Origin of the sequence: Streptomyces cupreus (assembly GCF_014257025.1) — a bacterium.
GTDB classification, from domain to species: domain Bacteria; phylum Actinomycetota; class Actinomycetes; order Streptomycetales; family Streptomycetaceae; genus Streptomyces; species Streptomyces cupreus.
On the sequence record NZ_JACMSF010000031.1, the window covers coordinates 52,712 to 102,245 of the forward strand.

44 protein-coding genes, 3 tRNA genes and 1 pseudogene (1 of these 48 only partly in view) are annotated in these 49,534 nt (G+C 70.6%); 22 read left to right on the forward strand and 26 right to left on the reverse strand.

Annotation, left to right across the window (positions count from 1 at the left end; all coding sequences use genetic code 11):
• Nucleotides 1-638: the 5' portion of an HAD-IIA family hydrolase gene (locus tag H4N64_RS26065; RefSeq protein ID WP_186284852.1), read on the reverse strand. The gene continues 142 nt to the left of window position 1, outside the view; only the first 638 of its 780 coding nucleotides appear in the window; the start codon lies at nucleotides 636-638; its stop codon lies off the left edge, out of view.
• 219 nt (nucleotides 639-857) lie between these two features.
• Between H4N64_RS26065 and H4N64_RS26070 the strand changes: the two genes are divergently transcribed.
• Nucleotides 858-1,394, forward strand: coding sequence for a hypothetical protein (locus H4N64_RS26070; RefSeq protein ID WP_186284853.1), 537 nt, complete (start codon nucleotides 858-860; stop codon nucleotides 1,392-1,394).
• A 2-nt stretch (nucleotides 1,395-1,396) separates the two neighbouring features.
• Nucleotides 1,397-2,062 carry a class F sortase gene (locus H4N64_RS26075; protein ID WP_186284854.1) on the forward strand — a complete coding sequence of 222 codons (666 nt, stop codon included), beginning with the start codon at nucleotides 1,397-1,399 and terminating at the stop codon, nucleotides 2,060-2,062.
• 260 nt (nucleotides 2,063-2,322) lie between these two features.
• Here H4N64_RS26075 and H4N64_RS26080 read toward each other — a convergent pair whose 3' ends face one another.
• Nucleotides 2,323-3,099 carry a GAF and ANTAR domain-containing protein gene (locus H4N64_RS26080; protein WP_186284855.1) on the reverse strand — a complete coding sequence of 259 codons (777 nt, stop codon included), beginning with the start codon at nucleotides 3,097-3,099 and terminating at the stop codon, nucleotides 2,323-2,325.
• A gap of 160 nt (nucleotides 3,100-3,259) precedes the next feature.
• Here H4N64_RS26080 and H4N64_RS26085 point away from each other — a divergent pair, with 160 nt between their 5' ends.
• Nucleotides 3,260-4,279, forward strand: coding sequence for a glycoside hydrolase family 6 protein (locus tag H4N64_RS26085; protein ID WP_186284856.1), 1,020 nt, complete (start codon nucleotides 3,260-3,262; stop codon nucleotides 4,277-4,279).
• 36 nt (nucleotides 4,280-4,315) lie between these two features.
• Here the strand turns inward: H4N64_RS26085 and glxA are convergent, their stop codons facing one another.
• The 3 genes from glxA to H4N64_RS26100 all read right to left on the reverse strand — a co-directional run bounded on the left by glxA (nucleotide 4,316) and on the right by H4N64_RS26100 (nucleotide 8,716).
• A complete protein-coding gene (gene glxA, locus H4N64_RS26090; protein ID WP_186284857.1) occupies nucleotides 4,316-6,253 on the reverse strand; it encodes a radical copper oxidase GlxA in 1,938 nt (645 codons plus the stop codon).
• Complete coding sequence (locus H4N64_RS26095) at nucleotides 6,250-8,223, reverse strand: glycosyltransferase family 2 protein (RefSeq protein WP_186284858.1); 1,974 nt, start codon at nucleotides 8,221-8,223, stop codon at nucleotides 6,250-6,252. The genes glxA and H4N64_RS26095 overlap by 4 nt, the downstream gene beginning before the upstream one ends.
• 419 nt (nucleotides 8,224-8,642) lie before the next feature.
• Nucleotides 8,643-8,716: transfer RNA gene (locus H4N64_RS26100), tRNA-Lys, on the reverse strand.
• A gap of 185 nt (nucleotides 8,717-8,901) precedes the next feature.
• Between H4N64_RS26100 and H4N64_RS26105 the strand changes: the two genes are divergently transcribed.
• The 5 genes and pseudogenes from H4N64_RS26105 to H4N64_RS45535 all read left to right on the forward strand — a co-directional run bounded on the left by H4N64_RS26105 (nucleotide 8,902) and on the right by H4N64_RS45535 (nucleotide 14,378).
• Entirely contained in the window at nucleotides 8,902-10,191 is a 1,290-nt protein-coding gene (locus tag H4N64_RS26105) for a peptidoglycan-binding protein (protein ID WP_186284859.1), read from the forward strand.
• Nucleotides 10,192-10,272: 81 nt separating this feature from the next.
• Entirely contained in the window at nucleotides 10,273-11,382 is a 1,110-nt protein-coding gene (locus H4N64_RS26110; RefSeq protein ID WP_186284860.1) for an SPFH domain-containing protein, read from the forward strand.
• Between the two features lie 100 nt (nucleotides 11,383-11,482).
• Nucleotides 11,483-12,088, forward strand: a complete 606-nt coding sequence (locus H4N64_RS26115; RefSeq protein ID WP_186284861.1) for a lytic polysaccharide monooxygenase auxiliary activity family 9 protein — start codon at nucleotides 11,483-11,485, stop codon at nucleotides 12,086-12,088.
• 103 nt (nucleotides 12,089-12,191) lie between these two features.
• Complete coding sequence (locus H4N64_RS26120; RefSeq protein ID WP_260859984.1) at nucleotides 12,192-12,704, forward strand: hypothetical protein; 513 nt, start codon at nucleotides 12,192-12,194, stop codon at nucleotides 12,702-12,704.
• A gap of 40 nt (nucleotides 12,705-12,744) precedes the next feature.
• Nucleotides 12,745-14,378, forward strand: a pseudogene (locus H4N64_RS45535) (AMP-binding protein).
• 112 nt (nucleotides 14,379-14,490) lie between these two features.
• Here the strand turns inward: H4N64_RS45535 and H4N64_RS26135 are convergent.
• The 6 genes from H4N64_RS26135 to ehuB all read right to left on the reverse strand — a co-directional run bounded on the left by H4N64_RS26135 (nucleotide 14,491) and on the right by ehuB (nucleotide 18,602).
• Nucleotides 14,491-14,564 (reverse strand) — tRNA-Lys (locus H4N64_RS26135).
• A 99-nt stretch (nucleotides 14,565-14,663) separates the two neighbouring features.
• Complete coding sequence (locus tag H4N64_RS26140; RefSeq protein ID WP_186284862.1) at nucleotides 14,664-15,422, reverse strand: IclR family transcriptional regulator domain-containing protein; 759 nt, start codon at nucleotides 15,420-15,422, stop codon at nucleotides 14,664-14,666.
• A gap of 151 nt (nucleotides 15,423-15,573) precedes the next feature.
• Nucleotides 15,574-16,335 carry an ectoine/hydroxyectoine ABC transporter ATP-binding protein EhuA gene (gene ehuA, locus H4N64_RS26145; protein ID WP_186284897.1) on the reverse strand — a complete coding sequence of 254 codons (762 nt, stop codon included), beginning with the start codon at nucleotides 16,333-16,335 and terminating at the stop codon, nucleotides 15,574-15,576.
• Between the two features lie 19 nt (nucleotides 16,336-16,354).
• Nucleotides 16,355-17,005 (reverse strand): ectoine/hydroxyectoine ABC transporter permease subunit EhuD, encoded by a 651-nt coding sequence (ehuD, locus tag H4N64_RS26150; RefSeq protein ID WP_186284863.1) that lies wholly within the window; start codon nucleotides 17,003-17,005, stop codon nucleotides 16,355-16,357.
• Entirely contained in the window at nucleotides 17,002-17,700 is a 699-nt protein-coding gene (gene ehuC / locus H4N64_RS26155; protein WP_186284864.1) for an ectoine/hydroxyectoine ABC transporter permease subunit EhuC, read from the reverse strand. The genes ehuD and ehuC overlap by 4 nt, the downstream gene beginning before the upstream one ends.
• A complete protein-coding gene (ehuB, locus tag H4N64_RS26160; protein ID WP_186284865.1) occupies nucleotides 17,697-18,602 on the reverse strand; it encodes an ectoine/hydroxyectoine ABC transporter substrate-binding protein EhuB in 906 nt (301 codons plus the stop codon). Before ehuB ends, ehuC begins: the two co-directional genes overlap by 4 nt.
• Before the next feature lie 47 nt (nucleotides 18,603-18,649).
• On the opposite strand from ehuB, the gene H4N64_RS26165 reads away from it, so the two are divergent.
• Nucleotides 18,650-19,144: a DUF3830 family protein gene (locus H4N64_RS26165; protein WP_186284866.1), complete on the forward strand. Its 495-nt coding sequence runs from the start codon at nucleotides 18,650-18,652 to the stop codon at nucleotides 19,142-19,144.
• Here the strand turns inward: H4N64_RS26165 and H4N64_RS26170 are convergent.
• Together H4N64_RS26170 and H4N64_RS26175 are read right to left on the reverse strand one after the other, a co-directional pair.
• Nucleotides 19,125-20,501, reverse strand: a complete 1,377-nt coding sequence (locus tag H4N64_RS26170) for an amidase (protein ID WP_186284867.1) — start codon at nucleotides 20,499-20,501, stop codon at nucleotides 19,125-19,127. The two genes, H4N64_RS26165 and H4N64_RS26170, sit on opposite strands and share 20 nt — an antisense overlap.
• Nucleotides 20,502-20,523: 22 nt before the next feature.
• Nucleotides 20,524-21,471: a D-2-hydroxyacid dehydrogenase gene (locus H4N64_RS26175; RefSeq protein ID WP_186284868.1), complete on the reverse strand. Its 948-nt coding sequence runs from the start codon at nucleotides 21,469-21,471 to the stop codon at nucleotides 20,524-20,526.
• 134 nt (nucleotides 21,472-21,605) lie between these two features.
• Here H4N64_RS26175 and H4N64_RS26180 point away from each other — a divergent pair, with 134 nt between their 5' ends.
• From H4N64_RS26180 to H4N64_RS26200, 5 genes are all read left to right on the forward strand, one after another.
• Nucleotides 21,606-22,394 (forward strand): maleate cis-trans isomerase family protein, encoded by a 789-nt coding sequence (locus tag H4N64_RS26180; RefSeq protein WP_186284869.1) that lies wholly within the window; start codon nucleotides 21,606-21,608, stop codon nucleotides 22,392-22,394.
• The gene (locus H4N64_RS26185; protein WP_186284870.1) at nucleotides 22,391-23,122 is read left to right on the forward strand and encodes a maleate cis-trans isomerase family protein; all 732 of its coding nucleotides are present in this window, start codon (nucleotides 22,391-22,393) and stop codon (nucleotides 23,120-23,122) included. The genes H4N64_RS26180 and H4N64_RS26185 overlap by 4 nt, the downstream gene beginning before the upstream one ends.
• 160 nt (nucleotides 23,123-23,282) lie before the next feature.
• Nucleotides 23,283-23,651 carry a hypothetical protein gene (locus tag H4N64_RS26190; RefSeq protein WP_186284871.1) on the forward strand — a complete coding sequence of 123 codons (369 nt, stop codon included), beginning with the start codon at nucleotides 23,283-23,285 and terminating at the stop codon, nucleotides 23,649-23,651.
• Between the two features lie 121 nt (nucleotides 23,652-23,772).
• On the forward strand, nucleotides 23,773-24,357 hold the full coding sequence (locus H4N64_RS26195) for a bifunctional DNA primase/polymerase (protein ID WP_186284872.1): 585 nt from the start codon (nucleotides 23,773-23,775) through the stop codon (nucleotides 24,355-24,357).
• Nucleotides 24,348-24,421 (forward strand) — tRNA-Lys (locus H4N64_RS26200). The genes H4N64_RS26195 and H4N64_RS26200 overlap by 10 nt, the downstream gene beginning before the upstream one ends.
• Before the next feature lie 57 nt (nucleotides 24,422-24,478).
• Here H4N64_RS26200 and H4N64_RS26205 read toward each other — a convergent pair.
• The gene (locus tag H4N64_RS26205; protein ID WP_186284873.1) at nucleotides 24,479-25,828 is read right to left on the reverse strand and encodes a M6 family metalloprotease domain-containing protein; all 1,350 of its coding nucleotides are present in this window, start codon (nucleotides 25,826-25,828) and stop codon (nucleotides 24,479-24,481) included.
• 364 nt (nucleotides 25,829-26,192) lie between these two features.
• Here H4N64_RS26205 and H4N64_RS26210 point away from each other — a divergent pair, with 364 nt between their 5' ends.
• On the forward strand, nucleotides 26,193-28,040 hold the full coding sequence (locus H4N64_RS26210; RefSeq protein ID WP_186284874.1) for an EAL domain-containing protein: 1,848 nt from the start codon (nucleotides 26,193-26,195) through the stop codon (nucleotides 28,038-28,040).
• Here H4N64_RS26210 and H4N64_RS26215 read toward each other — a convergent pair.
• The 5 genes from H4N64_RS26215 to H4N64_RS26235 form a co-directional block, all read right to left on the reverse strand.
• The gene (locus H4N64_RS26215; protein ID WP_186284875.1) at nucleotides 28,016-29,107 is read right to left on the reverse strand and encodes an LLM class flavin-dependent oxidoreductase; all 1,092 of its coding nucleotides are present in this window, start codon (nucleotides 29,105-29,107) and stop codon (nucleotides 28,016-28,018) included. The two genes, H4N64_RS26210 and H4N64_RS26215, sit on opposite strands and share 25 nt — an antisense overlap.
• A 123-nt stretch (nucleotides 29,108-29,230) precedes the next feature.
• Nucleotides 29,231-30,565: an AAA domain-containing protein gene (locus H4N64_RS26220; RefSeq protein WP_186284876.1), complete on the reverse strand. Its 1,335-nt coding sequence runs from the start codon at nucleotides 30,563-30,565 to the stop codon at nucleotides 29,231-29,233.
• Nucleotides 30,562-32,148 carry a hypothetical protein gene (locus H4N64_RS26225; RefSeq protein ID WP_186284877.1) on the reverse strand — a complete coding sequence of 529 codons (1,587 nt, stop codon included), beginning with the start codon at nucleotides 32,146-32,148 and terminating at the stop codon, nucleotides 30,562-30,564. Before H4N64_RS26225 ends, H4N64_RS26220 begins: the two co-directional genes overlap by 4 nt.
• Entirely contained in the window at nucleotides 32,139-33,272 is a 1,134-nt protein-coding gene (locus tag H4N64_RS26230; RefSeq protein WP_186284878.1) for a hypothetical protein, read from the reverse strand. The genes H4N64_RS26225 and H4N64_RS26230 overlap by 10 nt, the downstream gene beginning before the upstream one ends.
• Nucleotides 33,223-34,200 (reverse strand): phosphatase PAP2 family protein, encoded by a 978-nt coding sequence (locus tag H4N64_RS26235; RefSeq protein ID WP_186284879.1) that lies wholly within the window; start codon nucleotides 34,198-34,200, stop codon nucleotides 33,223-33,225. Before H4N64_RS26235 ends, H4N64_RS26230 begins: the two co-directional genes overlap by 50 nt.
• 190 nt (nucleotides 34,201-34,390) lie before the next feature.
• Between H4N64_RS26235 and H4N64_RS26240 the strand changes: the two genes are divergently transcribed.
• The gene (locus tag H4N64_RS26240) at nucleotides 34,391-34,987 is read left to right on the forward strand and encodes a histidine phosphatase family protein (RefSeq protein WP_186284880.1); all 597 of its coding nucleotides are present in this window, start codon (nucleotides 34,391-34,393) and stop codon (nucleotides 34,985-34,987) included.
• 427 nt (nucleotides 34,988-35,414) lie between these two features.
• Here H4N64_RS26240 and H4N64_RS26245 read toward each other — a convergent pair whose 3' ends face one another.
• On the reverse strand, nucleotides 35,415-36,815 hold the full coding sequence (locus H4N64_RS26245; protein WP_186284881.1) for a hypothetical protein: 1,401 nt from the start codon (nucleotides 36,813-36,815) through the stop codon (nucleotides 35,415-35,417).
• Nucleotides 36,816-37,097: 282 nt separating this feature from the next.
• Between H4N64_RS26245 and H4N64_RS26250 the strand changes: the two genes are divergently transcribed.
• Both H4N64_RS26250 and H4N64_RS26255 read left to right on the forward strand, forming a co-directional pair.
• Nucleotides 37,098-37,550, forward strand: coding sequence for a hypothetical protein (locus tag H4N64_RS26250; RefSeq protein ID WP_186284882.1), 453 nt, complete (start codon nucleotides 37,098-37,100; stop codon nucleotides 37,548-37,550).
• 54 nt (nucleotides 37,551-37,604) lie between these two features.
• Nucleotides 37,605-38,474 (forward strand): spermidine synthase, encoded by an 870-nt coding sequence (locus H4N64_RS26255; RefSeq protein ID WP_186284883.1) that lies wholly within the window; start codon nucleotides 37,605-37,607, stop codon nucleotides 38,472-38,474.
• 19 nt (nucleotides 38,475-38,493) lie between these two features.
• On the opposite strand, the gene H4N64_RS26260 is transcribed toward H4N64_RS26255, so the two are convergent.
• Nucleotides 38,494-39,012, reverse strand: coding sequence for a hypothetical protein (locus tag H4N64_RS26260; RefSeq protein ID WP_186284884.1), 519 nt, complete (start codon nucleotides 39,010-39,012; stop codon nucleotides 38,494-38,496).
• Between the two features lie 110 nt (nucleotides 39,013-39,122).
• On the opposite strand from H4N64_RS26260, the gene H4N64_RS26265 reads away from it, so the two are divergent.
• The 3 genes from H4N64_RS26265 to H4N64_RS26275 all read left to right on the forward strand — a co-directional run bounded on the left by H4N64_RS26265 (nucleotide 39,123) and on the right by H4N64_RS26275 (nucleotide 42,780).
• Nucleotides 39,123-39,833, forward strand: coding sequence for a response regulator transcription factor (locus H4N64_RS26265; RefSeq protein WP_186284885.1), 711 nt, complete (start codon nucleotides 39,123-39,125; stop codon nucleotides 39,831-39,833).
• A complete protein-coding gene (locus H4N64_RS26270) occupies nucleotides 39,830-41,227 on the forward strand; it encodes a sensor histidine kinase (RefSeq protein WP_186284886.1) in 1,398 nt (465 codons plus the stop codon). Before H4N64_RS26265 ends, H4N64_RS26270 begins: the two co-directional genes overlap by 4 nt.
• A gap of 110 nt (nucleotides 41,228-41,337) precedes the next feature.
• The gene (locus tag H4N64_RS26275) at nucleotides 41,338-42,780 is read left to right on the forward strand and encodes a glycoside hydrolase family 18 protein (protein ID WP_186284887.1); all 1,443 of its coding nucleotides are present in this window, start codon (nucleotides 41,338-41,340) and stop codon (nucleotides 42,778-42,780) included.
• A gap of 174 nt (nucleotides 42,781-42,954) precedes the next feature.
• On the opposite strand, the gene H4N64_RS26280 is transcribed toward H4N64_RS26275, so the two are convergent.
• The 4 genes from H4N64_RS26280 to H4N64_RS26295 all read right to left on the reverse strand — a co-directional run bounded on the left by H4N64_RS26280 (nucleotide 42,955) and on the right by H4N64_RS26295 (nucleotide 47,750).
• Nucleotides 42,955-44,391, reverse strand: a complete 1,437-nt coding sequence (locus tag H4N64_RS26280; protein WP_186284888.1) for a GH1 family beta-glucosidase — start codon at nucleotides 44,389-44,391, stop codon at nucleotides 42,955-42,957.
• A 107-nt stretch (nucleotides 44,392-44,498) separates the two neighbouring features.
• Nucleotides 44,499-45,401, reverse strand: coding sequence for an ABC transporter permease subunit (locus H4N64_RS26285; protein ID WP_186284889.1), 903 nt, complete (start codon nucleotides 45,399-45,401; stop codon nucleotides 44,499-44,501).
• A gap of 10 nt (nucleotides 45,402-45,411) precedes the next feature.
• Nucleotides 45,412-46,428 (reverse strand): carbohydrate ABC transporter permease, encoded by a 1,017-nt coding sequence (locus H4N64_RS26290; RefSeq protein WP_186284890.1) that lies wholly within the window; start codon nucleotides 46,426-46,428, stop codon nucleotides 45,412-45,414.
• A gap of 5 nt (nucleotides 46,429-46,433) precedes the next feature.
• Complete coding sequence (locus H4N64_RS26295) at nucleotides 46,434-47,750, reverse strand: ABC transporter substrate-binding protein (RefSeq protein WP_186284891.1); 1,317 nt, start codon at nucleotides 47,748-47,750, stop codon at nucleotides 46,434-46,436.
• Between the two features lie 369 nt (nucleotides 47,751-48,119).
• Here H4N64_RS26295 and H4N64_RS26300 point away from each other — a divergent pair, with 369 nt between their 5' ends.
• Entirely contained in the window at nucleotides 48,120-49,175 is a 1,056-nt protein-coding gene (locus tag H4N64_RS26300) for a LacI family DNA-binding transcriptional regulator (protein WP_186284892.1), read from the forward strand.
• A 14-nt stretch (nucleotides 49,176-49,189) separates the two neighbouring features.
• On the opposite strand, the gene H4N64_RS26305 is transcribed toward H4N64_RS26300, so the two are convergent.
• Nucleotides 49,190-49,477, reverse strand: coding sequence for a hypothetical protein (locus H4N64_RS26305; RefSeq protein WP_186284893.1), 288 nt, complete (start codon nucleotides 49,475-49,477; stop codon nucleotides 49,190-49,192).
• Between the last annotated feature and the right edge of the window lie 57 nt (nucleotides 49,478-49,534).

Consider the following 49,534-nt stretch of genomic DNA (forward strand, 5'->3'; position numbering starts at 1 on the left):
GTGTCCATCCGGTCGCCGATCATGGCGCTGGACTCGGAGTGCGCACCGATGGCGTTCAGCCCGGTGCGCATCATCAGGGGGTTCGGCTTGCCGACGAAGTACGGTTCCTTGCCCGTCGCCTTGGTGATCAGCGCCGCCACCGAGCCTGTGGCGGGCAGCACACCTTCGTGGGAGGGGCCGGTGTTGTCCGGGTTGGTGGCGATGAAACGCGCACCCTCGTTGATGAGCCGAATCGCCTTGGTGAGAGCCTCGAAGGAATAGGTCCGAGTCTCACCCAGGATCACGAAGTCGGGGTCGGAGTCGGTGAGGATGTAGCCCACTTCATGCAGGGCCGTGGTGAGACCGGCCTCGCCGATCACATAGGCCGTTCCGTTCGGCCGCTGGCTGTCGACGAACTTCGCAGTGGCCAGGGCCGAGGTCCAGATGTTCTCGACCGGCACCTCAAGGCCTATGCGGTTGAGGCGGGCATGCAGATCACGAGCGGTGTAGATGGAGTTGTTCGTGAGTACGAGGAAGGGTTTGCCGGAGTCGCGCAACTTCTTGATGAAGGCATCCGCGCCAGGGATGGGAACGCCCTCGTGCATCAGGACGCCGTCCATGTCGGTCAGCCACGACTCGATGTGCTTGGGCTCTGTCATGGGCGCGGACTCCTACGCAGTCGATCTACCGGACGGCCATGGTATGCGGTGGAGAACCTCCCGTACCGCCCTCCAACGTCGTCGACTCCATAGCGGACCCGGTCGACCGGATCTGAAACCCGGTCGTACCCGAATTCGACCCGTACGGAGCAGTCGGGCCCCGCTGAGGATGCGGGGACCGGCACCCAGGAGGAGTCTCCAGGTATCTGGAGGTTCACGATGGGCTCACTGAAAGTCACTCTCTGTGCAGGTGTCGCGGTGATCGCCGCGGCGATCACCCCGGCGGCGTACGCGGCGGACGGAGGAGGTGGCATCGCCGTGAACCCCGCCTCGCCAGCCCCGGGCGCCGACGTCGCGCTGCGGGTGACAGGCTGCGAGGAACGGACGGCGAGCGCCGTCTCGGCGGCGTTCGTCAGCGACGTCAAGCTCACCGTCACAAGCGAAGAGGGCACCCTCGTCGGCGAGAGCCGCATCCGGTCCTCCCTGGAGATCGGCTCCTACGACATCACCGTCATCTGCGGGGACACCCGGCGCACGGTCGCGCTCCCGGTGGGGGAGACCCCCTCCGCGCCCTCCTCGCCGGTCGCCCCCGTGAAGGCGGGCGGCGGCGGTGCGGCGGCCCACATCGCCGCCGACGAGGACGCCCGTACGACGGGACCCGGCACCGCCCACGCGGTGACCGGCCTCGTCCTCGCCGGAGTCGCGGCGACGGCCGTGGCGCTCAGAAGCGCCCGCCGGAGCCGCAGGACGGACTGACCATGTCCGGCCATCACCGCCCCGCGCTCTCCGGCCGTCTGCTGACGGGCATGGCCTGGGCCGTGCTCCTGCTCGGGCTGTGGCTGTGGGGACGGGACGTCACCGACGTACGCGACGGGACATCCGCGCCCACCACCGGCGACATGGCCGCGGTCGGCCGCCCGCCCGACGTCGAACTGCCGCCCCCCGCCAGCCCGTTGGGCGAGGCGAGTCCCCAGCGTATCGACATACCCGGCCTCGGCATCCAGGCCCCCGTGGTGGCCAGCGGCCTCGACCCGCAGGGCGCCGTCGACGCACCGCCCTTCGACCGGCCCGGAGTCGTCGGCTGGTACGCCGCCGGCGCGGCACCCGGCGCGAAGGGGGCGGCCCTGATGGTGGGCCATGTGGACACCGAGACCCGGCCCGCCGTCTTCTACAAGATCAGCGCGCTGAAGCCCGGTGCGACGGTCCGGGTCATCCGCGACGACGGCCGGGTCGCCGAGTTCACCGTCGACGACGTCCAGGTCGTCACCCGCGACCGCTTCGACGCCCGCCAGGCCTACGGGCCCCGCGAACCGGGCCGCGCCGAACTCCGGCTCATCACCTGCGGCGGAGCCTTCGACCGGGCGAGCCGCAGCTACACGGCGAACGTCGTGGTGTCGGCGTACCTCACGGGCACCGGTCTGTGAGATCACCTGGCCCGGTCGACGACCCGCTCCCCCTGGAAGCCGCCGACCGGGCTGGTCCTCAACCGCGCGCGCTCGGGCTGCGGGAGTAACCCGACGGCAGCCGCGGGAGGCTTTGGTGTGGTCACGTGAGGGAGGCGACAGGCCGGGGGCTGGGGCCGCCCGCTACGACTCTAGAACGGAAGCGGTCCATGGCCTAGGGTCCGATCGGCCCTGGGACAAGGCCGGTGGCGCTGGGTGATCCGCGCAGGTGACGCGGTGGTCTACGGCTGCCCGCCGGGCGAATCCCCGGCCTCGCGCCGCAACTCCGCGTCGTCCGCGACCCGGTCGATGACGTCCTGCGCCACCCGGTCCAGCGGCAGCCGGCGCCGCCGCGCGTACTGCCGTAGCGCCCCGAAGGCGTGGTCCGCGCCGGTTCCCCAGCGCTCGGCGAGCATGCCCTTGGCCTGCTCGATGCGCACCCTGCTGGACAGTGCTTCCTGCAACTGGCCCGCCAGCGTGCGGTACCTGACATGGGCGCGATGGTTCTGCAGCCCAACGGCCGCCGCGTCGGCCAGCGTCTGCGCCAGCCGCAACTCCCCGTCGCCGCCCGTCGCCGAGTCGTCCGGCAGCGCCGGCACGAACACGTTCAGCGCGCCGAGCAGCGTCTCCCGGCGGCGCAGCGGCACCGCGAAGGTCGCCGCGACATCATGGCGCAGCGCCCGCTCGGTGAACACCGGCCAGCGCGAACCCGCGTGCGCCACGCTGATGGAGACCGGCGGGACCGGCTTCCCGGTGTCGTAACACTCCAGGCAGGGCCCGCCGCCGGACTGGGCCTGGAGCAGATCCAGCGCGAGCTCCCGCTGCCGGCTGCTCCCGGCCAGCGAGACGGTACGGCCTCCGTCGATCAGCATGAACCCGGCCGCCCGCGCGGCCAGCAGGTCCACGCAATGGTCGGAGACCCGTTGTAAGTAGTCGGTGGCCTCGAATCCGTCGGTCAGCGTGTCCGCCGCCTCCACCAGCGCCGCGGCCAGCCGAGTCTCCCGGGTGGTGCACCGCATGCCCACGTCCCTTCCCCTGTCCGCGTCCCCGCTCAGCGGCGCACCTACCCTCGCCCCCGGGGGTGTAACAGCTCGCGGACAAGGCACGGCCGATCTCGTGTGCCAAGGGACGCGTATGTCAGGATTGAGACTTGGAACAGTGCACCCAAGGGGGAGTTGGATGTACGGCAGTAGGGGGGCCCGGAGGGGGGCGTCCGCGGTGGTGCTGGGGGCTGCACTGCTGATCGCGGGATGTTCCTCCTCGGACGACGGGGGTGACGAGCCGGAGAACTCCGGCGCCGGCATCACCCAGCAGCCCAAGGAGGTCGACCCGTTCTGGGTCAACCCGGAAGGCAACGCGGCCCAGCAGGTGGCCGACTACGAGAAGGCGGGCAAGGAGGCCGACGCCGAGCAGATCCGCAAGATCGCCGAGCAGCCGACCGGCGAGTGGATCGGCCCGGAGAACCCGGAGGACGAGGCCCGCGGCTTCACCGAGGCCGCGGACAAGGCGGGCCGCACGGCGCTGCTGGTCCTCTACAACATCCCGCACCGCGACTGCGGCCAGTACTCACAGGGCGGCGCGGCCGACGGCAACGCCTACCGCTCCTGGATCGACGGTGTCGCCAAGGGCATCGGCGACCGCTCGGCCACGGTCATCCTCGAACCGGACGCGGTACTGCACCTCGTGGACGGCTGCACCCCGGACGAGTTCCACGAGGAGCGCTACGACCTCCTCAAGGGCGCGATCGAGAAGCTCAAGTCCCTGAAGAACACGAAGGTGTACCTGGACGCGGGCAACGCGGGCTGGGGCAACCCGGACCAGATCTTCGAGCCCCTCCAGTGGGCGGGCATCGTCCGGGCGGACGGCTTCTCGGTCAACGTCTCGAACTTCTACAGGACCGAGGACTCCATCCAGTACGGCAAGGACCTGTCGGCGAAGGTGGGCGACAAGCCCTTCGTCATCGACACCAGCCGTAACGGCAACGGCCCTTACGAGGACGGCGACCCGGCCGAGCGCTGGTGCAACCCGCCGGGCCGGGCCCTGGGCGAGACCCCGACGACAAAGACGGCGGACCCGCTGGTGGACGCGTACGTCTGGGTCAAGCGCCCGGGTGAATCGGACGGCGAGTGCAAGGGCGGTCCGAAGGCGGGCGAGTGGTGGGCGGAGTACGCGCTCGGTCTTGCCGAAGCCTCCAGGTGAAAGTCCCGCGCCCCGAGAGGGGCGCGGGACTCCGCTTCAGGGGACTCGAACCCACTGTGCCTCTGACGGCACCCCTTGATCATCCACAACGAACAGCATGTACCACCCGGCTTGAACAAGGTTCTTGTTCTCCGGCACAGTCACCGTCACCTTGTTCCCCTCGGTCGTGAAGTCCAGCGCGATGGACCGCTGATCCACGTCCGTCACATGCGTGGCCGCACTCGGCCGGATCAACCGCACCTTCTTGATGGACGAGGCGTGCTGAGAGGTGAACGTCCCGGACTCGCCGCGCTCGATGGTCTCCGTCCCCTTGGACAGCGACGGACGTGAGCCCTGGTACAGATACGGCGGCGTGTAGATCTCGATCCGCTGCTCGAACTTCCCCGGCTTGGTGTTCGCCTTGTCGGAGTAGAGCGAGTCAGAACCGAAGAACATCACACGCCCGTCGGGCAGCAGCACAGAACCGGAGTGGTAGTTCCGCCCGACCAGCGGATCGGCGACCTGATCGAAGGAGTTGGCAGTGGGGTCGTAGATCCGGGCCTGGAGGATGTTGGAGTCCCCCCGCCCGCGATAGTCCTCGGAACCGCCCGACACCAGCACGGTGTCGTCGGGCAGCACAGAGGCCTGCGGATACCGGGTCCCCTTCTCCAGCGAGGGCCCGTCCACGAACTTCGGGCTGTCTGCCTTCAGATCGATGATCCGGGTCTTCTCACTGGACAGCTTGGACTCACCGACGCCACCGCCGCCGATGACCATGTACTTCTCGTCCTGAGCCGGAGGCAGCAGCACGGTCCCGGAGGTCTCCAGCTTGTCGGCGTCGCTCAGCCCGGGCAGCTTGGTGAACTTGTTGGTGTCCACGTCCCAGACACCGGGGTCACGCCCGACATCGTCGGGCCCGTACCCCGCGTTGGACCCGGAGTAGAAGACCTTCCCGTTCTGCATCAGGAACAGCGCCGGATACGTCGGGAACTGCCGGATCTTCTCCGTGTACGTCCACTTCTTGGTCTCGGGGTCGAAGATCTCGTTCTTGCCCGGCACCAACTGCCCGATGTCATCGAGCCCGGAGACGCTGAGAATCCTCCCGTCGCTCAGCGTGGTGAGCGTCGGATACCAGCGGGCCTCCTTCATCGGGTCGACCTTGATGTACTTCTCGGCGACCGGATCGAACTCGTAGGCGTCCCGGATGCCCTGGAAGTCCTTCTTGTCCAGCGCGAGCTTCTGCGCGATGCCGTAGGTGTTCCGCGCGTCGGTACCGGACAGGCCCTGCACGCGGTAGTTGTCCTCGGTGCCGGTCTCGTACTTGGAGCCGCTCTTCTGCGCCTCGACGTAGATCCGGCCGAGGCCGGGGTCGTTGCGCAGGAACTCGCCGGTCTCCTTGTCGAAGACCTTCTTCGCGCGCGGCACCAGCACCGGGTCCTTGGAGACGAACGTCTTGCCGTTCTCCTTGCCGGTGAACTTGGTCCCGGCAGGCAGGGTGATCGGCTCGTCCGGGTTCTCGTTGTGGACGATCATCAGGCCGCCGGCCTTGGTGACGTCACCCTTGAGCTTCTCGTACCGCTTGGTGCCGCCCGCGATCAGCAGATTGCCGTTCGCCAGCTGTGTGTGGCCCGTGCAGAACAGATCGCTCGGTGTCGGCACCTTCTTGATCGTGCCCTTGACCGGGTCCCAGATCCGGGTGTCGAACTTCTTCGCGTCGAAGTTCTCCTGGTTGTTGCCGGAACCCGCGACGAGCAGCACCTTCCCGGTGCGCAGCAGCGCCGCGTGGATGGTGTTCTGCCGGTACTCCTCGGGGAACTCGACGATCTCCCAGTGACCGTTGTCGGCTTTGTACTCCGGTCTGTTGATCTGGTACTGGTGGTATTTCTCGGTGCCGAAGCGGTAGAGCCACGGACCGTTCATCCCGGCCAGCGCGAGCACCACCGCCGTGCCTATCGCGAGTCGACGGACACGGCGGCGGCCGGCCTGGTCTTTCATTCCTTACGTCCCCCAAGTCCACCCAGGGCGATCTGCATGGTCTGGTCGGTGCCGCCGCCCTGCGAGGCGGCCCAACTCGGCTTGTGCTGCGGGCTGTGGTGCGCGCCCCCCTGGCCCGGCAGCGGCTGAGCCTGGTGCGGCAGCATCGGGGCGGCCGCCTCCGGCTCGGCCGGGACCGGCGGCTTCTTCTTCGCCTGCCGCAGCATGTGCCGCCAGGCGAAGACCGGGGTGGCGGTGATCAGCATGGCGAACGTCGCCCAGATGACCATCGCGGGGTGTGCGTGCCCGTAGACGAAACCGGCGGCGATCGACGCGCCGAAGATCAGGATGAAGTACCAGTGGTAGCGGAAGGTCCCGAACCAGCGGTCGGGGCTGGCCGAGTCGCCCTTGGGTGTCACGACGAACTTGCTCTTGCGGCGCAGCACCGAGTCGATCAGCGCCTTGGCGTACAGCGGCGCCGACAGCGCGGACATCACCATGCCGGCCACCCCGCCGGAGCCCTCGGGCTCGTGCGGCGAGACGTTGTGGCGGCGGTTCCAGACGTAGAGGCCGATCTGGAGCGCGGAGGCGTTGCCGTAGAGCATCAGCCATATCGTCGGGTCGATGTTCACACCCGAGGCGCCGAGGCCCAGGAACAGGGCGCAGCTGAGGGCGGCGAGGATCCAGTTCAGGGCGGACATCGGGTAGAAGATGATCATCATCGTGTAGTTGAAGAGCTTGCTCGGCGGCAGCGAGTACCAGCCCTTCCAGTACTGCTTGAGGATCGTCTCGTACGTCCCTCGCGACCAGCGCATCTGCTGGGTGAAGAAGTCCGTCCAGGCGCTCGGGCCCTCACCGACGGCCAGCACGTCCGGGGTGTAGACCGAGCGCCACTTCTTGCCCGTCGCCGGGTTCTTGTGGCGGTGGATCTCGAAGCCGGTCGCCATGTCCTCGGTGATCGAGTCGTACAGACCGCCGATCTGCTTGAGCGCCTTGATGCGCACGGCGTTCGACGTACCCACGAACATCGGGGAGCCGTAGCGGTTGCCCGCGCGCTGGATGAGGGCGTGGAAGAGGAACTGCTGGGACTCGGCGGCCTTGGTGACGAAGTTGTCGTAGTTGCCGTAGACCTGCGGGCCGATGACGAAGCCGACGTTCGGGTCGCGGAAGAAGCCGAGCATGCGCTCCAGGTAGTTGGGGAGCGGGACATGGTCGGTGTCGACGGAGGCGAAGTAGTCGTAGTCGTCGCCGTGCGCGTCCAGCCAGGCGTTGTAGTTGCCGTGCTTGGTCTTGGCGCGGTGCGGGCCCTTGGCCTGGTTCCACTTCGCGATGCCCTTGCGGGAGAAGTGGTGCACGCCGAGCCGGGCGCAGACCTCCTTGACCTCCGGGTCGTCGCCCTCGTCGAGCAGCCAGACGTGCAGCAGACCCCGGTGGCGCAGCTTGACCGCCGCCTCCAGGGTCTTCGTCACCATCTCCAGCGGCTCCTTGCCGGGCACGAAGGAGGTCAGGAAGGCGACTCTCGTGCCGGACTCGGGCACCACCGGGATCGGGTCGCGGGCGACCAGGGTGGCGTGCGCGTTGGACAGCACGTTCATGCAGCGGAAGAACTCGATCAGGCCGATCGAGACGAGCATCACGATGTCGAGCGCCGGCAGGAAGTCGTATTCGACGTAGTCGCGTTCGGTCCAGTGCTCGGGCTGGAGCAGCCAGGCCAGCAGCACCAGCGAGAGCAGGGGCGCCGCCGCGAGCATCAGCGCGACGCGGATGCGGTGCGGCTCCTGAGAGATCAGCGAGCGGTACTGCACCCGGTACGGCTTGTTCGGATCGGGCTGGGTGAGGGGGCCGGCCAGCCGGCTGTAGTGCTCGTAGTCGTACTTGGGCAGCGTCTTCTTGATGCGCCTGAACGCCCCGGTCCGATGAGTTGGCACTCTGAGCTGAGTGGTCTGTGACGGGTCGGAGTCCGGCCGGGCGCCCGTCGGCGTCGACGTCATGAGTCATCCCCCCACACGCAGGTCACCGCGTGTCTGTCGGTTCCTTCGTCTGCTTCGGTCCCCCTCGACCTTCACAGACGTATCAGTGGTGGGTCACAGTCACCACATCTTCCACTTCATAGACATGGAACCGCGACCTTCCGGTTGCATGATGCCCCCCTCGGCATCCGTTCATGAACGGGGCCCCTCTCCCCGTCGAAGCGAGCAACCGGTTTCTTGCCCCCCAACTGCCGCAAATCCACAGCAGCTTGAAGGACCAGGGTTCTACGGCGTTCAGCATGATCGCAAGATGCGAAACGCGGTGTTTACCGGTCATACGCGTTCATTGTGGCCCCTGTGGGGGTCTTGTGTACCCCTTGTGGAAAGGTCGCCCGGATACACAAGAAGCCCCTCGCGTCCGCGAGAGGCTTCCCGGTCTGTGCGCCGCCAGGGACTCGAACCCCGGACCCGCTGATTAAGAGTCAGCTGCTCTAACCAACTGAGCTAGCGGCGCCTGCTGACGCCATCACTCTACCGGACCCCGGAAGGTGCTCCGGGCCACCCGCACGCGCTCCGCCCCCGGTCAGAGGGGTGACGTACATCATTCGGACCGTCAGCATGCGCGCCCGGAAGACAGTTGAGAAACTGATGAATGTGCACAGACACGAACATTTCCATCCGGAATGTGAGGGGAATCGCATGGCGGCTCCGGCCTTCGAGGAATTCGAACCCGCGAGCGACTGCGAGTGCCCCGGATGTGTTCACCGGCGCCGCGTCCTGCCACACTCCGCGGCCGGCCGCAGGGGCGCCCACCCGGCCCACCGGACGGTGATCGTGGCGGCCGCCGCCTCGGCGGCGCTCGTCGCGGGGCATGCCGTACCGGCGCTCGCGGCTCCGCAGGCACCCGGTCGGCCGAGCCTTCCCGCGGCCGACGAGCCCGACACCCCGCAGGGGAGCAAGGCCCCGCTGCACGGCCCGGGCGGGGTCCAGGCGGGGCCCGCCCAGGCGCCGACCACCACCCGGGCGGAGATCATCAGGCGGGCCAAGGAGTGGGTCGCGGCGAAGGTGCCGTACAGCATGGACCGGTACTGGCCGGACGGTTACCGGCAGGACTGCTCGGGGTTCGTCTCGATGGCCTGGGGCCTGCCCGGCAACGAGTGGACGGGCACGCTCGGCCAGTACGGTGTGCGCATCCCGAAGGAGGACCTCCAGCCCGGCGACATACTGCTGTTCCACAATCCGGCGGACCCCCAGGACGGCTCGCACGTCGTCATCTTCGGCGGCTGGGCCGACTACACGCACACCTACTACATCGCCTACGAGCAGACCCGCCCGAACACCCGCAGGCAGTCCACCCCGTACGCCTACTGGAGCTATTCCAGCCGCTATGTCGCCTACCGCTACAAGGGGCTCATGGGCGTTACGGGGGGCTCGGTGCCGGACAGCGACAAGCCGGCCGCGGCGCCCTTCCCGGGGCCGGCCTACTTCGGGCCCGGGGCCGACAACAAGTACGTCACCCAACTCGGCCGCCTGCTCGTCGAGCGCGGGGCGGGGCCCTACTACTCCTCGGGACCCGGACCGCGCTGGTCCGACGCCGACCGGCGGGCCACCCAGGCCTTCCAGCAGGCGCAGGGCTGGCGGGGCCGGGACGCGGACGGGCTGCCGGGGCCGCGGACCTGGGCGCTGCTGGTCACCGGCAAGGGCAAGGACATCACCGCGGGAGCGCCCGCGCCTCCGTCCTCGCACGGGGTGCCCGGGTATCCGGGGCGGGCGATGTTCCGGCCCGGCGCCGACAACAGTCATGTCACGCGGCTCGGCGGACAGCTGGTGAAGAAGGGCTTCGGCAAGTACTACACGACCGGTCCGGGCCCGCGCTGGGGCGAGGCGGACCGGCGCAACGTCGAGGCCTTCCAGCGCGCCCAGGGCTGGCGGGGCGGCACGGCGGACGGCTACCCGGGGCCCGAGACCTGGCGACGGCTGTTCTCGTGATCGATCTTGCACCCCTGCTGCTGTACCCCCGTTGCTGCACCCCCTGTTGTGACGCATCTGGCGCGAAGGCTGGAGGCACGCATGAGCACGACCACTTCACCGACACCGGAGTCCGAGGGACCGTCCAGGACCGCCCGGCTGATCCAGAACGAGATCACCACCGAGATCCCCGTCCATCTGCTCTTCCGCGACGAGCCCGAACCGGTGTCCGTCCCGCTGAAGCCCGCCGTCGTCAGCCGCCGCCAGGGCACGGGGGAGCAGCCGCGGCTGCGCCGGCTCGCCCCCGCGCCGGCCCGTACCGTGCCCGAGGTCGACCCGGACCTGGTCGAGCGGCCCGCCCGGGTGCTGCCCGGCTCGGCGGGCGTGCTCGCCGGGGCCTGCGGTCTCGCGGGCTGCGCGGTCACCTCCTGGTGGGCGGGCACGCTGCCGCCCCTCGCGCTGGAGGCGCTACGGCTGCCGTCGTACGCGGGAGCGGGCCTCGGTCCCGCGCAGTGGGCGGCCTACGCCGGGGCCGGCGCCCTCGGTCTGTTCGGCTTCGGCGGGCTCGCCCGGGGCCGGACCGGACGGGCCTGGGTGCTCGATCTGTTCGGCCGCTACCGGGGGACCGTCCGGCGCACCGGCCTGATGTGGGTCAACCCGATGCAGCTGCGCCGCCGGGTGGACGTACGGCTGCGGCACTGGCGCAGTGAGCCGATGCCGGCGGCCGACGCGAGCGGGGTCGCGCTCAGGGTGGTGGTCCTCGCGGTGTGGCGGGTGCGGGACACCGCGCGGGCCATGCTGGGCGTCGAGGACCACGAGGCGTACCTGCGGGAGTGCGTGGAGGCCGCGCTGGCCCGGGTGCCGGTGGAGGCGCCGGGGTCGGGGCACGGCCGCGCCGACGCCTCCGGGGAGGCGCTGACCCGGCTGGTCGTGGCCGAGGCGGCGCCGATCGGGGTCGAGGTGTTCTCGGTCCAGCCGGTCCGGGTCGAGTACGCCCCCGAGGTTGCCGCCGCCATGCACCGGCGCCGGATCGCCGCGCTGGACGCGCAGCACCGGGCGTCCATGCTCACCTCGGTCGTGGACTCGGTGGAGGACACGGTGACCCGGCTGACCATGCGGGGGCTCGTCGAACTCGACGACTACGAACGCAAGGCGCTGGTGAAGGACTTGACGGTCGCGTTCTGCGCCGGGCGTGGGGAATCCGGTACGTGATTGGTATGGACATGTTCAAGTAACGGTCATACTCTCAGACTTGGTCTAGACCTACCCTGCACGGCTCACTGAAACTCCCCACGTTCCCAGGAGCGGCAGCATGCGCAGAAAGACCAAGTTGTCTGCCGCCGTGGTCGGTCTCGCCACCACCGGAGCCCTTGTGCTCTCGTCCGGCGGGGCCAGTGGCCACGGCTACACCGACCTCCCCATCAGCAGGCAGAAGCTCTGCCAGAACGGCACCGTGACCAACTGCGGCCCCATCCAGTGGGAACCGCAGAGCGTCGAGGGGCCGAAGGGCTTCCCGGGCTCAGGACCGGCCGACGGACAGATCTGCAACGCGGGACTGAGCCAGTTCAGCCCGCTCAGCTCACCGCGCACCCCGTCGGGCGGCGCCTGGCCGGCCACGAAGGTCACGGGCGGCCAGAGCTACACGTTCCGCTGGCAGTTCACGGCCATGCACGCCACGACCGACTTCCGGTACTACGTCACCAAGCAGGGCTGGAACCAGAACCACAACCTGGCCCGCTCCGACCTCAACCTCACGCCGTTCCTGACGGTGCCGTACAACAACCAGCGGCCCCCGTCCACGCTCTCGCACAGCGGCAGGCTGCCGTCCGGGCTCAGCGGACGGCACGTGATCCTGGCGGTGTGGACGATCGCCGACACCGGCAACGCGTTCTACGCCTGCTCGGACGTCACGTTCTGAGCTTTGCTTGAGCGAGTCCGCCACCCCCCACGGGTACGGTCCCCCTACGCCGACATGACCAAGTCGGCGTAGGGGAGCGGGTATCTGACCTCGGGGGAACATCATGGATCTCTTTTTCTACCTGGCACCCGGCCTGATCCTGGCCGTGGTCCTCTTCGGCGCCTACCGGATCGTGCGTCGGGCCTGGCGGCTGCGCCGGGCCTGGAACAGCGGTCTGACGGCCGAGGCGCGCTGTCTGCGGATGTTCACGACGACCCACGGCGGCAGCGGCGACACATCGGTGAGCACCACGCTCCATCACGTCTACGAGTTCACCGCGCGCGACGGCCGCGTCATCCGCTTCGAGGAGGAGGGCCCGGCGACGACGCTGGAGGGTGACTTCGTCACCGTCCACTACGCCGAGGGCCGCGAGGTCAACGCCACGGCCAGGGCCCCGCGCCGGGCCGGGCTCGCCGCCTCCACCGTCGCCGCCCTGGCGTTCTTCGGGGTGGTCGCGGTGTTCTGCGTCGGCTTCATGGTCACGTACAGCCAGATGTCCGACGCCTTCGACTTCGGCGAGGACGGCGGCGACACCGCCGACACCGTCGTGATCGACGGCGTCACGATGACTCCCTGACCCTCCACATCTGACGAGTCATCAGCTACCGTGCGCCGCCATGGACTCCAGCAGGCGTATGGTCGCGGAACTCGTCGCCGACCGATGGGACGACCACCGCCCGGGCCTGTGGTTCGAGGACCGGGCGCTGACCCACCACCAGGTGGCCGCCGGTGCCGCCGCCCGCGCGGCACTCCTGGCCGACCTGCTGCCGCCCGGCGCCGAGCCGCACCTCGGCGTCCTCCTCGACAACACCCCGGAGTACCCGCTCTGGATCGGCGCCGCCGCGCTCGCCCGTGCCGCGGTGGCCGGAATCAACCCCACCCGCAGAGGCCCGGAGCTGGCAAGGGACATCCTGCACACGGAGTGCCGGATCCTGATCACGGAGCCGGCCCACCTCCCGCTCCTCAAGGGCCTCGACCTGCCCGGCGTCCGCATCCTGCTGACCGGCTCCGAGGAGTACGACGCCCTTCTCGCGCCGTACGCCGACGCCCGCCCCGACCCCTCCCGCGCCACCCCGAGGGACCGGCTGCTCCTCTGCTTCACCTCGGGATCGACCGGTGCCCCCAAGGCCGCGATCTGCACGCAGGGCCGACTGGCCGCGGCGGGAAGGTCACTGGCCGGGCAGTTCGGGGTCGGGCCCGACGACGTGCACTACATCTGCATGCCGATGTTCCACGGCAACGCCGTCATCGCCGACTGGGCCCCCGCTCTCGCGGCCGGGGCGGGCGTGGCGCTGCGGCGGCGGTTCTCGGCGTCCGGGTTCCTGACGGACGTACGGTGGTGGACGACGCAGCACGCGGTGCAGTAACTCGATCGTGTGATGAACGGTTGTTGGTCTATGGCGCCGAGTGCGCGGTGGCTAAGGTCGCTGTGCGATCTGGGCGCGAGGCGCGGCGCCAGCGTGCGGGGCCTCTGCTCCACCGGAGTGATGGTTCAGGGCCTCCCCGTCGCCTGTGGTCTCTTCCGAGTGATCAGGTCGTGAGGGACTCCGCCCTTCCGGGGCCGGACCACAGACGGGATCTGTGTCGCCGCCCGGTTGCGAAAGCGGACGACCAGCGCGCCCAAGACCGTTCGGGGCGTGCCGGTGCGCGGTTCTGCGCTCACCGCTGAGGGACGGTACTGGCGCAATCCGGGAGATGCGCACTGGCGGCCCCCGCCCCACGCCGAGTAGGAGCGGGGGAGGCTGGTATTTGGGCCGACGATCTCTTCTACCGGGACGCCGACGGTTACCTGTACTTCGCCGGTCGGGCCGACGACCGGCTGCGGGTCGACGGGGAGAACCTGGCCGCCGCGATGATCGAGAACATCCTCGCCCGGTACGAGGGTGCCGACTCCGTCGCCGTCTACGCGGTGCCGGATCCGGTGACGGGGGACCAGGTGATGGCGGCCCTCGCCGGGACCTTCGACCCGGAGGGGTTCGCGCAGTTCCTGCTCGCCCAGCCGGACCTGGGGACGAAGATGGCGCCCCGGTTCGTGCGGGTCATGGAGCGAATGCCGGTCACCGCGACGAACAAGATCCACCGGGCGCTGCTGAGGCGGGAGGGCGTGCGCTGCACGGACCCGGTGTGGTGGCGCCCGCCAGGAGAACCGGCGTACCGGCTGCTCACCCCCGAGGACGCCGAAGGGCCCCTCGTCTCCACGAGAGGCCCTTCACAGGTGCGCCGCCAGGGACTCGAACCCCGGACCCGCTGATGCTGCATTCTCCGGGGGGCGACCCCCGGACCCCCGGCCGCCCCGCGGCGTCGGGGAGAGGCCGTCCAAAAAGCGAAGGCCCCCCGCACCCGCGAGGGACCTTCACTGTCTGTGCGCCGCCAGGGACTCGAACCCCGGACCCGCTGATTAAGAGTCAGCTGCTCTAACCAACTGAGCTAGCGGCGCATGACTCACGCCAACCGCTCGCTTTTCTGTCTCGCGGCTGACGACAGAGAAAATACTACCTGGTCCCCGGGGGTGCTTCTGACCAACGCCGGGTGATGGTCAGATCGCCAGCGACAGCAGCACCGGTGTTGCGTTCCTGTTCAGCGCGTCCGCCGCCTGGCGCAGCCGATGCGCCTGCTCCACCGGAAGCGACACCGCCAGGCATCCCACGGACGCCCCCGCCGTGATCGGCACCGCAGCACACACCGTGCCCACCGCGTACTCCTGAAGGTCCAGAACGGGAACCGTCGGCGGCTGGGCCTCAAGACGGGAGAGCAGCAGCTTGTCACTGGTGATGGTCCGCGACGTGAGCCGCGCCATCTTGTGCCGGGACAGATGATCCCGCCGGCCGTTGTGGTCGAGCTGGGTCAGCAGGCTCTTGCCGACCGCCGTCGCGTGGGCCGAGACGCGGAAGTCCACCCACTCGTTCACCGCGGGGGCGGCCGGGCTGTCGGCGTACTGCGTGACCTTCACCTCACCGTCGACATACCGGCTGATGTACACCGCCGCGCCGACCGAGTCGCGCAGCCGGACCAGGGTGCGCTGGAGCCTCTCGCGCAGGGCCGCCTCCCGGTCGTGCGCCGAGCCCAGCCGGGTCAGCGCCTCCCCGGTGACATAGGTGCCGTCGGCGATCTGCTCGACGTACCCCTCGCGGCGCAGCATCCTCAGGAGGCTGGTCAGGCGCTCCGGGGTGAGGGCGGTGTGCCGGGCGAGTTCGGTGTCGGTGATTCCGGTGGTGTGCCGCGCCACCGTCTCCAGGACGCGCAAGGCGTCCTGGGCCGAGTGGTACGGCGCGGTCGGCTCGTGCTTCAGCGCCACGGTTCCCCCTGGGCCGGATTCCGGTCAGCCAATCGTTTCCACGATAGCGGCCAAGAGGCTTGCAGAGAGCGGTTGTTGACAAGATTCCGGCGCCGCCATCTGCGGTGATAACCCTCTGGCATATGACGCGGCCATGACCTGGTCACCGGAGTCACAGGACCGCGCTGAGAAATTCACGGGTCCGGTCGTGCTCGGGGTCGCTGAAGATCTTCTCCGGGGCGCCGGCCTCGATGACCCGGCCGGAGTCGAACATCAGGACCTGATCCGAGATGTCCCGGGCGAAGTTCATCTCATGGGTCACACAGAGCATCGTGATGTCGGTGGACCGGGCGATATCCCTGAGCACGTCGAGGACGCCCGCGACTAGCTCCGGGTCCAGTGCCGAGGTCACCTCGTCCAGGAGCAGCACCTGCGGCCGCATGGCCAGGGCCCGGGCGATGGCCACCCGCTGCTGCTGGCCGCCGGAGAGCTGCGAGGGGTGCTTGTCGACGTGGTCGGTGAGACCGACCAGCTCCAGCAGCTCCCGCGCCCGCTCCTCGGCCGCGTCCTTGGACATGCCGAGCACGGTGACCGGGGCCTCGGTGATGTTCCTGAGGACCGTCATGTTCGGGAACAGGTTGAACTGCTGGAACACCATCCCGATCTTCTTGCGGACCTCGCGGACCTGCTTCTCCGGCGCCGGGAACAGCTGCTCCCCGTCGACGGTGATCGTGCCCTCGTCGGGCTTGGTCAGCGTCATCAGCAGGCGCAGGATCGTCGTCTTGCCCGAGCCGGACGGACCGATCAGCGTGACGTGCTTGCCGGCCTGGACGGAGAAGTCGAGGTGGTCCAGGACGGTGTTGTCGCCGAACCGCTTGGTGACCTGCTCCAGCCGGATCAGTTCGCCGTTCGAGCGCTTGTCGGCGGGGTTCATGTCGGGACTGGGCTGGGTGTCAATGGACAAGGCGTCGCTCCAGGGCTCGCAGAAGAAGGGAGGCCAGATAGGAAATGACGATGAAGGCCACGCCGATCACCGTCAGCGGCTCGGTGAACTGGAACTGCTCCTGGGAGAACAGCCGTGCCTGGCCGAGCATGTCGAGGACGGTGATCGCCATCAGCATCGGCGTGTCCTTGAGCATCGCGATCACGTAGTTGCCGAGCGCCGGCACGACACGCCGGATCGCCTGCGGCAGGATCACCGCCGTCCAGGTCCGGGTGAGCGGCAGGTTCAGCGCCGTCGCGGCCTCCCACTGGCCGACCGGCACCGCCTCGATACCGGCCCGGTAGACCTGCATCGTGTACGTCGAGTAGTGCAGCCCGATGGCGAAGACACCGGTGGTCAGCGCGGAGAAGGTCACGCCCCACTCGGGCAGCACGTAGAAAAGGAAGAACAGCTGCACCAGCAGCGGGGTGTTGCGCACGAACTCCGTGACCACCCCGACCGGCCAGCGCACCCAGCGGCTCGGTGTCCGCATCAGCAGCGCCCACACCAGACCGAGCGCGAAGGAGATCAGCGAACCGAGCGCGAGGGCCTGCAGGGTGACCAGCAGCCCGTCCCAGAAGTGCGGCATGAAGTCACTGACCGCTCCCCAGTCCCACGTCATGACACACCACCGCCCACCGGCTCAGGGACTACGACTTTCCTCTCCGGCCGCTTGCCCACCCCGGCCTTGAGCTTCTTTTCCAGGCCTCGCATGATCCGGGTGAGCAGGAAGGCGATCACGAAGTAGATGAGCAGGATGTACGTGTAGATCTCCGCGCTCTCCTGGAGCGCGAGCCGTACCAGGTTGCCGCTGAACGCCAGGTCGCCCATGCCCATGATCGACACCAGTGCGGTGCCCTTGAGCAGCTCGATCAGCAGGTTGGAGAAGGGCGGGATCATCTCCGGCACCGCCTGCGGCAGCAGGATCAGCTTCATCCGCTGCCAGGGCGTGAAGCTGAGCGCGATACCGCCCTCCTTCTGCGCCGGGTCGACCGCGTTCAGGGCGCCGCGCACGATCTCCGAGCCGTAGGCGCCGTAGGTGAGGCCGAGGGCGAGCGTGCCCGCCCACAGGGGTACCAGCTGCCAGCCGAAGGCGGGCGGCAGCACGAAGAACACCCAGAAGATCATCACCAGCGCCGAGGTCCCGCGGAACACCTCGGTGTAGAAGCCCGCGAGGAAGCGGACGATCCACAGCCGGTGGGTGCGGGCGATGCCGACCACGAACGAGACGGCCGTGGCCAGCAGCGCGCTGAGGACCAGCAGCTGGATCGTGACCCAGACGCCTTTGAGTACGAGTTCCCAGAGTCCCGAAGTCATCCGCCGCACAGCTCCTTCGCGGTCAGCTCGGTCATCTCCGCCTCGGTGAAGCCGAACGGCTTGAGGATGCGCAGCAGTTCACCGCTCTCCTTCACCTTGCGCAGCTCCACGTTGAAGGCGTCCCGCAGCTTCGTCTCGGTCGGCCGGAACGCGAAGGCGCCGCCGTCGACATGGGGTTTTCCGCCGACGATGGGCTTGAAGGGCTCGGTCGACTCCGCCTTGTCGGACTTCTTCACCACCTCACGGGTGGTCAGCGCCGTCCCCGCGAAGACGTCGACCCGGCCGGCCTCGACGGCGTTCAGACCGGCGACCTGGTCGGGGACGATGAGGATGTCGCTCTCCTTGTACCCGGCCTCGACCGCGTACTGGATCTCCGCGTAGCCGGTGCCGGTCGCGAACTTCGCCTTCTTCTCGACGACGTCCTGGTAGCTGTTCAGGCCCTTGGGGTTGCCCTTGCGGACGATGAAGGCGTCGAGCATCTGGTAGTCGGGATCGGCGAAGATGACCTGCTCACAGCGCTCGGGATTGACGTACATCCCGGCCGCGACGACATCGAACTGCTGCGAGTTGAGCCCGGGGATCAGCGAGCCGAACTCGGTCGGCACGGGCTGCACCCGGTCCACCCCGAGCCGTTTGAAGATCACCTTCGCCAGTTCGGGCGCCTCGCCGGTCAGCTCGCCGTCCTTGTCGATGTAGCCGAAGGGGATCTCCCCCGCGATCCCGAGCCGTACGACACCGGCCGCCCGCAGCCGTTCGAGCAGGTCACCGCCGTCCTTCGTGGAGGCCGTGGCCACCCGCGAGCAGCCGGCCGCGCCCAGCGCGCCGAGCGCCGCCACCCCCGCGAGCAGCGATCGGCGTGTGGGTCCTGATGTGTGTTCGCCATGTTCCAGTGGTGGAGCCATGGCGGCGCGGCTACCCGAGAGCATGCGATGTATGCACTCTGGTTTGCATGACTGATCGGTTCATCGAAGTCTCGCTCGTGAAGCGGGACATCCACTGCACGGCGAAACTCCTGGAGGACCGCGCACCGATCACCTGCGCGGCCGTCTGGGACGCCCTCCCGCTCAGCGGGGACGTCTACCACGCCAAATACGCCCGCAACGAGATCTACGTCCTCTTCCCACCCTTCGCGGACACCGAGCCACCCCTGGAGAACCCCACCGTCACCCCGATCCCCGGTGATCTTTGCTACTTCGCCTTCGCGGGCGCGGAACTGGGCACCAAGGCCTACGGCTACGACCGCGAGGTCCGCCCCGGCACCACCCTGGTCGACCTGGCCCTGTTCTACGAGCGCAACAACCTGCTGCTCAACGGCGATGTGGGCTGGGTGCCCGGCATCGTCTGGGGCCAGGTGGTCGAGGGTCTCGCGGAGATGGCGGACGCGTGCAACGACCTGTGGCGCTCGGGCGCCGCGGGGGAGACGCTCAGCTTCCGTCGGACATGAGCGCGTGCGCCGCCCGCAGCACCAGATCGTCCCGGTGCCGGGCGGCCACGATCTGCAGGCCCACCGGCAGCCCGTCCCCGTCGGTGCCGACGGGGACGGTGGCGGCCGGCTGCTGGGTCATGTTGAAGGGGTACGTGAAGGGCGTCCACCCCGTCCAGCGGCGGTGCCCGGAGCCCTTGGGGACCTCGGCGCCCGCCTCGAACGCGGTGATCGGCAGGGTGGGGGTGACCAGCAGGTCGTAGGAGTCGTGGAAGCGGCCCATCCGGCGGCCGAGTTCCATCCGGACGTCGACGGCGGCCAGGTAGTCGAGGGCGCTGTAGCGGGCGCCGAGCGCGCAGACCTCGCGCAGGCCGGGGTCGAGCAACTCCCGCTGGTGCGGCCCGAGATGCTGGGTGACCCGGGCGGCCCCGCTGAACCACAGGGTGTGGAAGGCGTCCACCGGTTCGGTGACATCGGGGTCGGTCTCCTCGACGTACGCGCCGAGCCCCGCGAGCCGCTCCACGGCCCGCCGCACCGCGGAGGCGACCGCCGGACGCACCGCCACCTGACCGCCGAGCGAGGGCGAGTACGCCACCCGCAGCCCGTGCACCCCGCCCGAGATCCCGTCGACGAAGGAGCCGGACGCGGGCCCCAGCGCCGACCAGTCCCGGGAGTCCGGCGCCCCGATGACGTCCAGCATCAGCGCCGTGTCGGCCGCGTCCCGGGTCATCGGGCCGACATGCGCCAGCGTCCCGAACGCGCTCGCGGGATACAGCGGCACCCGGCCGTAGGTCGGCTTCAGGGCGAAGATCCCGCAGAAGGACGCGGGGATACGGACGCTGCCGCCGCCGTCCGTGCCGAGCGCGAGCGGGCCCGCGCCGAGCGCCACGGCCGCCGCGGCGCCCCCGCTGGAACCGCCCGCCGTTCGCGTCGGGTCCAGGGGATGCCGGGTGACACCGGTGAGGGGCGAGTCGGTGACGCCCTTCCAGCCGAACTCCGGGGTGGTGGTCTTGCCGAGGAAGACGGCACCGTGCGCACGCAGCCGGGCGACGGAGGGCGCGTCCTCGTCCCAACTCCCCTTCTCCGAAATGGTCCTGGACCCCTTGAGGGTGGGCGCCCCGCGCATCAGCAAGATGTCCTTCACCGTGACCGGAACCCCGTCCAGCAGCCCGGCCGGCTCCCCGCGCCGCCACCGCTCGGCCGACTCACGGGCCTGCGTCAGCGCCTGCTCGGCGGTGATCCGCACGAACGCGTTCACCTCCGGCTGGATCAGCTCGGCCCGCTCCAGCGCCGCGCGCGTGGCCTCCACCGGGCTGAACGCGCCCGTGCGGTAACCGTCGAGGAGTTGTACGGCGGTCAGTCCGGTCAGGTCGGTCATACGCCCTCCAGCCGTTCGAAGTTCAGCGTCCGGGTACGTACCCGCGTTGCTTGTCGACCACGTTCGGCAGGGTTCTGCCCGCCTCCCAGCGCTCGTACAACTCCACGAACTGCGCCGCGAGTTCGTCCCGCCAGCCGACGGTGTCCCCGCTCATGTGCGGGGAGACGATCAACCCCGGAAGACCCCACAACGGGCTGTCGGGACCGAGGGGTTCATGCTCGAAGACGTCCAGCGCGGCGCCCGCGATCCACCGCTTGGACAGCGCCTCGACCAGCGCCTCCTCGACGACGAGCGGCCCGCGCCCGACGTTGATGAACCGCGCCGAGGGCTGCATCACCCCGAACCGTCGGGCGTCGAACATGCCGTAGGTCTGCTCGGTGAGCGGTGCGGCGGCGATGATCCAGTCGGCGCGGGCGATCAGCCGGTCCAGGTCCTCGGGGCCGTGGATGCCGGTGCGCGGGACCCGGCCGACGAGGGCGGAGGTGACACCGAGTGCCTTGAGCGTCCGCACGATCGCCCGCCCGATGGGCCCGGAGCCGACGACACACGCACGGGTGCCGCTCAGCCGCCGTGACTCGCGGTGCTGCCAGGTCTTCTGCCCCTGGAGCTCCAGGGTCCGCGGCAGGTCCTTGGCCATCGCCAGCACAAGGGCGGCGACGTACTCGGCGATGGGCTCGTCGAAGATGCCGCGCGCGTTGGTGACCACGGTGTCGGAGGCGGCGAGTTCAGGACACATGAGGTGATCGACACCGGCGCTCGCGGTGTGCACCCAGCGGGGCCGGTGTCCGTCCCCGGGCCAGACGTGCCGGACGGCGTGCGAGGTGAAGTCCCACACGAGCAGGACATCGGCGTGCGGCAGCTTGCCGGCGAGGGTCGTCTCGTCCGCGTGCTCGATCCGCGCCCGTCCGGTGAGCCGTCCGAGCCGGGGGAGCGGGTCGGCGTCCAGGACGAGCAGCGTGGGGGTGGTCATGCCGTTCCTTCGCTGGAGACCGGGCGTCTGACATGCACGGATTGACCACGCTCGCACCCGAATCTACCTTCGTCAACACGGACGCCTGCACCGTCCGCAGTTCCCATATCTCCCTCGTGAGGGCGGTGCCTGCGATGGACGTGTCTTTTCTCGGCGGACCTCGCCCACAGCGCGGTGTAGGTGTGGTCGCCCCTTTTGACTTCGCCCTCGACCGAGAGCTGTGGCGCTGGGTCCCGGACGAGGTGTCCCTGCATCTGACGCGCACGCCGTACGTGCCGGTCGAGGTGAGCCTGGACCTGGCGCGGCTGGTGAGCGAGCACGAGACGCTCTCCGAGGGCGTCCGCACCCTGATCGCCATCGCCCCCGAGGTGGTGGCCTACGCCTGTACCTCGGGCAGCTTCGTCGGCGGGATCGCGGGCGAGCGGGCGATGTGCGAGGCGATGACGAGGGCGGGCGCGGTGCCCTCGGTGACGACCTCCGGGGCGCTGCTGGAGGCGCTGGCGGACCTCGGTGCGCGCAGGGTGGCGCTGGTGACGCCGTACACGGTGTCGGTGACCCGGTCGCTTCAGCAGTACGTGGCCGAGGCGGGTGTCAGGGTGACGGGGTGTGCGTTCATGGGTCTGACGCGGCACATATGGAAGGTGCCGTACCGCGATGTGGTGGACATGGCACGCAGGGCGGTGCGGCGCGGCACGGACTGCCTGTTCATCAGCTGCACCAACCTGCCGACGTACGACGTGATCCCGCAACTGGAGGCGGAGCTGCGGATACCGGTGATCTCGGCCAACCAGGTGACGATGTGGGCGGCCCTGCGGCGGCTGGGTACCCGAGCCGTGGGGCCGTATCAGTCGCTGACCGACCCGGCGGCCCGCAGCGGTCCCGCACTTCCGGACGTGGAACAGCAGCAGGAAGGTTCGACATGACGGCACTCGGATTCCTCTACCCGGGCCACTCCGCCGAGGACGACTATCCACGCATCGAGCAGCTTCTGGGCAGCGACATCCGGGTGGACCTGGTGCACACGGACATCGGTGAGGACGCGCACCGGGTGGACGCGCTGAAGGAGATGGGCTCCGCGGAGCGCCTCGCGGCGGGCGTGGAACAGCTGCGTCTGACGGGCGCGGAGGCGGTGGTCTGGGCGTGCACGAGCGGCAGCTTCGTGTACGGCTGGGAGGGCGCCCATGAGCAGGTCCGGGCCCTCGCCCGTACGGCGGGCATGCCGGCGTCCTCGACGTCCTTCGCCTTCGTGCACGCGGTGGCGGAGCTGGGGCTGCGCCGGGTGGCGGTGGGCGCGACGTACCCCGACGACGTGGCGGAACTGTTCGCGGCCTTCCTTCGCGCAGGCGGCGCGGAGGTCGTGTCCGTACGGGGTTCCGGCATCGTCACGGCGGCGGAGGTGGGTGAGTGGACGGAGGAGGACGTCCTGACCCTGGCCCGCCAGGCGGACCACGCCTCGGCGGAGGCGATCCTGCTCCCGGACACGGCCCTGCACACGGCGGCCCTGATCCCGACCCTGGAGAAGGAACTCTCCAAGCCGGTTCTCACGGCGAACCAGGTAACGGTCTGGGAGGCCCTGCGCCTGACGGACCGCAGGGTGAACGCCCCGGCGCTGGGGTCACTGTTCACGCGGGAGCCGATCGTGCAGGTGTGAGCCGGGAAGGCCGGGCCCGCCGCCGAGGGCGGCCCCTGCCTGCCATGGCCTCGACCTGCCCTGTGACCAGCGATTCGCGGCCCTCTTGCGCGGGCGCGGGACAATGGACGGTGGCCCACTCCACAGGGGGGTCATCCGTGACGTACGAGGAGGAGAAGACATGGCGGAGCCCACGCCGCGTCGGAACGAACCGCGGCTACGCCCCGCGCCCCTGCTCTTCGAGCCCACGCAGGCGGCAGCAGACCCGGAGCACTTCTTCGACCTGGAGTCGATCGAGGACCCCCGGGCGCTGCTCGCGCGCGCGACGGAGCTGACGCTCGCGTTCCGTGCGGCGGCCGACCGTGCCGTGGAGTTCCAGGCCATCGCGGCGGCCCAGCTCGCCGACCCCCGGCGCTTCGACCGGCTGACACCCGCGGACATCGCCGAGCGTGCCGAGTGGACCGAGGACTACGCCAAGAAGATGGTCGAGTACGGCAGGGATCTGTTGCGGGGGGCCGTCGAGGGCCGGGAGCAGATCGACCCTGTCTGAGCCGCTCCGGCATATGCCAGACGGGCAAGATCGGGGCAAGATACTCCTTCCCACCGGCCCCTGTCCCGGTTTCCGGCAACCCTCAGAGACGGAACGCTCACGGCCGGTAAATGTAGTCGCCATGAGCAGTTACCTCGATGCCTCGGGCGTCACCCCGGACGGAACCGCCTGGCTGGCCTCGGCAGGAACGTATGCGCGCAACACCCTGGCGTTCTGGGAGGAGCGGCCCGAGGTCCCGGTCGTCCTGCCCTGCGGCTCGGTGTTCGACGTGGTCAGCGCCCCCGCGATGTTCGGCCGCCGGATGCTCGACCGGCTCTGGGACGACGGCCCGGGATCAGGCCCGGTGGCGGTGTTCCGGGGCCGGATGCTGTTGTTCGCAGCGCCAGGCACCGCCCAGCGGCTGCCCTCGCTGCTGCGCTGGGAGGAGTGGGGCGCGAACGGGGAAAGCGGCTGCCGTACGCGGGCGGTCCCGCCGCTGCTGTGCCACGGCACCGGCGACGCGGTGACCGCCCCGGCCGACGCCTCCGCAGCGGCCCTCTCCGGCTCCCGCTGGCTCATCGCCCCCGACAGCCGTCACCCCTGGCTGCCGGGCCCGGAAATCCTGCTGTGGGCGGCCGTCCGCGCGGCCCGCGTGGGCGTACGGATATCGATTTTTCCTCCCGCCGACCAGGATGCTAAGGTCTACGACGTCAGCAGGCGCCGCTAGCTCAGTTGGTTAGAGCAGCTGACTCTTAATCAGCGGGTCCGGGGTTCGAGTCCCTGGCGGCGCACGACAGTGAAAGGCCCCTCGTGAGAGCGAGGGGCCTTTGACGTATCCGAGGGCCGCCCTACCTGGTCATGATCCGCACGGTCCACGCTCCCGTAGGAGTCCGCCCCTCCACCTTCACCCGTACGTCCTCCCCCGGCACCGTGAAGCTCTCGCCGAGCGCGACGGGGGCGTCCGCGAGGGGTGGATACACCGAGTCCTCCCGGCACGCCTCGGTGCGCGGATGGGCGTCGATCACCTCGATGGGGCCCCGGCCGGACTCGGCGCCGCTGCGGACGCGGTAGACGAGGACGCCGTTCCGGCAGGCCCCCTTGTCGTTGCCGATACGGCCGCGCGCCTCGAAGGCGAGCGCGCTGTCCGCGCCGGTGCGCACCACCGCGAGCTTGGTGCCGCCCCCGAGCCCGAAGGCCGGCGCCCCGGCCGCGCCGGTGACCGCCACCCCCGGACCACCGGCCCCGAGCGGCTCCAGGGTGATCCGGGTGCCGTCCGGATTCCGTACACAGGTCACCTGACGCGGCTCCAGCCAGCCGAGCTTCCACTTGTGCCAGCCGAACAGGTCGGGAGCCAGCCCGAACTGGCTGCCCATCAGGTCCCAGTCGCCGACGTAGGTGTCCCAGTCGCCCTCGCCGTCCTCCGGACGGTGGTAGAGGTCCGGCAGGTCGAAGACATGGCCCGTCTCATGGGCGAGTACCAGCCGGTCCGGCGGATGCTGCTCGAACACCGTGACGACCCGCCGGATCTCCGTGCCGTCGGCACTGAGCGGGGTGTCCAGGTTGACGACCTTCGTGGCGTCGGAGTCCACCCCGGGCGCGTCCGGGTCGGCGACGAAGTAGACGACGTCGTAGCGGGAGAAGTCCACCCGGCCGTCGGCGGCGGCCAGGGCGTCACGCAGATAGGCGGCCCGGTGCGCGGGTTGCCAGTCACGCCGCATGGCGTACGCCGTCGAAGGGCGCGGCATGGGGATCCAGTCCCCGAGCGGATGCGCGCGCAGGGCGAACCTGCCGTAGGAGGCACGCTCGAAGAACCGGCTGGTGGCGGGGAAGTGGTCTGCGGTCAGCTCGGCGGGGCCGGTCAGCGGGACCGAGTCGGGGAAGGACAGGAACACCATCACCGCGTCCAGCGAGCGGGCCGGGCGCGGGTAGGCGGCGTTCCAGGTGTCCAGGCCCTCCGAGTGGTGGGCCTCGGTGCGCTGGAGGGCACAGGGCTCCGCCGAGAACGGCTCGGCGACCGAGGGGGCGGAGACCAGCGAGGTCGCGGCGAGCGCGGACATCGTGGTGAACAGTGCGGCGGTGGTGCGCAGTCGGGGCCATTCGCGCAGCCGGACCCCGAGTCCCCGGAACGTCGCACGGGTGAGTTCCCTGGGCGGGAGCTGACGCGGCACGTGGACCTCCGGGAGCGGTTCGCGGGACACCGCACCCAGCCTGTGGGAATTTGTCGTACAACGCCCTGTTTGTCTGCACCGGACGAGTGAGAGGGGTGGCGGAAAGCCGACGCCGACACCCCCGAATCGCTCACGGACCGTCACATGTGGTCGGGGGGCTGCTGAACCCGTCCAGGGGCGGGCAGAAACGAATTGTCAGATCGGCGGCTCGGACCGGGACACTGGACGGCGGCTGGAAGGGCCCCGACCCAGCCTCTATGATCGGCACACTTTCCTGACCCTTTCCTGTACTGTCCTGATCCTTTCCCTGCACGGATCCGGCCCGGCGGCCGCCAGGTCGGTCGGCATCCCGACGAGACCCATCCGAAGACCGAGTGCACTGCGGGAGCGAGCGGTGAGCGGAACGTCCGAAGGGCCGGCGCCCGCGGCAGATCTCATCGGGCCGGCTGTCACAGAGAGTAAGCAAGGGTCCCCACCTCGTACCGGTCCACACGACCGGCCGGCGTCCACGCCCTTCCGGTCCGCCTTCGACGCCGCTCCCCTGGCGATGGCCGTCGTCGACCGCGAGGGCCTGGTCACCGGCGCCAACCCGGCCCTCGGCGAGCTGCTCGGCAGCACCCCGCGGGAGCTGGCCGGCACGATCGCCGCCGATCTGGTGGATCTGACGTCCGACGCCCGCACCTGGCACGCGTACCGCGAGGTGCTGCGCGGCCGGCAGGCGCGGCTGCGCTGCACGCGCCGGCTGAAACACCCCGACGGGCACTGCCTGTGGGTGCAGGTCTCCGTCGCGCCGCTGCCCGCCGAGGAGTGCGGCGGGGTGCTGCTGTCGGTCGCCGACATCAGCGCCCGGCGCGAACTCCAGGCCCGGCTGCGGCACTTGCAGAACCACGACCCGGTGACCCGGCTGCCCAACCGCACACTGTTCTTCGAGCGACTTTCGGCCGGGCTGGAGGCGGAGGCGTACGAGGAGGGCACCGGGCGGATCGGGCTCTGCTATCTCGACCTCGACGGCTTCAAGGCGGTCAACGACACCCTCGGGCACCGGGTGGGCGACCGGCTGCTGGCGGCCGTGGCGGAACGGCTGACCAGGTGTGCGGACGAGGCGGGATACGCCAGAGCGAGTACGCCGCTGGTCGCGCGGCTCGGCGGCGACGAATTCGCCCTGCTGGTCGAGGACTCGACCGGCACCGAGCAACTCGCGGATCTCGCCGAGTCGGTGCTCACGGCCCTCCAGGCGCCCTTCGACATCTCGGGCCGGAGGTTGTCGGTGTCGGCGTCGATCGGGGTCGTGGAGCGGCACGCGGCCGGGACCAGCCCCACCGCGCTGATGCAGGCCGCCGACACCACGCTGTACTGGGCGAAGGCCGACGGCAAGGACCGCTGGACGCTGTTCGACCCCGAGCGCAACGCCCACCGCATGACCCGCCAGGCCCTCGCCTCCACGCTCCGACCCGCCATCGAGCGCGGGGAGTTCGTGCTGGAGTACCAGCCCCTGGTGTGCATGGAGGACGGGCGGCTGCGCGGGGTGGAGGCGCTGGTCCGTTGGAATCACCCGCAGTTCGGCCTCTTGACGCCGAATCGGTTCATCGGACTGGCCGAGGAGGACGGCTCGATCGTGCCGCTCGGCCGCTGGGTGCTGGCCACCGCCTGCCGCCAGGCCCGCCGCTGGCAGCTGGCCCATCCGGACGAGCCGCCGATCTTCGTCAGTGTGAATGTGGCGGTCCGTCAGGTCTGGGACTCCGATCTGGTCGCGGACGTGGCCCGGATCCTCGCCGAGACCGAACTCGCGCCGCACCTGCTCCAATTGGAGCTGACCGAGTCGGCGGTGATGGGCTCCGGCGGCCGACCGCAGCAGGCCCTTCAGGCGCTCAGCGACATGGGCGTACGCATCGCCATCGACGACTTCGGCACCGGCTACTCGAACCTGGCGTACCTGAGCCGGCTTCCGGTGTCGGTGCTGAAGCTGGACGGTTCCTTCGTCAAGGGCTTCCAGTACGACGGTGAGGGCATCGCGCCGAACCCGGCCGACGAGGTCGTCGTGGAGGCGATGATCCAGCTCGCCCACCGTCTCGGGCTCACCGTGACGGCGGAGTGCGTGGAGACATCGGCGCAGGCGTCCCGGCTACGGCGGATCGGATGCGACACCGGCCAGGGGTGGCTGTACTCCCGGCCGGTGACACCGGATCGCATCTCCGAGCTGCTGCGCTCGCCTGGGGTTCAGGCGGCCGCGCGCAACTCGTAGGCGTCCGCGATGAGTTCGTAGGAGCGCAGGCGCAGCTCGCCGCTGTGGGCGTGGGACGTGATCATCAACTCGTCGGCGCCGGTGCGCTTGTGGAGGTCGTCCAGACCGGAGCGGACCTCGTCGGCGGTGCCGTGCACGATGTTGGCGCCCCAGGATTCGATGAACTCCTCCTCCATGGCGCTGAATCGATGCGCCTCGGCCTCTTCGGGGCTGGGGAAGAGACCGGGCCGCCCGGTGCGCAGCCGCACCATGTTGAGCCCGGTGGCCCGGACCTGGCGCCGGGCCTCCTTCTCGTCGTCGGTGGCGAGGGCGGAGACGCCGATGAGGGCGTACGGCGCGTCCAGCACCTCGGAGGGCCGGAAGGTCTCGCGGTAGAGGTCGAGCGCCGGGATGGTGTTGTGCGCGGAGAAGTGGTGGGCGAAGGCGAAGGGCAGGCCGAGGGCGCCGGCGAGCCGGGCGCTGAAGCCGGAGGAGCCGAGGAGCCAGACGGGCGGTCGGTGCGGGCTCTGGACCCCGCCGGGCGCTGTGGCCTGGACCGGTCCCGGGACGGCGTGGATACGGCCGTAGGGGTGCCCGTCCGGGAAGTCGTCGTCGAGGAAGCGGGTCAGCTCGGTGAGCTGCTGGGGGAAGTCGTCGGCTGACTCGTTGAGCCGGTCGCTGCGGCGCAGGGCGGCGGCGGTGGCCCCGTCCGTGCCCGGCGCCCGCCCGAGACCGAGGTCGACGCGTCCCGGGGCGAGCGCCTCCAGGGTGCCGAACTGCTCCGCGATGACCAGCGGGGCGTGGTTGGGGAGCATCACACCGCCCGAGCCGAGACGGATACGGGAGGTGTGGGCGGCGAGGTGGGCGAGGATCACGGCGGGGGACGAGGACGCCACGCCCGGCATGGAGTGATGTTCGGCGACCCAGTACCGGTGGAACCCGCGGGACTCCGTCAGCCGGGCGAGCTCGACGCTGGTCCTGAGGGCATCGCTGGCGGTGCTGCCGACGCCGACGGTGACCAGGTCGAGTACGGAGAGGGGGACGGGGGCGGTGCCCTGTACTGCGCCCCGGATCTCGTCTGCCGCCATCGGTGGGTGCCTCCTGAAGTGCGCCTGCGTGGTTCTGCGCTCGGTAACAGGAGGGGGTCTCCGGTTTATTCCCGGTGAGGTTCTGCGCCGATCCGGCTACGAGAGCGGGCAGGCCGGCCCAGGTCACGGCCGCCAGGACACCCGATGCTCGGCCAGCCGGGCCAGCACCGCGTGGTTGGCCTCCCAGCCGTCCGGGAACTTCACCAGCGTCCCCAGCTGGACCGGTTCCGTCGACGGGTAGTCGTCCAGGAGGTCGCTCACGCCCGCGCGGCAGACCACGATGCAGGCGTGCCGGTGGCGGGAGGCGAGGACGCACAGGCGGCCCGTCTCCAGGTGGAAGGCGGTGGCGTCGGGGCGGCCGGACAGGGGGTGCAGGACCACTGTCACGTCGTACTCCCGGCCCTGGAGGCGGTTCGCCGTGTCGACGGTGACGTCACTGACGCCCAGTTCCGCCAGCGCCGCCCGTACGGCCGCCGCCTGGTCGCGGTGCGCGGTGCCGACGGCGACCCGGTCGGCGGTCAGCGGCGCGGGGTCGGGCGAGCGCTCCGACGTCGCCGCGCCGCCCCGGTCCAGCAGCCGCCGTACGACCATCGCCACCGCCCGGACCGCCTCCGGGTCCGTGCGCGGGGTGTGCCGAGCGGGCAGTTCCAGCAGGCCCCAGCCCGCCTCGGCCGCCTCGTCGATGACCTTGTCGGCGCCGGAGCCGTCGGACGGGACGGCGAAGGTGAGGCGGCGGTCGTCGTGGCCGGTGCCGCTGCGGAAGGGGGTGTACGGGTAGAACGCGCCCGAGACCAGCGGCGCCGCCGACGCCGGAAGCCGCCAGGACACCGGCAGCCGGTGCTGGGGCAGCTCGGGGTTGTGTGCGAGGAGGGTGGTCACCGCGGACGCCGAGGGGTCGTAGGACAGCCCCGCCCACTGGTCGCTGCCCACGATCGCGAACGGGTCCAGCTGGCCCGGGTCACCCACGAACAGCGCCCGCTCGAACAGCCCGGCCACGGCCAGCAGCGAGTCCGAGCGCATCTGGTACGCCTCGTCCACGATCGCGTGCCGCCACGGCTCGTCGACCTTCACATGCGCCCACTTCGCGGCCGTGGAGATCGTGACCGGCAGCCCGGTCAGATCCGCGGCCTTCGCCGACTTGCGTACGTTCGGCAGGTCGTCCAGCGCCTTGTCGTACGGGTCGGCGTCGCTGCTGTGCAGCCGGCCCACCGGCAGCTCGGGGCTCTTCTCGGCCAGGCGCAGGACCAGGTCGTCGACCTGGGCGTTCGTCTGGGCCACGACCATCAGCGGGCGCCCGGCGTCGGCGAGTTCCAGCGCCGCGCGCACCACCAGCGTGGACTTTCCGGCGCCCGGCGGGGAGTCGACGACCACACCGCGGTGTGTGCCGTTCAGGGTGTCGGCGAGGATCGCGTCGGTGGCCTGCGCGGCCGCCGCACCCGGGTCGAACACGACGGTCACAGGACGTCCTCCTCGGTCGGCTGATCGGCGGCCTCCGGCACGGCCTCGCCGGGCGGCCCGCCGTGCGTCCACGGTGTCTGCTCCGGGTCGGGCAGCTTCGCCCCGCCCCGCTGCTCGTGCTCGAACAGCGTGAAGCAGACCCGGTCGCCCTTCTCCGGCACGGACCCCACCTCGGGTTCCTTGCCGCGCCCCATCTTGTCCAGGACACGCAGGACCAGCAGATCGCCGTCGGCGCTGACGAGCTCCGCCGACTGCGGTTTCCCGCCCAGCGAGCGGTACACCTTCACCCGCTCGCCGAGCTGCGGCCGGTCTTCCGTGCGCACGGTGACCAGCGGGCGCGGGCTCGGCCGCTTTCCTTCGCTGTACGCCATGACGACATCCATGACCTCACCCGCGAACGCCTCCCCGGCCAGCCGCCGCCCGGCCATCACCAGCGGGTCGTCGAGCGCCTCCTGGGCCTCCAGCCGGGCCTGTTCGCGCTCCCGCGAGGCGAGCTTGTTCGCCGCGGTCACCGCGTCGTCGCGGCGCGGCTGCGGGGGCTCGCCGGCCGTGATCCGGTCCCGGTGGGCGGTGAACGACCAGCGGTCGCGCGTCCACCGCTCCTCGACATGCGCGCCGACAGGCAGTTCACGGAGCCGGTCCAGGCCCTGCCACACCGCGTCCCAGGTGGGCCGGGTGACCTTTTCGACCAGTTCGCGGATCTCCTGCTCGGCCTTGGTCAGCGCGCCGAACCGGTCGTCCGCCTCCAGGCCGTCCTCGGCGGCGGCGAGCGCGGTGCGGGCACGGTCGTAGCGCTCGAAGGCGGGGGCGAGCAGCTTGTTGTCGAACGCCGGGTCGGTGGCCGGACCGGCGGGCGGCCACAGCAACTGGCCCCGGTCGTCGCGTGCGAGCCCCACGCGCAGGGCGGCCTCGGCGCCCGACTCGCCCTCGGGCGGGGCGATCCAGGAGAGCAGCGCGCCCAGGTGCTGGTCCTCCAGGGTGGACTGCCCGGTCGCCCAGTGCCGGGCCAGCACGTCGGTCATCGCCAGCAGCAGCGAGGAGCCCGGCACCCGGGACCGCTCGCCGTAGTGCGTCAGCCACCGGCCGAGCAGCGGCACCCGGGGCGGCGCGGGATAGGGCGTCTCCGGGTCCTGCTCCGCCGTACGGCGAAAGCGCATGGAGCGGCCGAGCAGGCGTACGAAGTCCAGGCCCGCGCGGCTCGGGACGATCAGCTGGGGGGCGTCCGCGCACAGGTCGACCTCGACCTTGACCCGCTTGCCGGTCTCCGGGTCGGTGTCGGTGCGCTCGGCCGCCTCGACGACATCGGTGTACGCCTCGATGTGCGGCAGGACGACATCGGCCAGGTCCGCCAGGAACGTGAACCTGAGGTCGCGGTCGCGCGGTTGGGGTACGACCAGCAGGCGCGGGGCGTCCCGGTCCGTGCCGACCAGGGCGCCGAGCGGGGCGCCGGCCTCACCGGCGGTGGTGAGCGGCACGAAGACCAGCGGGCGCTCGGACAGGTGCCGGTGGCGGACGGTGGCCGAGGGCTGGGCGCGGCCGGTGCTGAACGCTTCGAGGCGGGCGAGGGTGGCGATCAGGGACACGGGACCGCCTCCCGGGCGCCGAGTGCCTCGGCACGCAGGCGTGCCGCTCTGCGCAGTGCCGCCACCGCCGGGTCGGCCGGGTCCCCCGCGGTGCCGCGGGCCGCCGCCAGCACGTCCTCGACGGTGGTCAGACCGCCCAGTTCGGCGCGGACCGAACGGCCGAGCGAGGTGACCGCGTCGGCCGTACGGGAGCGGTCACGGCAGTGGAAGGCCAGCTCGCAGGCGGACAGACACTCGGGCGCGTACGTCGCCGGGACGGACTCCACGGCGGCCGTCAGCTCGGCTGCGGGCAGCCCGGGATCGAAGCAGGTGCCTTCGGGGAGGGCTTCGGCGATCTCCTCGATCCGGGTGAGCCGGGCCAGCTGACGGGCGGTCACCGCGCGCTGCTTGCGGATGTCGACGCCGGAGGCGGTGGGCAGGTTGGAGAAGTCCTTGGGGCACACGAGCAGGATCCGGTGCCGCACGCGCGGGGCGGGGGTGAGGCGGGCCGCCACCTGCTCCAGCGCCAGCACGTACACCGCCGACTGCCGGGCCGCGGCGCCGACCTTCGCCGGGTCCGCGGAGCCGTCCAGCATCGGGAAGGACTTGATCTCCACGACCGTCCAGCTGCCGTCGGGGTGCACCACCACCGCGTCCGGCTCCAGGAACGCGGGCGAGCCGGCCACGTCGAGCGCGAGCATCGGGTGGTCCAGCAGCGTCCAGGAACCCGGAGTCTCGCCCGCCTCGCGCAGCGCCAGCGCCGTACGGGCCGCGCGGCCCTCGGGGCCGGTCGCGGAGAGGTCCGGCACCTGCGCGTGGGCGGGTGGTTCGGCGGAGCGGTCCAGCTTCTCGTGCACAAGACGGAGCAACTCCGCGCCGCCGTCCGCCTTGACCCTCGCCTCGAAGGCGTTGCCCCGGGTGAGGGCGAACTGCGACTGTCCGAAGGCCGACGGGGCGCCCAGGGCGCTCGCCAGTGCCGTCTTGTTCACGCCCGCGCCGTCGAGGATCGCGCGCCTTCTGCAGCCGGGGTTGGCGGCGAGGGCGGCCAGGGCGCGGGCGTCCAGCGCCTTGGCCGGTACCTCGGGACCGCGCAGCTCAGCGAGCCGGTGCCGGAGCGCCGTCCCCCGCGTCCGTGGGAGAGGCACCCGGCTCGGCTCCGGGCTCGAACCGTGACTCGCGCTGCCGTGGAAATCGCTCACCCGCGGAAGTCTGGCATCCGCCACTGACAATCGAGGCCTCTGCGGCGGGAGAGGCCTCGGTGGCGGCCTCGGCCGAGCGTGCCGCGATCAGGCTGCCGCGGCCCTCGAAGCGCACCCGGACCCGCTCCGCGCAGCGCAGGACGTACGGCGTCAGCAGGAACCCGGCACCCATCACGGCGGCGCCCGCGACCGCGTCCAGGAAGTAGTGGTTGGCGGTGCCCATCACGACGATCGCGGTCACCAGCGGGTAGACCACACCGGCGATCTTGGTGAGCCGGGTCCCGCCGTAGCGCCACAGCATGACGCCGCACCACAGCGCCCAGCCGCAGTGCAGGCTCGGCATCGCCGCGTACTGGTTGGTCAGACCGCCGAGGCCCTTCGGGGCGCTCGCGTCGCCGGCCCACCAGCCGTAGGAGCTGTACTGGGCCATCGTGTCCACGAAGCCGTGCGTCGGGGAGAGGAGCCGGGGCGGGCAGGTCGGCAGCAGGGTGAAGCCGATCAGGCCGATGAACGTGGACGTCATCAGCCAGGTGCGGGCGGCGCGGTAGTGCACGGCACGCGATCTGAAGATCCAGACCAGGATCACCGGGGTGATCAGGTAGTGCAGCGAGGCGTACCAGAAGTCGGCCGGTACCCCCAGCCAGGGTTCGCGGGTGAAGAGACGGTTCAGCGGGTGCTCGGCGTTGAGGTGCAGCAGCTTCTCGACGCGCAGGATCGCCAGGCCGTGGTCGACGGCCGAGGCGACATCACCGCGGGCCAGCAGGCGGCCCGCCGAGTAGCACGCGTACACCAGAACGATCAGCGGCAGCTCGGTCCACCAGCGCAGACGGCTTCGTGGTGCCGCCTGTATGCCCGGTGTCTCGGCGTGCGGCATCCGATCGCCTCCCCCTTCTCGTCGTGGCGCCGGTTGCCCGGACGGGCCACTTTACGGTGTATGTGCACGCCTCCATCGGGCGCCCCCGGCCCTGATAGACGCAGAGATCGCCCGCCGGGTTGCCCTTTCACAGGGTGCGGGATGATGGATGGGTTCCGCCTCGCATATTCGTGGAAAGGCACTCGAATCCATGGCACCGCGCATTCTGTTGGCCCGGCACGGACAGACCGAGTGGTCGCTGTCCGGGAAGCACACCGGGCGGACCGATGTGCCGCTGCTGGAGGAGGGGCAGCGGGGGGCGAAGCTGCTCGGGGAACGGCTGCATCGGGCGCCGCTCGACGGGCTGCCCGGGGTGGAGGTGCGGACCAGTCCGCTGGTACGCGCGCGTGAGACGTGTGAGCTGGCGGGGTTCGGGGAGCGGGCGTCCGTGTGGGACACGCTCATGGAGTGGGACTACGGCGACTACGAGGGCATGACTCCGGCCGAGATCCAGGCCGTGCGTCCCGGGTGGCTGATCTGGCGGGACGGTGTCCCCTCGGGGGAGACGCTGGATGAGGTCACCGCGCGGGCGGACGAGGTGGTGGCGTGGGCGCGGTCGGCGGACCGGGACGTCTTGATCTTCGCCCATGGGCACATCCTGCGGTCCATAGGGGCGCGTTGGCTGGGGTTGCCGCTGTCGTTCGCTGCGCGGATACGGCTGAATCCGACGTCGCTGTCGGTGCTGGGGTGGGCGTACGGGGAGCCGGCGCTGGAGAGTTGGAACGACGTGGGGCATCTGGCGGGCTGAGGCAGGGCGTTTTTCGCCCCCGCCGCCCCTAGCTGAGGCCGACGTTTTTCGCCCCCGCCGCCCCTACCCGTCCCATCCCCTGGGGCTGCCGCCCCCGGACCCCCGCTTCGGCCCTGAAGGGGCCTCGTCCTCAAGCGCCGGACGGGCTGAGGTGGTTGGGCTGCGTCGCCCCCAGCGGGTGGTGGGGGTTTGGGGCGGCTGTGCTTCGTCTTCAGGCGCGGGGCGGGTTGGGGTGGTTGGGCTGTGTGGCCCTCAGTGGGTGGGTGGGGGTTTGGGGCGGCTGTGCCTTGTCTTCAGGCGCCGGGCGGGCTGCAGAACTGCCGTAGCTGCGGGCAGTCATGCCGTTGGGGCGGCGCCCGCTGCCAAGGAGAGCGGGAGCCCGCAAGCGCGGGCGAGTGAAACCCCCGCACCCACCCAGCCGCAACGTTCACACCGCCCGCGGCAAGCTCCCGTGCTTGTCCAGGAACGCTGATACGCCTGACGCGCGTCTGTGCGGGAGCAGTACCCGGGCCGTGCCTGCCAGCATTGTTTGGATGCGGGACGACTGGACCTGGGTCAGCAGGTCCAGTACCCGCATTCCCGCCATCGCCGCCTCGTCCGGGCGGCCGCCCCTCGCCAGGTCGTCCGCCAGTTCCGCGGTGTACAGGGCGATGTTCCGGGTGAAGTGCGGGTCCTGGAGTTGGGCCGCGCGCCCCGCATGCCGTGCCGCTCGGCGCCAGTCGCCCAGCGTCGACCAGCACTGCGCCTCCAGGCCCTCCAGCTCTGCCTCGCCGTAGAAGCTCATCCACTCGGGGTCGGCGTCCGATCGGCCCCGGTCGTAGAGCGCTTGGGCACGCGCGAGTGCCTGCGCGCAGCCCGTGCGGTCGGCGAGGCCCGCCCAGCCGCCCGCCTCGCGCAGCGCGAGCAAGGACATCAGGCGCGCGGAGCCGAGGGGGCGTGCCACGCGCTGTGCGGCCTGTGCCGCGCGCACCGCCTCGCGCGGGCGGCCCGCGTCCCGCGCGAGGAACGACGTGTTGCAGAAGGCGTGCGCCTCCAGACCCGGGTCCCCGGCCATCCGGGCGGTCGCCAGCGCCTCCGCGTAATGGGAGCGCGCGTCGTCGAACCGGCCCGAGTCGTGCGCCAGCCAGCCGACCGAGATGGCCAGCTCACCCGCGCCCGAGTGCAGCCGTTCACCCGCCGTGTGCCGAGTGGTACCGGCGTCCAGCAGCGCGTAGGCGGCGCGCAACGGAGCCGCCGCGCGCCGGTACAGACCGTCCGCGCCGTGCCGGTCGTCCAACAGCCGGATCCTGCGGACCGCTTCCTCCAGCACCTCCACCTCGCTCGTCCCGACCCGCCGCGCTGGACGTTCCGCGGCCGTGGCGTCGATGGCGAGCCCGAACGGGCTGAGCGAGGCGGCGGCCACCGTGGCGCCTCCGCCGGTCATGAATGCGCGACGCAGCACGTCGCTCTCCTCGGGTTTCTCGTGCGTGTCGTACGGGTCTTGCGTGTCATACGGCTCGGGCACCCCCCACATCTCACTCGCGGCGCCGCGTGCCCGGCGCCCGCGTACGGACGAGCGGGGCGCGAAGCCCAGGTCGGTGAGCGTGCGACCGGGGAACATGTGCAGGAACACCCGTTCGTACGCGTAGTTGGGGCACCGGATCTCGCCCGCCTCGACCCTGCCGATGTAACGCGCGTCACAGCTGACCCGCTCCCCGATCTCGCGCGCTGCCCTGCGGACCGCCGCGGCGAACTCGGCCGGCGAGCGCTGTCCGCGCAACTGCCGGAACGCGAGGTTCGGTCGGGGTGGTCTCGGTGGCTGGGGCGAGTTCAGCTCTGACGACGTCATGGCCGGGTCCTCTCGTGCGAACCGTCGAACCATGCCGGACTGGAGACGAGTTGAACGATTTGTTCGCTTCGTACCCTCGAAGTCCGGCGGGCAAGAACGTACCTGCTGTGTCGGACCCGCCACGCAGTGTTTGGCTACAAACCGGATATCTCATCCAGCATCTGCCATGAACTGCCATCCTTTGCGGCGGACTTGTGCCGTAGCCGTTGACGCGGTGACACGTTGAACCAGATGGGCCGGGAGCCGCCCGATTCCCGACCCGCTCGTTTCGAGGAGGGTTCCGTGGTGGAGGCCGGGATGGAGTCCAGCCAGAGCATCGATCCTTGTACGCCGTCGACGACAGTGGGGCACCCGCCGACCCCGGAGTGCAGCGCGCCGCCGTGCACGGGGGCGGCCTGCGATCTGGTGACGGTGCCGACGCGACAGGGGTTGGAGGCGGTCGACATCCTTCGGCGCGGGGCGGGGGACGCCGTGGGGCCCGTCCTGCATGACGACGGCTGCGACACGCTCGGGTTCGTGGTGCCGGCCGGGACGGCGGAGGGCTGGGACGTACCGGGCAGCACCTGTACGCAGACCGACGGCCGGGGGCTGACTCTGGACCCCGAGCCCCCGGTGGAGGGCTCCGACTGGCTGCTGCCGCCCGGCGAGGCGGACCGCGCGACGGATCCGGCGGTACTGCGGGCGGCCCTGGGCGAGGCGGCACGGCTGATCGAGGCGGCGGACAACTGTCGCTGACCTCCGCGTGAGCGCGGGACTGCATGATCTCGCGGCTCTCCGCATAATGGTCTGATGGGCAAGTCCAAGAAACCCCGCCGCCAAGAACCGGCCGCCGCGGCCGTCGTCGAGGCGGTCGACGGGGGGCTCGCCGAGTTGATACCCGACCGGGATCGGGTGCGGGCCTGGACGCTGCTCATCGACGGGGCGCCCCAGTCGCATGTCGATCTGGACGATCCGGCTTATCTCTCCTTCGAGTACCAGCGGCGGCTCGGGCATGTCATCGATCTCGTCGCCCCTCCCGGCAAGCCCGTCCAGGCCGTGCACCTCGGCGGCGGCGCCCTCACGCTCGCCCGCTACGTCGCCGCCACCCGCCCCCGCTCCACCCAGCAGGTCGTCGAGCGGGACGCGACCCTCGTCCAACTGGTCCGCCGCGAGCTGCCGTTGGACCGGAACGCCCGGATCCGGGTGCGCTCGGTGGACGCGCGCGAAGGGCTCTCCAAGGTGCCCGACGGCTGGGCCGACCTCGTCATCGCCGATGTGTTCAGCGGCGCCCGCACCCCGGCCCATCTGACCTCGACGGAGTTCCTGGACGAGGTGCGCCGGGCCCTGCGCCCCGGCGGCTGGTACGCCGCCAACCTCGCCGACGGACCGCCGCTCGCGCATCTGCGCGGCCAGATCGCCACCGCCGCCGTCCGCTTCCCCGAGCTCGCCCTGGTTGCCGACCCGACCGTCCTGCGCGGCAAACGCTTCGGCAACGCCGTCCTCGTCGCCGCCGACCACCCGCTGCCGATCGCGGAGCTGACCCGTCGAGCCGCCTCGGATCCCCACCCGGGACGGGTCGAGCACGGCAGGGCACTCACCGACTTCACGGGCGGCGCCACCCCGGTCACGGACGCGGCGGCCGTGGCCTCACCCGCGCCCCCGGCCTCGGTGTTCCGGTAGGTCAGCAGCTCCCGCCAGGTCAGTAGTTCCCGATCTCCACCCGCGGCGCGCTGTCGTGCCATGTGCAGAACACCGACACCCGGTCCGCGCCCTGCGCGAACTCCACCCGGATCCACGACTCCGTCTTCCACACCTGCATCGACCAGCCCGTGCCCGGCGTCGCCGACACCAGCGTCGCGTAGGTCTCGCCGAGGTCGAAGACCACCCGGCCGCCATCGGTGTCGTAGCTCTTGATCTGGCCGGAGGCGGTGGGGGAGGGGCCGGGGGCAGGCGTCCTGGACGGTGCCGGCGTACGGCTCGGGGACGGCTTCGGCGACGGGCTCTTCCCGGACTCCGACTCCGACGGAGTCGATCGCCGCGTCGAGGACGCCAGCGGCTTCGACTCCTGCGTCGTCGCGTCCGCCGCCGCGATCGGCAGGGCGCGGGGCGGGTCGTAGGCCGTGCCCGCCATGACCGTGTGCACGCCCCACCACGACAGCGTGACCGCCGCGCCCGTGGCGAGCGACCAAGCCAGTACGTGTACGAGTCCTCTGCGCATCGCGGGCCATACTGCCTCACGCGTCCCACAAGTGTCGTCCGGTTGTCCACAGCGCGGCAGTTGTCCACAGGCCCGGACCGGGCTCCCCGCCATGGCGTACGGTGCGGCGCATGGCAAGTGTGCTCGTGGTCGAGGACGACCAGTTCGTACGCTCGGCCCTCATCCGGCATCTGACCGACGCCGCACACACCGTGCGCAGTGTCGGCACCGCCCTTGAGGCGCTGCGCGAGGTCGCCCATTTCCGTTTCGACGTGGTCGTCCTGGACCTCGGTCTGCCCGATCTGGACGGGTCCGAGGCGCTGAAGATGCTGCGCGGGATCACCGACGTGCCGGTGATCATCGCCACCGCCCGCGACGACGAGACGGAGGTCGTCCGGCTGCTGAACGCGGGCGCCGACGACTACCTGACCAAGCCGTTCTCCGTCGAGCACCTGTCAGCCCGGATGGCCGCCGTCCTACGACGGTCCCGGGCCGCCGTCGGGGATGCGCAGCCGGAGTCCGTGCTCCGCGTCGGCGGCCTCACCGTCGACCCGCTGCGCCGCCAGGCCGAGCTGGACGGCGTACGCCTTGACCTCACCCGCCGTGAGTTCGACCTGCTCGCCTTCCTGGCCGGCCGCCCGGGTGTCGTCGTACCGCGCAAGGAGCTGCTCGCCGAGGTGTGGCAGCAGTCCTACGGCGACGACCAGACCATCGACGTGCACCTGTCCTGGCTGCGCCGCAAGCTCGGTGAGACCGCTGCCAGCCCGCGCTATCTGCACACCCTGCGCGGAGTCGGGGTGAAGCTGGAGCCACCGGGACCGCAAGGGGGGCCGCCGCGATGAGATGGGCCCTGGTCAAGGTCTCCCTGGCGGTCACCACGATGGTCGTCCTCGCCTTCGCGGTGCCGCTCGGACTCGTCATCAAGGAGATGGCCCGCGACCGCGCCTTCTCCAACGCCGAGCGGGAGGCGGCCGCGGTCGCCCCGGCCCTTTCCATCACCACCGACCGCGCCCAGCTCGAACGCGTCGTGGCCTCCGCCGGCTCGGAGGAGGAGATGGCCGTGCACATACCGGCGGCCGACGGCACCGAGGCCGTCGACATCGGGCGGCAGCGCGCGGCCGGCGACGACATCGCGACCGTACGGCGGCTCGGCCGCGCCTCCACCACCAATGTGCCCGGCGGCTCCACCCTGCTCCAGCCCGTCGCGATCAGCTCCGGCGAGATCGCGGTCGTGGAGGTGTACGTCCCCGAGTCCGAGGTCAGCAACGGCGTCTCCACGGCCTGGGCGGTCCTCGCCGCCGTCGGTGTCGCGCTGATCGTCGGCTCGGTCGCCGTCGCCGACCGGCTCGGAGTGCGGATGGTGCAGCCCGCGCAGCGCCTGGTCGAGGGCGCGCACGAGCTGGGGGAGGGCAAGCTGGGCGCCAGGGTGCCGGAGGAGGGGCCGAACGAACTGCGGCTCGCGGCCGCCGCGTTCAACTCCATGGCCGACCAGGTCGTCCAACTGCTCGCGAACGAACGGGAGCTGGCGGCCGATCTGTCGCACCGGCTGCGGACCCCGCTGACCGTGCTCCGGCTGAACGCGGCCTCGCTCGGGGACGGTCCGGCCGCCGAGCAGACCCGGGCCGCCGTCGCCCAGTTGGAGCGCGAGGTCGACACCATCATCCGTACCGCGCGGGAGGCCAAGCCGCAGACGGCGGCGGCCGGTCCGGGCGCCGGGTGCGACGCGGCCGAGGTGGTGCGCGAGCGGATGGCGTTCTGGTCGGCGCTGGCGGAGGACGAGGGCCGCAAGGTGCGGGTGGCCGGGGTCGACCGGCCGGTGCGGATACCCGTGGCCCGGGCCGACCTGGCCGCCGCGCTTGACGCCCTGCTCGGCAATGTCTTCCGGCACACCGCGGAAGGCACGGCCTTCGCGGTCGACGTGCACAACGGCGAGGACGCGGTGATCGTGCTCGTCTCCGATGCCGGGCCCGGCATACCCGACCCCGAGGCGGCCATGGCCCGCGGGCGGGGTTCGGGCAGCGCGGGATCGACCGGGCTCGGCCTGGACATCGTGCGCAGGCTCGCGGAGTCGACCGGCGGGGACGTGCGGATCGGATCGTCCGTGCTCGGCGGCACCGAGGTGCGGATCTGGATCCAGCTCGACGGGCGGGCGCCCGAGCGCCGGGGGCACCGGGTGCGCAGGCGCCGTAGCGGCCGATTGGTCTCGACCTTTAACCGGCCCCGATCCCTTCCTTAAGCGCACCCTAAGATCCTCAACGCCCGCCCCGATCATGCAGTTTGCCCGTTTTCACATCGCTAGCGTGCTGCCGCACCCCCTCCCCCGTGAGCAGCGAAAGCAGGCATGCGATGAGCATCCACCGGCGCAAGGTCAGCGGCAGGAACAAGGCGATAGGCGGCCTCGTCGCCGCCGCCGTGGTCGGTGGCGGCGCCGTCTTCCTCACCGGCACCGCGCAGGCGGCCGGCGTGGGCGCCGCGTACACCAAGACCAGTGACTGGTCGACCGGTTACACCGCGCAGTACGTCGTCACCAACGACACCGGCTCGACGAAGGCCGACTGGACCCTCACCTTCGACCTGCCGTCGGGCGCCAAGCTGAGCTCGCTGTGGAACGCCGAGTCCAGCGTCAGCGGTTCGCGCGTCACCGTGAAGCCGGCGGCCTGGGACAAGGACGGGCTCGCGGCCGGGGAGTCGGTCACCGTCGGCTTCGTCGTCAACGGCTCAGGCGACCCGACCGGCTGTGTCGTCGACGGCGTCAAGTGCTCGGCGGACGACGGCGCGACCCCGGAGCCCACCGGCCGCCCCACCCAGACCGCGACCCCCACCCCCACCCCCACCCCCACCCCGACGCAGACCGCCACCCCCAAGCCCACGGAGTCGACCGGCAGCGGCAACACGACCAACGCCGGATTCGCCCCGTACGTCGACACCTCCCTCTACCCCGCCTTCGACCTGGTCGCCGCCGCCGAGGCCACCGGCGTGAAGGACTACAACCTCGCCTTCGTCACCGACGGAGGCGGCTGTACGCCCAAGTGGGGCGGGGTGAGCGACCTGGCGAGCGACGCGGTCGCCGCGCAGATCGGCGCACTGCGCGCCAAGGGCGGCGACGTCCGGGTGTCCTTCGGCGGCGCGGCCGGCAGCGAGCTGGCGACGACCTGCTCCTCGGCGGACGCGCTGGCGACGGCGTACGGCAAGGTCGTGGACGCCTATGACCTCACCAAGGTCGACTTCGACGTCGAGGGCGGCGCGCTGCCCGACACCGCGGCCAACACCCGCCGCGCCCAGGCCATCGCCGAGCTCCAGAAGCAACACCCCGACCTGGACGTCTCCTTCACCCTCCCGGTGATGCCGGAGGGCCTGACCCAGCCCGGCGTGGACCTGCTGGCCGACGCCAAGAAGAACGGCGTGAACATCGACGCCGTCAACATCATGGCGATGGACTACGGCCCGGCGTACAGCGGTGACATGGGCACCTACGCCGAGCAGGCCGCCACCGCCACCCAGGCCCAGATCAAGGGTGTCCTCGGCCTGTCCGACAGTGCCGCCTGGAAGACCGTCGCGGTCACCCCGATGATCGGCGTCAACGACGTGGTCACGGAGGTCTTCAAGGTCGAGGACGCCACCCAGCTGGTGAACTTCGCCAGGTCCAAGGGCCTCGGCTGGCTGTCGATGTGGTCGGCGACCCGCGACAAGGCCTGCCCCGGCGGCCCGAAGCCCGCGGCCGACGCGACGTGCAGCTCCATCGACCAGGACAAGAACGCCTTCGCCAAGGCCTTCGCGGCCTACAACTGACCAGCGGTCTACAACCGACCACGGGGGAACGCGCCCCGGCCGGCCTCACGCCCCCATCCGGCCGGGGCGCACATCCGCCCTACGCCGGCCGGCACCACGCGGTCCCCGGCCTGGGGTGGTCGACCCTGGACGGCACAACAGGGCGCGGCGCCCCGCAAGGCGCCGCGCCCCCCGTCAGACCGACTCCACCCCCGGAAGCGCCCCCGTTCGAGCCGCCTGCCCGTACCACAGGGCGCTCGACTTCGGGGTCCGCTCCAGGGTCGTGTAGTCGACGTACACCGCGCCGAAGCGCTTGTCGTAGCCGTAGGACCACTCGAAGTTGTCCATCAGGGACCACAGGTAGTAGCCGCGGACATCGGCGCCGTCCTCGATGGCGCTGCGGACCGCCGAGAGGTGGCCGTGGAGGTAGGCGATCCGCTCCGGGTCGTGGACGTGGCCGTCGGGGTCGGGCTTGTCGTCGTAGGCCGCGCCGTTCTCCGTGATGTACAGCGGCAGGCCCGGGGCCTCACGGGTGTAGCGCATGATCAGGTCGTGCAGGCCCGTCGGGTCGATCGTCCAGCCCATCTCCGTACGCTCGCCCGGGGTCTGGTGGAACGCGACGTCCTCCGCGGCCGGCCAGGGCGAGTACGCGCTCGCCCCGTGACCGTCCGCGCGCGGGCCCGCCGGGGCCGACGCGGCGGCCGACACCAGCGTCGGCGTGTAGTAGTTGAGGCCCAGCGCGTCCAACGGCTGGTTGATCAGCGCCAGATCACCGTCCTGGACGTACGACCAGTCCGTCAGCGACTGCGTCGCCGTCAGCAGCGACTGCGGGTAGGCGCCGTGCAGCATCGGCCCGTGGAAGACGCCGTTGGCCAGGTCGTCGATCCGCTGCCGGGCCGCCAGGTCCTCCGGATCGTCGGAAACCGCCCTGACCACCGAGGAGTTCAGGCTCACCGCCACCGAGTTGCGGGCCGGCATCACCGAGCGCAGGGCCGAAGCACCCAGGCCGTGCGCCAGGTTCAGGTGGTGCGCGGCGCGCAGCGAGGCCGCCGGGTCGGTACGCCCGGGCGCGTGCACACCCGAGGCGTACCCCAGAAAGGCGCTGCACCACGGCTCGTTGAGCGTGATCCACTGCTCCACCCGGTCGCCGAGCGCCTCACCGACGATCTGCGCGTACTCGGCGAACCGGTACGCCGTGTCCCGCTCCGGCCAGCCGCCCGCGTCCTCCAGCTCCTGCGGCAGATCCCAGTGGTAGAGCGTCACCGCCGGCTTGATGCCGTGCGCCAGCAGCTCGTCCACCAGATTGCGGTAGAAGTCCAGACCCCGCTGGATCGCCGGGCCACGGCCGGTCGGCTGCACCCGCGACCAGGAGATCGAGAAGCGATACGCCGTCAGGCCCAGCCCGGCCATCAGCGCCACGTCGTCACGGAAGCGGTGGTAGTGGTCGACAGCGATGTCACCGGTCTCGCCGCCGGCCGTCTTGCCCGGCGTATGGCTGAAGGTGTCCCAGATCGACGGGGTACGGCCGTCCTCCCGCACCGCCCCCTCGATCTGGTACGCGGAGGTGGCTGCGCCCCAGAGGAAGGCGGGAGGAAAGGTCACCGGGGTCACCGGCTGTGCGGACTCAGGCATGGAAGCGCTCCCATTGAGCTCGTGAAGACCGACGTGTAGGGGGAGGGGAGAAGGGGCCGGAGCGGCGGTGACCCGGCCCCTGGAGAGATACGGGGGATGCGGGGGCGTCAGCCCTTGACCGCGCCCTGCATGATGCCGCCCACGATCTGCTTGCCGAAGATCGCGAAGACGATCAGCAGCGGCAGCGTGCCCAGCAGCGCGCCCGCCATGATCAGGGACTGGTCCGGCGTATAGCCGCGGCCCAGGCCCGCGACCGCCACCTGCACGGTCGGATTGCCGTTCTGGGTCAGCACCAGGAACGGCCACAGGAAGTCGTTCCAGGTCTGCACGAACATCAGCATGCCCAGCACGGCCATCGCGGGACGGGCCGCCGGGAACACCACGTGCCAGATCACACGCCAACTGCTCGCGCCGTCCACCCGCGCCGCCTCGATGATCTCGTCCGGCAGCGCCTGGAGCAGATACTGCCGCATGAAGAACACACCGAACGCGCTCACCAGCGAGGGCAGGATCACCGCCTGGAGCTGGTCGGACCAGTCGAGTTCGGCGACCATCATGTACAGCGGGATCACACTGAGCTGCGGTGGCACCATCATCGTGCCGATCACGATCAGCATCATCGCGTTACGGCCCTTGAAGCGCAGCTTGGCGAAGGCGAAACCGGCGATCGTCGAAAGGAACACGATCGTCGCCGCCGACACCCCGGCCACGAACGTGGTGTTGAGGAACGCCTCGCCCAAGTTGGCGTCGTTCCAGGCGAGATCGAGATTGTCGAAGAGGTTCGAACCGAACCAGAACGGCGGCGGGGTCTGCGCCAGCCGCTGGTTGTCACGGGAAGCGGCGATCGCCGTCCACACCAGCGGGAACAGCGAGCCGAGGGTGAACAGCGCGAGGATCACATACGCGATCGGTCCCGCGTGCATCTGCCCGCCGGCCCGCGCCGCCTTGGGCCGACGCACACGCGGTCGCCGGTCCTCGGGGGAGTCTGGTTTCGTCAGGGTCGTCGTCACGGCCGGTCTCCTAACTACTGGCGCGCAGCCGGCGCGAGATGACGTAGTTGACGATCCCGATCACGATGAGGATCAGGAACATCGTCCAGGCGATGGCGGAGGCACGGCCCAGGTGCTGGTTCACCCAGCCCTGCTCGTACAGATAGAGGCCGAGCGTCTGGAACTGGTGCTGGGACCCGCCCGAGGCGCCCTTGTTCGCGTCGAACAGCAGCGGCTCACCGAACAGCTGGGAGGCGCCGATCGTCGACACGACCACGGTGAACAGGATCGTCGGGCGCAGCGAGGGCAGCGTGACATGGAAGAACTGCTGCCAACGGCTCGCCCCGTCCAGCGCCGCCGACTCGTACAGATCCTGCGGGATCGCCTGCATCGCGGCCAGGTAGATCAGCGCGTTGTACCCGGTCCAGCGCCAGATGACGATGGTGGAGACGGCGATCTGGGAGGCCCACTTGTCGTTCTGCCAGTCGATGTTGTCGATCCCGACCGCGCCCAGCGCCCAGTTGATCATGCCGTAGTCGCGGCCGAAGAGCAGCACGAACAGCAGCGAGGCGGCGGCGATCGAGGTCGCGTACGGCGCCAGCATGGCGACCCGGTAGAAGGTCGAGGCCCGCAGCTTGTAGTTGAGGATGTGCGCGATGCCCATCGCCATCAGCAGCTGCGGAACGGTCGAGATGATGCCGATGGTCAGCGTGTTCTCGGCCGCGTTCCAGAAGAACTCGTCGTCGAAGATCCGGGTGTAGTTGCGCAGCCCGACCCAGTCCATGTCGGTCGGCGCGGTCAGCTCCACCTGGTGCAGCGAGGCCCAGCCCGTGTAGATCAGCGGGAACAGGCCGAAGGCGAGGAACAGCAGGAAGAACGGCGAGACGAAGGCGTACGGACTCCACCGCACATCCCGCTGCCAGCGGCGGGACTGTCGCTTGCGGCGCCGCTGCTCCTGCTCGGTCGGACCGCCGCCGGACGGGCGGCCCGGGGCCGCGCCCCCCTCCTTTGCGGGGGACGCGGCGGCGGTGTCGTGCCCAGTGGTCATACGGGTCACTGATCCAGGGCGTTGTCGATGGTCTTCACGGCGTTGTCCCAGGCTTCCTTGGCGGACTTGCCCTGGGTCACCAGGACCACACCGTTGTCGGTCAGGCCCTGCTGGATGATCTGGTCCTTCGGGCCGATGGACTGGACGGGGATGTTCGCGGCGGCCTCGGCGAAGATCGTGCCGATCGGGGCGTCACCGGTCATGTCGTTCTTCGCGCCGGTCACCTCGGTCGACTCGTACGCGGCCGGCGTCGACGGGAAGCTGCCCTGCACGCCGAAGAGCTTGGCCTGCTGCTCGGGAGCGGTCAACCAGGCGGCCAGCTTCGCCGCCTCCTCCGCGTTCTTGCCGGACTTGGGCACGGTCAGGAAGGAACCGCCCCAGTTGCCGGACTTGGGCGCCTGGGCGATGTCCCACTTGCCGGCCGCCTCGGGCTTCGACTTGCCCTTGATGTAGCCGAGCATCCACGGCGGGCAGGACATCGCGGCGAACTTGCTGTTGGCGATCGTCGTGTCCCAGGCGGGCTGGAACTGCGTCTGGTTGCCGATTAGTCCGGCCTCGGCGGCCTCGGCGGTGAGGTCGAAGGCGTCCTTCACGGCCGGGTTCGTCTTGTAGATGACCTCGCCGGAGGAGTCGTAGAAACGGTCCTTCTCACCGCTGAGGATCGCCTGGAGCAGACCGCCGGGGGAGTCCAGGAAGGTGGTGCCCTTGGGCGCCTTGTCCTGGTACTGCTTGCCGACGTCGACGAACTTGTCCCAGCTGCCGGCCCACAGCTTGCCGACCTCTTCGCGGTCGGTGGGCAGCCCGGCCGCCTTGAACATGTCCGTGCGGTAGCAGATGGCCATCGGGCCGATGTCGGTGCCGACACCGACCGTCTGGCCGTCCTCGGTGGTGGCCTGCTGCCACTTCCATTCCAGATAGTCGCTCTCCTTGCCGTACTTCGACAGGTCGAGCAGCTTGTCCGACTGGGTCTGGACGATCTCGGCGATGTTGCCGACCTCGACCATCTGGATGTCCTGGAGGCCGCTGTTGGTGGTGAGGTGGTTGAGCAGCGCGGGGTAGTAGTTCTCGTTGCGCTCGACGACGGTCTGCTGGATGTCGATGTCGGGGTGAAGCTTCTCGTACTCCTTGTACAGACCGGACTCCTCGAAGCCCGCGGTGCCGAACAGACCAAGGGTGATCTTGGTCTTGCCGCCACCGCCCTCGGTCGACGAGCTGTTGTCGTCGTTGCCGTCGTCGGCACAGCCGGCCAGCAGCCCGGCGCCCAGCGACGCCACCGCCGCGAGGACAACCGCCTTACGGCGGATTCGGGTACGTGCTCGCATTGCGTCCTCCTGTTGCCCTGACGTGCCGACCCCCCGGCCAACTGCACTGTTGGGCCCGTTAGTTCTCGCTGCGGCTCGGGCGGGGAACGTGCGGGATGTGTATGTGTCAGGTACTGTGGGAGCGCTCCCACAAGTGATGTGTTGAAGAGTCGTCGGTCCGGGCGGGGGTGTCAAGGGCGTGGGAGCGGAGAGATGCGTTCAGTTATCGGGACGTTAACTGGAAGGCGGGGGTGCGCCACTGGATGAGCGGCGCCCCGGCTTCTCGATGCCGGTCGGCTTTGTGCGGCCCGTCCCTGTGGACGGCCACGACGGGGGACGGGACTGTTAAATTCCAGGCCAGCGACAAGACGACGGCGAAAGGCGGAGCCCATGGCAAGCCACGGAGCGCGGGGGCGGAGTGGCGGGCGGCCTACGCTTGAAGAGGTCGCGGCGCGTGCCGGTGTCGGTCGCGGGACCGTTTCCCGGGTGATCAACGGCTCGCCGAGGGTCAGTGACGCCACCCGCGCCGCCGTCGAGGCGGCCGTCGCCGAGCTCGGTTATGTCCCGAACACCGCGGCCCGTGCCCTCGCCGCCAACCGCACCGACGCCATCGCCCTTGTCGTCCCCGAGCCGGAGACCCGGTTCTTCGCGGAGCCGTACTTCTCCGACATGCTCAAGGGCGTGGGAGCCGAACTGTCCGAGACCGAGATGCAGTTGCTGCTGATCTTCGCGGGCAGCGACCGTGAGCGGCGCCGGCTCGCCCAGTACCTCGCCGCGCACCGGGTCGACGGTGTGCTGCTGGTCTCGGTGCACGCCGACGACCCGCTGCCCGATCTGCTCGCCCAGTTGGAGATTCCGGCCGTGATCAGCGGCCCGAGATCCGCCGCGGAGACGCTCACCTCGGTGGACTCCGACAACTACGGCGGCGCCCGCCAGGCTGTGGAGCACCTGCTGTCCCGTGGCCGCCGCGAGATAGCCCACATCACCGGCCGCCTCGACGTGTACGGCGCCCAGCGCCGCGTCGACGGCTACCGCGACGCCCTGCGGGACGCGGGGCGGACGGTGGACGAGCGGCTGATCGAGCCGGGCGACTTCACCGAGGAGGGCGGGCGGCGCGCGATGGCGGCGCTGCTGGAGCGGCGGCCCGATCTGGACGCCGTCTTCGCCGGCTCGGACGTGATGGCGGCGGGCGCCCGGCAGGTGCTGCGCGAGGCGGGGCTCCGTATCCCCGACGACGTGGCCCTCGTCGGCTACGACGACTCGGCCATCGCCCGCCACATGGAGCCGCCGCTGACCAGTGTGCGCCAGCCCATCGAGGAGATGGGCCGCAGAATGATCGACCTGCTGCTGGAGGAGATCGCCGACCGGCGCCCCGCGGTGTCCCGGGGTCTTGAGCGGCGGCAGGTGGTGCTGGCGACGGAGCTGGAGGAGCGGGCGTCGTCCTGAGAGCCCGAGCGGTGTCAGCGGTGCCAGCCCCGGCGGGGCCGGCGCCCCGGCCGTTCCGTGTGGTGGGTGATCAGCCAGGCGGCGACGGTCAGGATCACGCCCGCCAGCCAGACGAAGACCACCAGCCAGGTGCCCATGGAGCTGCCGGGGTCGTTGGCCTCCCGACACAGGTCCCCGACGCAGGTCTCGCCGTCGTTCTCGGCCGCGTCCAGCGCGACCACGAGCCACAGCAGCATCGCCAGGTTGAACGCCAGGACCAGCCACGTCAGCAGCCGCCACCGATGAACCCGCCGCGACCTCATGACGAGCCTCCCAGCTTCAAGAACGGCTCATAAGCTGACGATACGCCTCAGAGCCTG

Bases quoted from the DNA above. Each gene is read 5' to 3' on its own strand.
- H4N64_RS26070 (WP_186284853.1), top strand. From the start codon at position 858: ATGGGCTCACTGAAAGTCACTCTCTGTGCAGGTGTCGCGGTGATCGCC.
- H4N64_RS26075 (WP_186284854.1), top strand. From the start codon at position 1,397: ATGTCCGGCCATCACCGCCCCGCGCTCTCCGGCCGTCTGCTGACGGGC.
- H4N64_RS26080 (WP_186284855.1), bottom strand. From the start codon at position 3,099: ATGCGGTGCACCACCCGGGAGACTCGGCTGGCCGCGGCGCTGGTGGAG.
- H4N64_RS26085 (WP_186284856.1), top strand. From the start codon at position 3,260: ATGTACGGCAGTAGGGGGGCCCGGAGGGGGGCGTCCGCGGTGGTGCTG.
- glxA (WP_186284857.1), bottom strand. From the start codon at position 6,253: ATGAAAGACCAGGCCGGCCGCCGCCGTGTCCGTCGACTCGCGATAGGC.
- H4N64_RS26095 (WP_186284858.1), bottom strand. From the start codon at position 8,223: ATGACGTCGACGCCGACGGGCGCCCGGCCGGACTCCGACCCGTCACAG.
- H4N64_RS26105 (WP_186284859.1), top strand. From the start codon at position 8,902: ATGGCGGCTCCGGCCTTCGAGGAATTCGAACCCGCGAGCGACTGCGAG.
- H4N64_RS26110 (WP_186284860.1), top strand. From the start codon at position 10,273: ATGAGCACGACCACTTCACCGACACCGGAGTCCGAGGGACCGTCCAGG.
- H4N64_RS26115 (WP_186284861.1), top strand. From the start codon at position 11,483: ATGCGCAGAAAGACCAAGTTGTCTGCCGCCGTGGTCGGTCTCGCCACC.
- H4N64_RS26120 (WP_260859984.1), top strand. From the start codon at position 12,192: ATGGATCTCTTTTTCTACCTGGCACCCGGCCTGATCCTGGCCGTGGTC.
- ehuA (WP_186284897.1), bottom strand. From the start codon at position 16,335: ATGAACCCCGCCGACAAGCGCTCGAACGGCGAACTGATCCGGCTGGAG.
- ehuD (WP_186284863.1), bottom strand. From the start codon at position 17,005: ATGACGTGGGACTGGGGAGCGGTCAGTGACTTCATGCCGCACTTCTGG.
- ehuC (WP_186284864.1), bottom strand. From the start codon at position 17,700: ATGACTTCGGGACTCTGGGAACTCGTACTCAAAGGCGTCTGGGTCACG.
- ehuB (WP_186284865.1), bottom strand. From the start codon at position 18,602: ATGGCTCCACCACTGGAACATGGCGAACACACATCAGGACCCACACGC.
- H4N64_RS26165 (WP_186284866.1), top strand. From the start codon at position 18,650: ATGACTGATCGGTTCATCGAAGTCTCGCTCGTGAAGCGGGACATCCAC.
- H4N64_RS26170 (WP_186284867.1), bottom strand. From the start codon at position 20,501: ATGACCGACCTGACCGGACTGACCGCCGTACAACTCCTCGACGGTTAC.
- H4N64_RS26175 (WP_186284868.1), bottom strand. From the start codon at position 21,471: ATGACCACCCCCACGCTGCTCGTCCTGGACGCCGACCCGCTCCCCCGG.
- H4N64_RS26180 (WP_186284869.1), top strand. From the start codon at position 21,606: ATGGACGTGTCTTTTCTCGGCGGACCTCGCCCACAGCGCGGTGTAGGT.
- H4N64_RS26185 (WP_186284870.1), top strand. From the start codon at position 22,391: ATGACGGCACTCGGATTCCTCTACCCGGGCCACTCCGCCGAGGACGAC.
- H4N64_RS26190 (WP_186284871.1), top strand. From the start codon at position 23,283: ATGGCGGAGCCCACGCCGCGTCGGAACGAACCGCGGCTACGCCCCGCG.
- H4N64_RS26195 (WP_186284872.1), top strand. From the start codon at position 23,773: ATGAGCAGTTACCTCGATGCCTCGGGCGTCACCCCGGACGGAACCGCC.
- H4N64_RS26215 (WP_186284875.1), bottom strand. From the start codon at position 29,107: ATGGCGGCAGACGAGATCCGGGGCGCAGTACAGGGCACCGCCCCCGTC.
- H4N64_RS26235 (WP_186284879.1), bottom strand. From the start codon at position 34,200: ATGCCGCACGCCGAGACACCGGGCATACAGGCGGCACCACGAAGCCGT.
- H4N64_RS26240 (WP_186284880.1), top strand. From the start codon at position 34,391: ATGGCACCGCGCATTCTGTTGGCCCGGCACGGACAGACCGAGTGGTCG.
- H4N64_RS26245 (WP_186284881.1), bottom strand. From the start codon at position 36,815: ATGACGTCGTCAGAGCTGAACTCGCCCCAGCCACCGAGACCACCCCGA.
- H4N64_RS26255 (WP_186284883.1), top strand. From the start codon at position 37,605: ATGGGCAAGTCCAAGAAACCCCGCCGCCAAGAACCGGCCGCCGCGGCC.
- H4N64_RS26260 (WP_186284884.1), bottom strand. From the start codon at position 39,012: ATGCGCAGAGGACTCGTACACGTACTGGCTTGGTCGCTCGCCACGGGC.
- H4N64_RS26265 (WP_186284885.1), top strand. From the start codon at position 39,123: ATGGCAAGTGTGCTCGTGGTCGAGGACGACCAGTTCGTACGCTCGGCC.
- H4N64_RS26270 (WP_186284886.1), top strand. From the start codon at position 39,830: ATGAGATGGGCCCTGGTCAAGGTCTCCCTGGCGGTCACCACGATGGTC.
- H4N64_RS26275 (WP_186284887.1), top strand. From the start codon at position 41,338: ATGAGCATCCACCGGCGCAAGGTCAGCGGCAGGAACAAGGCGATAGGC.
- H4N64_RS26280 (WP_186284888.1), bottom strand. From the start codon at position 44,391: ATGCCTGAGTCCGCACAGCCGGTGACCCCGGTGACCTTTCCTCCCGCC.
- H4N64_RS26290 (WP_186284890.1), bottom strand. From the start codon at position 46,428: ATGACCACTGGGCACGACACCGCCGCCGCGTCCCCCGCAAAGGAGGGG.
- H4N64_RS26295 (WP_186284891.1), bottom strand. From the start codon at position 47,750: ATGCGAGCACGTACCCGAATCCGCCGTAAGGCGGTTGTCCTCGCGGCG.
- H4N64_RS26300 (WP_186284892.1), top strand. From the start codon at position 48,120: ATGGCAAGCCACGGAGCGCGGGGGCGGAGTGGCGGGCGGCCTACGCTT.
- H4N64_RS26305 (WP_186284893.1), bottom strand. From the start codon at position 49,477: ATGAGGTCGCGGCGGGTTCATCGGTGGCGGCTGCTGACGTGGCTGGTC.